This is a genomic window from Thiomonas sp. OC7 (genome assembly GCF_900634595.1).
Classification (GTDB): Bacteria; Pseudomonadota; Gammaproteobacteria; order Burkholderiales; family Burkholderiaceae_C; genus Thiomonas; species Thiomonas arsenitoxydans.
Map to the genome: position 1 here is coordinate 1,684,505 of NZ_LR131953.1, position 55,893 is coordinate 1,740,397.

General features: G+C 63.7%; 57 protein-coding genes and 1 riboswitch (2 of these 58 only partly in view). Of the genes, 41 read left to right on the top strand and 16 right to left on the bottom strand.

Annotated elements, in window-relative coordinates:
• The 6 genes from BIO17B3_RS08145 to BIO17B3_RS08170 form a co-directional block, all read right to left on the bottom strand.
• Positions 1-38, bottom strand: the beginning of a protein-coding gene (locus BIO17B3_RS08145) for an MFS transporter (RefSeq protein WP_156053709.1). It extends 718 nt beyond the left edge of the window; 38 of the gene's 756 nt are visible here — the first part of the coding sequence; it begins with the start codon at positions 36-38; its stop codon lies off the left edge, out of view.
• Positions 38-412 (bottom strand): HIT family protein, encoded by a 375-nt coding sequence (locus tag BIO17B3_RS08150; RefSeq protein WP_031403874.1) that lies wholly within the window; start codon positions 410-412, stop codon positions 38-40. Before BIO17B3_RS08150 ends, BIO17B3_RS08145 begins: the two co-directional genes overlap by 1 nt.
• Before the next feature lie 46 nt (positions 413-458).
• Positions 459-523, bottom strand: a riboswitch (Fluoride riboswitch).
• A gap of 71 nt (positions 524-594) precedes the next feature.
• A complete protein-coding gene (locus BIO17B3_RS08155) occupies positions 595-1,212 on the bottom strand; it encodes a histidine phosphatase family protein (RefSeq protein ID WP_031403873.1) in 618 nt (205 codons plus the stop codon).
• 439 nt (positions 1,213-1,651) lie between these two features.
• Positions 1,652-1,909, bottom strand: coding sequence for a hypothetical protein (locus BIO17B3_RS08160; RefSeq protein WP_031403872.1), 258 nt, complete (start codon positions 1,907-1,909; stop codon positions 1,652-1,654).
• Positions 1,909-2,343, bottom strand: coding sequence for a putative toxin-antitoxin system toxin component, PIN family (locus tag BIO17B3_RS08165; protein ID WP_031403871.1), 435 nt, complete (start codon positions 2,341-2,343; stop codon positions 1,909-1,911). The genes BIO17B3_RS08160 and BIO17B3_RS08165 overlap by 1 nt, the downstream gene beginning before the upstream one ends.
• Positions 2,344-2,758: 415 nt before the next feature.
• Complete coding sequence (locus BIO17B3_RS08170; RefSeq protein ID WP_156053710.1) at positions 2,759-3,721, bottom strand: IS5 family transposase; 963 nt, start codon at positions 3,719-3,721, stop codon at positions 2,759-2,761.
• 162 nt (positions 3,722-3,883) lie between these two features.
• On the opposite strand from BIO17B3_RS08170, the gene BIO17B3_RS08175 reads away from it, so the two are divergent.
• The 35 genes from BIO17B3_RS08175 to BIO17B3_RS08345 all read left to right on the top strand — a co-directional run bounded on the left by BIO17B3_RS08175 (position 3,884) and on the right by BIO17B3_RS08345 (position 38,813).
• On the top strand, positions 3,884-4,330 hold the full coding sequence (locus BIO17B3_RS08175; RefSeq protein WP_156053711.1) for a hypothetical protein: 447 nt from the start codon (positions 3,884-3,886) through the stop codon (positions 4,328-4,330).
• An 83-nt stretch (positions 4,331-4,413) separates the two neighbouring features.
• Positions 4,414-4,791 carry a hypothetical protein gene (locus tag BIO17B3_RS08180; protein ID WP_156053712.1) on the top strand — a complete coding sequence of 126 codons (378 nt, stop codon included), beginning with the start codon at positions 4,414-4,416 and terminating at the stop codon, positions 4,789-4,791.
• Positions 4,788-5,213 (top strand): DNA primase, encoded by a 426-nt coding sequence (locus BIO17B3_RS08185; RefSeq protein ID WP_156053713.1) that lies wholly within the window; start codon positions 4,788-4,790, stop codon positions 5,211-5,213. Before BIO17B3_RS08180 ends, BIO17B3_RS08185 begins: the two co-directional genes overlap by 4 nt.
• A complete protein-coding gene (locus BIO17B3_RS08190) occupies positions 5,210-6,943 on the top strand; it encodes a DUF3987 domain-containing protein (protein WP_156053714.1) in 1,734 nt (577 codons plus the stop codon). The genes BIO17B3_RS08185 and BIO17B3_RS08190 overlap by 4 nt, the downstream gene beginning before the upstream one ends.
• Positions 6,940-7,383 carry a hypothetical protein gene (locus BIO17B3_RS08195; RefSeq protein WP_156053715.1) on the top strand — a complete coding sequence of 148 codons (444 nt, stop codon included), beginning with the start codon at positions 6,940-6,942 and terminating at the stop codon, positions 7,381-7,383. Before BIO17B3_RS08190 ends, BIO17B3_RS08195 begins: the two co-directional genes overlap by 4 nt.
• Positions 7,384-7,594: 211 nt before the next feature.
• Positions 7,595-8,272 (top strand): hypothetical protein, encoded by a 678-nt coding sequence (locus BIO17B3_RS08200; protein WP_156053716.1) that lies wholly within the window; start codon positions 7,595-7,597, stop codon positions 8,270-8,272.
• A complete protein-coding gene (locus BIO17B3_RS08205) occupies positions 8,265-8,576 on the top strand; it encodes a Mobilization protein MobB (RefSeq protein ID WP_013105715.1) in 312 nt (103 codons plus the stop codon). Before BIO17B3_RS08200 ends, BIO17B3_RS08205 begins: the two co-directional genes overlap by 8 nt.
• Positions 8,551-10,761, top strand: a complete 2,211-nt coding sequence (gene traI / locus BIO17B3_RS08210; protein WP_051848820.1) for a TraI/MobA(P) family conjugative relaxase — start codon at positions 8,551-8,553, stop codon at positions 10,759-10,761. The genes BIO17B3_RS08205 and traI overlap by 26 nt, the downstream gene beginning before the upstream one ends.
• A gap of 535 nt (positions 10,762-11,296) precedes the next feature.
• The gene (locus BIO17B3_RS08215; RefSeq protein ID WP_156053717.1) at positions 11,297-11,863 is read left to right on the top strand and encodes a sigma-70 family RNA polymerase sigma factor; all 567 of its coding nucleotides are present in this window, start codon (positions 11,297-11,299) and stop codon (positions 11,861-11,863) included.
• A gap of 137 nt (positions 11,864-12,000) precedes the next feature.
• Positions 12,001-13,065, top strand: a complete 1,065-nt coding sequence (locus tag BIO17B3_RS08220) for a permease (RefSeq protein ID WP_156053718.1) — start codon at positions 12,001-12,003, stop codon at positions 13,063-13,065.
• A gap of 45 nt (positions 13,066-13,110) precedes the next feature.
• Entirely contained in the window at positions 13,111-13,362 is a 252-nt protein-coding gene (locus BIO17B3_RS08225) for a DUF2892 domain-containing protein (protein WP_156053719.1), read from the top strand.
• Positions 13,363-13,393: 31 nt separating this feature from the next.
• On the top strand, positions 13,394-13,630 hold the full coding sequence (locus tag BIO17B3_RS08230) for a thioredoxin family protein (protein ID WP_156053720.1): 237 nt from the start codon (positions 13,394-13,396) through the stop codon (positions 13,628-13,630).
• A 40-nt stretch (positions 13,631-13,670) separates the two neighbouring features.
• Complete coding sequence (locus BIO17B3_RS08235) at positions 13,671-14,102, top strand: heme-binding protein (RefSeq protein WP_156053721.1); 432 nt, start codon at positions 13,671-13,673, stop codon at positions 14,100-14,102.
• Positions 14,103-14,174: 72 nt separating this feature from the next.
• On the top strand, positions 14,175-14,900 hold the full coding sequence (gene arsH / locus BIO17B3_RS08240) for an arsenical resistance protein ArsH (RefSeq protein WP_064971649.1): 726 nt from the start codon (positions 14,175-14,177) through the stop codon (positions 14,898-14,900).
• Positions 14,901-15,033: 133 nt separating this feature from the next.
• Positions 15,034-15,411: a carboxymuconolactone decarboxylase family protein gene (locus tag BIO17B3_RS08245; RefSeq protein ID WP_156053722.1), complete on the top strand. Its 378-nt coding sequence runs from the start codon at positions 15,034-15,036 to the stop codon at positions 15,409-15,411.
• A 21-nt stretch (positions 15,412-15,432) separates the two neighbouring features.
• A complete protein-coding gene (locus tag BIO17B3_RS08250; RefSeq protein ID WP_156053723.1) occupies positions 15,433-16,368 on the top strand; it encodes a hypothetical protein in 936 nt (311 codons plus the stop codon).
• Entirely contained in the window at positions 16,369-17,103 is a 735-nt protein-coding gene (locus BIO17B3_RS08255) for an MIP/aquaporin family protein (RefSeq protein ID WP_156053724.1), read from the top strand.
• A 42-nt stretch (positions 17,104-17,145) separates the two neighbouring features.
• Positions 17,146-17,598 (top strand): VOC family protein, encoded by a 453-nt coding sequence (locus tag BIO17B3_RS08260; RefSeq protein ID WP_156053725.1) that lies wholly within the window; start codon positions 17,146-17,148, stop codon positions 17,596-17,598.
• Positions 17,599-17,635: 37 nt separating this feature from the next.
• On the top strand, positions 17,636-17,923 hold the full coding sequence (locus BIO17B3_RS08265; protein ID WP_156053726.1) for a thioredoxin family protein: 288 nt from the start codon (positions 17,636-17,638) through the stop codon (positions 17,921-17,923).
• A 6-nt stretch (positions 17,924-17,929) separates the two neighbouring features.
• The gene (locus tag BIO17B3_RS08270) at positions 17,930-18,874 is read left to right on the top strand and encodes a cation diffusion facilitator family transporter (protein ID WP_156053727.1); all 945 of its coding nucleotides are present in this window, start codon (positions 17,930-17,932) and stop codon (positions 18,872-18,874) included.
• Positions 18,875-18,927: 53 nt separating this feature from the next.
• Positions 18,928-20,118, top strand: a complete 1,191-nt coding sequence (locus BIO17B3_RS08275) for a hypothetical protein (protein WP_232054224.1) — start codon at positions 18,928-18,930, stop codon at positions 20,116-20,118.
• 1 nt (position 20,119) lies between these two features.
• On the top strand, positions 20,120-22,702 hold the full coding sequence (locus BIO17B3_RS08280) for a cation-translocating P-type ATPase (protein ID WP_156053729.1): 2,583 nt from the start codon (positions 20,120-20,122) through the stop codon (positions 22,700-22,702).
• 114 nt (positions 22,703-22,816) lie between these two features.
• Positions 22,817-23,254: an OsmC family protein gene (locus BIO17B3_RS08285; protein WP_064971655.1), complete on the top strand. Its 438-nt coding sequence runs from the start codon at positions 22,817-22,819 to the stop codon at positions 23,252-23,254.
• Complete coding sequence (locus tag BIO17B3_RS08290) at positions 23,251-24,663, top strand: TolC family protein (protein WP_156053730.1); 1,413 nt, start codon at positions 23,251-23,253, stop codon at positions 24,661-24,663. Before BIO17B3_RS08285 ends, BIO17B3_RS08290 begins: the two co-directional genes overlap by 4 nt.
• The gene (locus tag BIO17B3_RS08295) at positions 24,660-25,838 is read left to right on the top strand and encodes an efflux RND transporter periplasmic adaptor subunit (RefSeq protein ID WP_156053731.1); all 1,179 of its coding nucleotides are present in this window, start codon (positions 24,660-24,662) and stop codon (positions 25,836-25,838) included. Before BIO17B3_RS08290 ends, BIO17B3_RS08295 begins: the two co-directional genes overlap by 4 nt.
• Positions 25,835-28,957, top strand: coding sequence for an efflux RND transporter permease subunit (locus BIO17B3_RS08300; RefSeq protein ID WP_156053732.1), 3,123 nt, complete (start codon positions 25,835-25,837; stop codon positions 28,955-28,957). The genes BIO17B3_RS08295 and BIO17B3_RS08300 overlap by 4 nt, the downstream gene beginning before the upstream one ends.
• 24 nt (positions 28,958-28,981) lie before the next feature.
• The gene (locus BIO17B3_RS08305) at positions 28,982-30,277 is read left to right on the top strand and encodes an NAD(P)/FAD-dependent oxidoreductase (RefSeq protein ID WP_064971659.1); all 1,296 of its coding nucleotides are present in this window, start codon (positions 28,982-28,984) and stop codon (positions 30,275-30,277) included.
• Between the two features lie 48 nt (positions 30,278-30,325).
• Positions 30,326-30,844, top strand: a complete 519-nt coding sequence (locus BIO17B3_RS08310; protein WP_064971660.1) for an acyloxyacyl hydrolase — start codon at positions 30,326-30,328, stop codon at positions 30,842-30,844.
• A gap of 170 nt (positions 30,845-31,014) precedes the next feature.
• The gene (locus BIO17B3_RS08315) at positions 31,015-31,413 is read left to right on the top strand and encodes a rhodanese-like domain-containing protein (RefSeq protein WP_013124464.1); all 399 of its coding nucleotides are present in this window, start codon (positions 31,015-31,017) and stop codon (positions 31,411-31,413) included.
• A gap of 52 nt (positions 31,414-31,465) precedes the next feature.
• Entirely contained in the window at positions 31,466-32,215 is a 750-nt protein-coding gene (locus BIO17B3_RS08320; RefSeq protein ID WP_013124465.1) for a sulfite exporter TauE/SafE family protein, read from the top strand.
• On the top strand, positions 32,212-32,817 hold the full coding sequence (locus BIO17B3_RS08325; RefSeq protein WP_064971661.1) for a hypothetical protein: 606 nt from the start codon (positions 32,212-32,214) through the stop codon (positions 32,815-32,817). Before BIO17B3_RS08320 ends, BIO17B3_RS08325 begins: the two co-directional genes overlap by 4 nt.
• A gap of 158 nt (positions 32,818-32,975) precedes the next feature.
• A complete protein-coding gene (locus BIO17B3_RS08330; protein ID WP_064971662.1) occupies positions 32,976-33,911 on the top strand; it encodes a 4Fe-4S dicluster domain-containing protein in 936 nt (311 codons plus the stop codon).
• A complete protein-coding gene (locus BIO17B3_RS08335; protein ID WP_064971663.1) occupies positions 33,904-35,082 on the top strand; it encodes a hypothetical protein in 1,179 nt (392 codons plus the stop codon). Before BIO17B3_RS08330 ends, BIO17B3_RS08335 begins: the two co-directional genes overlap by 8 nt.
• 4 nt (positions 35,083-35,086) lie before the next feature.
• Entirely contained in the window at positions 35,087-38,170 is a 3,084-nt protein-coding gene (locus BIO17B3_RS08340; protein ID WP_064971664.1) for a molybdopterin-dependent oxidoreductase, read from the top strand.
• Complete coding sequence (locus BIO17B3_RS08345; protein ID WP_064971665.1) at positions 38,163-38,813, top strand: molecular chaperone TorD family protein; 651 nt, start codon at positions 38,163-38,165, stop codon at positions 38,811-38,813. The genes BIO17B3_RS08340 and BIO17B3_RS08345 overlap by 8 nt, the downstream gene beginning before the upstream one ends.
• On the opposite strand, the gene BIO17B3_RS08350 is transcribed toward BIO17B3_RS08345, so the two are convergent.
• From BIO17B3_RS08350 to BIO17B3_RS08370, 5 genes are all read right to left on the bottom strand, one after another.
• Positions 38,792-39,178: a helix-turn-helix transcriptional regulator gene (locus BIO17B3_RS08350; protein WP_064971666.1), complete on the bottom strand. Its 387-nt coding sequence runs from the start codon at positions 39,176-39,178 to the stop codon at positions 38,792-38,794. The genes BIO17B3_RS08345 and BIO17B3_RS08350 overlap by 22 nt on opposite strands.
• On the bottom strand, positions 39,175-39,771 hold the full coding sequence (locus BIO17B3_RS08355) for a nitroreductase family protein (RefSeq protein ID WP_084440264.1): 597 nt from the start codon (positions 39,769-39,771) through the stop codon (positions 39,175-39,177). Before BIO17B3_RS08355 ends, BIO17B3_RS08350 begins: the two co-directional genes overlap by 4 nt.
• Positions 39,772-39,864: 93 nt before the next feature.
• Positions 39,865-40,176 (bottom strand): c-type cytochrome, encoded by a 312-nt coding sequence (locus BIO17B3_RS08360; RefSeq protein WP_064971667.1) that lies wholly within the window; start codon positions 40,174-40,176, stop codon positions 39,865-39,867.
• Positions 40,177-40,401: 225 nt separating this feature from the next.
• The gene (locus BIO17B3_RS08365) at positions 40,402-42,924 is read right to left on the bottom strand and encodes an arsenate reductase (azurin) large subunit (protein ID WP_156053733.1); all 2,523 of its coding nucleotides are present in this window, start codon (positions 42,922-42,924) and stop codon (positions 40,402-40,404) included.
• A 21-nt stretch (positions 42,925-42,945) separates the two neighbouring features.
• Positions 42,946-43,485 carry an arsenate reductase (azurin) small subunit gene (locus tag BIO17B3_RS08370; RefSeq protein ID WP_064971668.1) on the bottom strand — a complete coding sequence of 180 codons (540 nt, stop codon included), beginning with the start codon at positions 43,483-43,485 and terminating at the stop codon, positions 42,946-42,948.
• Positions 43,486-43,693: 208 nt separating this feature from the next.
• On the opposite strand from BIO17B3_RS08370, the gene BIO17B3_RS08375 reads away from it, so the two are divergent.
• The 3 genes from BIO17B3_RS08375 (at position 43,694) to BIO17B3_RS08385 (ending at position 47,649) form a co-directional block, all read left to right on the top strand.
• Positions 43,694-44,584 (top strand): PhnD/SsuA/transferrin family substrate-binding protein, encoded by an 891-nt coding sequence (locus tag BIO17B3_RS08375; protein WP_064971669.1) that lies wholly within the window; start codon positions 43,694-43,696, stop codon positions 44,582-44,584.
• Complete coding sequence (locus tag BIO17B3_RS08380) at positions 44,581-46,077, top strand: HAMP domain-containing sensor histidine kinase (protein ID WP_156053734.1); 1,497 nt, start codon at positions 44,581-44,583, stop codon at positions 46,075-46,077. The genes BIO17B3_RS08375 and BIO17B3_RS08380 overlap by 4 nt, the downstream gene beginning before the upstream one ends.
• 228 nt (positions 46,078-46,305) lie before the next feature.
• Positions 46,306-47,649, top strand: a complete 1,344-nt coding sequence (locus tag BIO17B3_RS08385; RefSeq protein ID WP_156053735.1) for a sigma-54 dependent transcriptional regulator — start codon at positions 46,306-46,308, stop codon at positions 47,647-47,649.
• A 177-nt stretch (positions 47,650-47,826) separates the two neighbouring features.
• Here BIO17B3_RS08385 and BIO17B3_RS08390 read toward each other — a convergent pair whose 3' ends face one another.
• The 3 genes from BIO17B3_RS08390 to BIO17B3_RS08400 form a co-directional block, all read right to left on the bottom strand.
• Positions 47,827-49,557: a multicopper oxidase family protein gene (locus BIO17B3_RS08390; protein WP_156053736.1), complete on the bottom strand. Its 1,731-nt coding sequence runs from the start codon at positions 49,555-49,557 to the stop codon at positions 47,827-47,829.
• Complete coding sequence (locus BIO17B3_RS08395; RefSeq protein ID WP_013104784.1) at positions 49,554-49,787, bottom strand: SHOCT domain-containing protein; 234 nt, start codon at positions 49,785-49,787, stop codon at positions 49,554-49,556. The genes BIO17B3_RS08390 and BIO17B3_RS08395 overlap by 4 nt, the downstream gene beginning before the upstream one ends.
• A gap of 105 nt (positions 49,788-49,892) precedes the next feature.
• Positions 49,893-50,414, bottom strand: a complete 522-nt coding sequence (locus BIO17B3_RS08400; protein WP_156053737.1) for a Spy/CpxP family protein refolding chaperone — start codon at positions 50,412-50,414, stop codon at positions 49,893-49,895.
• 219 nt (positions 50,415-50,633) lie between these two features.
• Here BIO17B3_RS08400 and BIO17B3_RS08405 point away from each other — a divergent pair, with 219 nt between their 5' ends.
• A complete protein-coding gene (locus BIO17B3_RS08405) occupies positions 50,634-51,356 on the top strand; it encodes a response regulator (RefSeq protein ID WP_013104782.1) in 723 nt (240 codons plus the stop codon).
• Entirely contained in the window at positions 51,353-52,792 is a 1,440-nt protein-coding gene (locus BIO17B3_RS08410) for an ATP-binding protein (protein ID WP_156053738.1), read from the top strand. Before BIO17B3_RS08405 ends, BIO17B3_RS08410 begins: the two co-directional genes overlap by 4 nt.
• Before the next feature lie 54 nt (positions 52,793-52,846).
• Here BIO17B3_RS08410 and glmU read toward each other — a convergent pair whose 3' ends face one another.
• Positions 52,847-54,223, bottom strand: coding sequence for a bifunctional UDP-N-acetylglucosamine diphosphorylase/glucosamine-1-phosphate N-acetyltransferase GlmU (glmU, locus tag BIO17B3_RS08415; protein ID WP_232054225.1), 1,377 nt, complete (start codon positions 54,221-54,223; stop codon positions 52,847-52,849).
• Between the two features lie 92 nt (positions 54,224-54,315).
• Positions 54,316-55,107: a hypothetical protein gene (locus tag BIO17B3_RS08420; RefSeq protein WP_156053740.1), complete on the bottom strand. Its 792-nt coding sequence runs from the start codon at positions 55,105-55,107 to the stop codon at positions 54,316-54,318.
• A gap of 286 nt (positions 55,108-55,393) precedes the next feature.
• Between BIO17B3_RS08420 and BIO17B3_RS08425 the strand changes: the two genes are divergently transcribed.
• Positions 55,394-55,893, top strand: partial view of a chloride channel protein gene (locus tag BIO17B3_RS08425; protein WP_232054226.1) — the 5' portion only. Its footprint extends 373 nt past the window's final position; the window shows 500 of its 873 coding nt (coding positions 1-500); its start codon is at positions 55,394-55,396; its stop codon lies beyond the right edge, outside the window.

The following is a 55,893-nucleotide window of genomic DNA, read 5'->3' on the forward strand; positions in this document are numbered from 1 at the left end:
GGTGAGCCGTCGACAGCGTCGAGATCGGGCGCCCGCATCAGTATTTCTGCCGCGCCGGGATCACGCCGCGTACACCGCCCAGCGGGTCGTCCATGTCACCGTGGTAGCGGGGGATGAGATGCAGATGAACGTGGAGAATGCTCTGGCCGGCGGCCAGTCCGCAGTTCACGCCGAGGTTGAAGCCGTCGGCGTCGTGCTCGCGCTTGAGCAGGGTGCGGGCGTTGTCGGCCAGCGCGAGCAGGCTTCGCTTCTCGTCCCAGGTAGTGTCGAACCAGTCGGCCACATGGCGATAGGGAATGATGAGCATGTGCCCCGGAGTCACCGGGTCGCGATCGAAAATCGCATAGGCCAGATTGTTGCGCAGTACCGGTTCTGTGATCTGGCAGAACGGGCAGGGCTTGGTGGCGGACATCGTCGTCTCCTCGGCATGGTCCGACGCGCAGCGTGGCGACACGGAGCGCAGAACAGACATCATCAGCCTGGAGGCGGTTGGGGTCAGGAGGATGTCATCTCCTGGGATGCATTACAACAAAGCTGAAGCAGATGGCATGTTTCGAATTGTTAGTTCATGTCTGCTCGCCTTGGGCTGCATACTCAGGTCAAGCCGCGCAGATGGGCAGTATCGTTGACCCGGTGCACGCTCACCTGAGCATCCGCGTGGATGTCGAGCACATTGATGCAGCAAGGGCTTTGCTCGATGCGCCAATAGCTTGAAAGCGGCAACTCCAGCGCCTGCATCAGCAGCACGCGGTTGACGCTGTCATGCGCCACCAGCACCACGGTGTCGTCGGCATGGCCGGCGAGCAATTCGCGCAGCGCGTCGGCCGTGCGCAGCGCCACCGCCTGCAAGGATTCGCCGCCGGGAAATCGCATCCACTGGGGAGTTTGCTTCCACAGCGCGAAGTCGCGCGGGAACTCGGCGCGGGCTTGCTCATGGGTTTTCCATTGCCATTCGCCGTAGTCGAAATCGTCGATGCCCGACTGCACCTGCGCTGGCAGGCCGCAGGCTGCAGCAATGGCCGCGCCGGTATCGCGGCAGCGCTGCATCGGGCTGGTGTAGATGGCCGCAGCTTGGAACTGAGTGGCGATGGTCTGGCCAAGCGCTGTGGCCTGGCGTCGGCCCAGATCAGTAAGTGCCAGCTCCATACGACCGCGAAAGCGTGGCGGCGTGATGCCTTCAACCTCGCCATGACGGGTGAGAACGATGTGCATGTGATGCTCCTTGCGTAAAGACACGGAATAGGCCCGTGCTGGCCATGCCGACATTCGCGGCGTGGCCATGTTGCCTCGCAAGGGTGTCTGCGGCAAGTCACTGTCACTGCATCTTGCCGGGAAAAGCGCGAATCGGTCATGTAGGCGCTTTTCTCCAAACCAAATGGCGGGTGTGGGTCCGCAGCACCGTTTGGTGATTGACCAAGCGGACATTCAGATGCGGCCGTGAACCGCGGAATCTGACCGTCCGTTCCGGCCGAGCACTTGCCGGTCGACATAATTGGTCGAATGACCGCCGCACCTTGAAGCTGCCGTTGACGTATAGCCAGGTCCATCGGCCGCAGACGAACGGAGCCACATCTCACATCGAGGAAGAGAAATTGGCGAAGACACTGGGCTGACTTCAACCCCTGTGAAGCTGCAAAGTGCTGCGCCGTGATCACGCTGCGCCTGGCGGCAGCAACAATTCATCGCCTGCGACCGGCACAGCATCCGGGCTAGCCTCCAGCCAGGCGTCGAACGCCGTGAGATCACCACGGCTACGCCGCTGCGCGAAATAAGCGCTCGTCTTGAGCGCTGACACCTTTTCGGCAATGGCGGTCACAAAAAACTGATTCATCGAGACATGCTCATCGAGCGCCACTTTCTTGGCATACTCCATGAGCGAATCGGGCACGCGCAAGGCATAGTTGGCCATCAGAATCTCTCCGATTGAAGGGTTTGCAAAAAGGCTCCGGGCGTGAGGACCGGAAGGCCAAACCGATGGGCAGGCACGAAATCGCGGCCATTGAGTGTGACCAGCGCATCGGCCCGGCCATTGAGCGCGGTTTCCAACACCATCTCATCGGCAGGATCGCGGAGCTGCGGCCGCCAGAGAAAGAACAACTCCACAGGTTCGGCCAGCAGGCAGAACGCGTCCAGGAAAGCCTCCACCATCGGTGCCGTCCTGTGACTCGCAGCGAGCTGCTCCGGGCGCGAGAGCACGGCTTCATATTCAAGCACCAGGGGCACCGATGCCAGCGCCAACAATTGGCCCTCACGCATCGCGCGTAGCACAGCGAACGATGCGCCAAGGCGACTGCGTGACGCAGCGACCAAGACATTGGTATCGAGCACAACGCGCTTTTTCATACTGCCGATGATATAACAAGCAAGATCTGTTTGCCCAAAGGGCCGCCCACCAGCGCCACTCAGCAGGTATGGTCAGCAGGTCGTCGAGGTCAGCGAGGGTCGATGCTGGGTACAAGGCGCCCGCATCGAGAATCGCCCGGATTCCAAAAACGTGTGAGAAGCGTAGTGCCGAAACGCGAGACAAAACAGGGTGTCGGGCGCAGCCTGACCAAGGGGCCGGTTTCGCCTGAAGCGCGAGCGCGACAGGTGAAACCTAGGGATGGTGTCCGAAATTGCCTGATTGCGGGCGCGAGGACGTGATGAAGGCCACGAGATGATTCCGGTCAGCGGCTGTGGACGAGTTGCGCGCCGGGATGCGCCCCGCGGAGGGCGTTTTGACCCCGCCGACGGCCGTTTTCGCGTGCGGCGGACGCACTCATCCCTGCGCCGCCATGAGATGTCGGCGTGCCATCCAGAGGTTGGACAGCGCGAACAGTGTGTGCAGCTGCGCGGTGTTCTTCGCCAGGCCGCGGTAGCGCACCTTGACGTGGCCGAACTGCCGCTTGATCACCCGGAACGGATGCTCGACCTTGGCGCGGATGCGCGCCTTGACGTGCTCCATCTCCTCGGCGATCGCGCCCTTCGGATCGGTCGTATCGAGCAGCCTGCGCAGTCCGGGGCGCAGCGCCACATGCCAGTGCGCCCGAATGCTTCGTGTGTCGTCTCGCTTGTCGACGCCCTGGTAGCCGGCATCGGCGAACACGTCCGCTTCCTCGCCATGCACGAGCGCATGCGCCTGGGTCACGTCGTTGACGTTGGCCGCCGTGCCCACCACCGTGTGCACCAGGCCGCTGTCGGCGTCCACGCCGATGTGGCACTTCATCCCGAAGTACCACTGGTTGCCCTTCTTGGTCTGGTGCATCTCCGGATCGCGCGTGCCGGTGTTGTTCTTCGTCGAGCTGGGCGCGGCGATCAGCGAGGCGTCCACCGCCGTGCCTTCCTTGAGCATGAGCCCCTTGGCCGCCAGCGTGGCGTTCACCGCCTCCAGCATCTTCGGCGCCAGCTCGTGCTGCTCCAGGAGATGCCGGAAGCGCAGGATGCTCACGCGGTCGGGCAGGCGGTTCATGCCGCCCAGGCCGGCGAACTGCCGGTACAGCGGAACGTCGAACAGCGCCTCTTCCATCGCCACGTCCGACAGCCCGAACCATTGCTGCAGGAAGTGAATGCGCAGCATCACCTCGGCACCGAACGGCGGACGACCACGCTCCTTGCGCGGCGCGTGCGGCTCGATCAGCGCGAGCAGTTGCGCCCACGGCACCACGCGCTCCATCTCGTCCAGGAACTTGCCCTTGCGGGTCTTGCGGCTCGTCAGGTCCAGGCCAAGGTCAGCTTGTTTCATAGGCTCATTGTCCTGGCCGCATCGTCACGGCGCCAGGGGCTGCGGGGCCTTTTTGAACACCATCCCTAGGCTTACCTTGCCCAGATTGAAAAAACCAACAAAACACTGATCGAAACACTACCTGTAGTTGCCCGGACCAAGGCCATGCACTACATTTAGCGCATGTTGATTAGCCCCGTGATTTTGCGCGCCGCATTGGAGCGGCCCATCGTGAAGCACCGTCCTGTCCTAGGGGCGGTGTTGGGGGCTGGCGTTGGCATGGGTTTGATTGCTGGAAACGGGGCGATCTTGGCCGGTGCGGCTTGGGCGATCATCGCGCTACTCGTTACCCTCATTGCGGCGGCAGAAACCTCCGCCGGTGTCCCACGCTTTTTTGCGCGTCAGGCGCGCGAGTTTGCGCGCGCCAACATCGCTCTGATCGCTTCAGCCCTACGCGCGACAATCGATGCCGTAGGCGTGGCCGCTGCACTGCGTGCCGTGGTCGTGCCGCGTCTGCAAGCCTTGACGTGTAAGGCGGCCATCCTGCCGCCTGTGCGCATCGCCCACCGCCGCATCGCCCATATCGCCATCACCGCGCGCGTCGTCCCCGCGCCGATCTCCCGCGCCTAGACGCGCGGGCTGCACTCCGTTCCTCGGTTTTGCTGCGCACTGCGCAGCCCGCGTCGTACCTCCCAAGCAGCGCATGACGGAGGATGACCATGTCACCCCATAGTTCTACCCACGAAATTAGCGTTGATACGCTCTTCAGCGCATTGATCGCCCAGGGCGCGCCGATGGTCATGGCCCTGGATGACTCCTATCTTTGCCAGACGCTGGGCTATACCAGCATCACGGCCGCACAAAAACGCCGCGAGCGTGGCGACTATCCGCCGACAACGTATATCGGCGGGCGCGTCGTGGTCATGCTGCCAGCCCTGGCTGCGTGGCTTGCCACAAAAAGCACCGCACCTGAGGCCGCCGCGCCACGACCCAGCGCAGAGCTGATTCCCGCATCATCACCACGCAAACGTGGCCGCCCCCGCAAGGCTGTGGCAACGCACGCCACCATCGGATCGGGAGGCGCGCGATGACGGCCCTGACCCTGCTTGATCGACTTTCGGGCGTCAAGCGCACCGGCCCCGGTCGGTGGCTGGCGCGTTGCCCCGCCCATGACGACTGTCGCGCGAGCCTTTCGGTTCGAGAACTCGACGATAGGCGCGTACTTTTTCATTGTTTCGCGGGCTGCGACGCCGAGGCCATTCTTGCAGCCGTGGGGCTAGGCTGGCAAGACACCTTGCCCCCGCGAGCCGTCGATCATCACCGACCGCGCGAACGCACCCCATTCCCTGCTGTCGATGTGCTGCGCGCTATCGAGCATGAAAGCCTGATCGTCTGCATGGCTGCCGCGATGCTGCGCGAAGGCCAAACCCTGCCCGAGCCTGACCGTCAGCGCGTGAGCGTGGCGCACGCCCGGATTCTTGCCGGGGTGCAACTCGCGGGGATGCGGCCATGAGCGTGATTGCCGAAGCAACCCGAAAATTTGATCACGCTGCGCGTGGCGCGTCCATTCTCGACGCCCTGGCAGAGCGTGTTGGTCAACATCTTGCCCCACAAACGCCAGAAGCCGCATTAGAGCCTTTGCCGCTGCTTGCCGCGATCCGCCGGGCGGAAGTGTTACTCAAACCGGAGCTTGACGCAGGCAGCGATGGCTACCCGACCGATGCGCTTGGTCCCTTGGCGCAAGCGGCATGTGACTTGGCCTACGGTGCGCAAGTATCCCCCGCCATGGCCGGGCAATCGTTCCTCGCAGCAGCCGCCTTGCTGGCGCAATCGCGGGCCAACGTGCGCACCATCGACGGCGGAGTCCGACCCCTGAGCCTGTATTGCTTGACCGTGGCGCGATCCGGCGATGGTAAGGACATGGCTGACCGCGTGGCCCTGCGCGCGATCCATGAATTTCAACGCGAAGTGGGGCAGGCATGGCTGCGGGAGGTGGAGGTGTATGAGGAAGCCTGCTCTGAGCGGAGCAAGAATGCCCCCAAGCCTGCGTCCCCTCCCCCTGCCCCTTACCGGCTGGCAGGCGACATCACTATCGAGGGCCTGCACCGCTCGTATGCCGAAGGTGTCGCCGGGCAAGGCGTGTTTTCGACTGAGGCAGGCGTCATGCTCGCCGGGCATGCCATGAGCCAAGACCATCGCACCAAGACGGCGGCGTCTTTGTGCGGCCTGTGGGATCGTGGGCACCTGTCCGTTGTCCGTGGCGGCGGCGGAAGATTTGAGCGCTACGGCGTGCGCTTGTCGGCGCACCTGCTGGCGCAACCCGAGGCGTTGGGTGACACCCTATCTGACGCGTCTTTATCGGGGATCGGCTTTTGGCCCCGCTTCTTACTGGCATGGCCCGAGGAACTTGCCCCGCGCGTGTTCCGCCCTTGGCTGCCCGACGAATCGCCAGCCATTGTCGGCTTCTTGGCGCGCTGCACGGAACTGTTGCGTGATCCCATGCCAGATCACTGCGACGACCTACCTGTCATCGAACTATCCGCCGATGCGCGGCAGGAACTGGCGGCGTTCTTCGAGCTCATGGAGCACGAGGCCCGACGCGGCGAGCTGCGCCCCGTGCGGCCCTTCGCTCTGCGGGCAACCGAGCAGGCTTGCCGCATTGCAGGTGTGATGGCGGCATGGGCGAACAAGCCCATGATCGACTGCGAAGCTGCGCAAAACGCGATCCGCCTGGTGCGCTATACGCTGCAAAGCTGGCTGACGGCGCTGGGTGGCAAGGCCGATCCGACGCCCGACTGGGCACTGACGCTCTATCGCTGGCTCGCCCCGAGGGGCGAGCCGATGCCCATCCGCGACATTCCCCGTATTGGCCCGGCGATCCTCCGATCTGCAAGCCGAAGGGACACAGCCCTTGACCGGCTTTTAGCCGCCGGGCTGGTGGCCGTCGGCACCGGTGCAGTGCGCGCACTGGGAGTGGATCAGGCGAAAACGCAAACGGCCCGTGCGAATGCTGCGAATCCTGCGAAAACCCGCATGGATACTGGGTTTGTGGGCCATGCGAATGGTTGCGAAACCCTGCGAACGACCACCCCGGCGGCCTGCGAATTCGCAAGCATTCGCAAGCCTTCGCAACTGGGGCAAAGCCAAGCGCAGCAAGGCTTTTCGCAGGATTCGCAGCATTCCCAAAGGGGAAGCCCGCAAACCGTGAAGCTCGCCCCGCACGATGACAAGGTGGCGCTATGAATCCCAGCGCCCTGCTTGCTCATCTGCGCACATCGGGCTTCACGATCCAACCCGACGGCGACACGTTGATCGTGTCCCCGGCCTCGCGCCTGGCCGATGATCTGCGCGAAGCGATTTGCCAAGCCAAGCCTGATCTGATGGCGCTGCTGTGGGCAGAAAACCTGCGTGAGCACTTCGAAGAACGTGCGGCAATTCTCGAATGCGACGGTGGCCTATCGCGCAACGAAGCCGAGGCCAGCGCGCGCGCGTCAACCGGCCTGCTGGCGCGCAACCTTGGCCTGCCGTGGCGGGCACTGCGCGAGGCTCTTCGCGACCCTGATCTGCCTGACACCTTGCCCCCGGTTGACGGTGCTGCCTACGGCCTGCCGCATTGGTGTGTGAGCCCAACTGGGCGGGCGATACGACAAGGTTTCTTCCGCCACGATCAAGGGACAGCCTAATGGGCACACCACGACACACTGCGCAGACTCGTTTTTTTGTGGGGCCACGACACACTGCGCAGACTCGTTTTTTTGTGGGGCAAGGTAAGCCTAGGTTTCACCTGGCGCTCGCGCTTCAGGCGAAACCGGCCCATTGGTCAGGCTGCGCCCGACACCCTGTTTTGTCCCGCGTCTCGGCACTGCGTTTCTCACACCTTTATGGAGCATCGACATGACTCAATCATCCACCATCTTTGAACGCATCGATCAGGCTGCAAAACTCTCACGTCAGCTCACGGGCAAAGCTGCAGCGCGCACGGTCAGCGATGCGTTCGTGACCGAGCGTATCGCTGACATCAAGGCACTGCACCAAAGCGGTGTGCCGCTGGCGCGCTACGCGCGGCTCGTTGCTCCCGCCCTTGGCGTGCGTCCTTCGGCACTGCTGGCGGCTTTTGGACGCGCTGGCATGACATCGCAGCCCACCGTGCCGCACGCGTCGGAGGTTGCCAAGACCGAGACCACAACCGCAACTCCGGCACCTGTCATCACGGCCAAACCGCGCGACATCCACGATCTGCCAAGCTGGGCCGATGGTTCCGACAAGCGGGATGACGAATCCGACGAGGACTATCGCCTGCGCAAGCAGCTTGAAGGGCCACCAAGCGCCGGGTTCAAAGCCATCGGGGAATCACCCGACGAACGCGCCGATATGCTGCTCAAAAGCGGCAAGCTCGGCTTCGGTGCGTCAGGCGTGACCGAGAGCGACCGCAAGATCATCATCGCGCTCATTGAGCGCTTTGGTGCCAATGCCGTGGAGCGGCGCATCGACATCGAACGCAAGGCGTCGCCGGGGGACAAGCTCTACCCGAGCAAGCTGCGCGCACGCATGACGGGAGACTCTCATGCGTGAGCGAACCGTTCACCTGGCGCTGCGCGCAACGCCTGCCGAGGCTGCACTGATCCGCCATATGGCCGATGCGGCGATGCTGACGACAAGCAGCTACCTGCGCACCATCGCTCTGCGTGGCGATACGCGCGTGGCCCGGCTGCAAACCCTGCAAGCCGAGCTGCGGCGTCAAGGCGGACTGCTCAAGCATCTAGCCGCACGCGGCCAGCTCGACCGCAGCGCCGTGGAGCTGGCTCTGACGCAATGGCGCGCCACCATCCAGCACATCGCCGAGGTCGCCGATGCTTGCCAAAGTCATCACACGTAAAGCGGTCTCACGCGGATTTGGCGAAGCCGTGCGCTATATCGCCCGCGACAACCCGGACCAGGTCGCAGAACCCAGCCCCGAGATGGGCGCGCTCAACCTCGACTGCCCGTTAGACACCCCAGAGGATCGCCAGACCGCCATCGACATCCTCGACGCCACGGCTGCGGCGGCACGCAACACGACTGCGCGCGGGCCGGTGTACCACGTCACCCTCGCTTGGCAGGAGGCCGAGCATCCCGAGCGCCAGCAGATCGACGCCGCGTGCGAACACGTCATGAAAACGCTGGGCTTCGAGGGGCACGATGCACTGTGGGCGCTGCACCGCGACACCGATCACGATCATGTGCATCTGATCGTCAACCGCGTGCATGCTGACGGCCATACGGCCAAGGTGCCCAAGTATGACTGGCTGCTCCTGGACAAAGCCATGCGCGAGATCGAGCTTGCTCAAGGCTGGCGCCACAGCCCCGGCCCTTATGGCGTCGTCCACGATCAGGGAAAGGCTGGCATCGTGCGCATGAGCCGCGCCGAGCGCACCACCCTGGGGCAGCTCGACGGGGGGCAGCGCGTGAGCAACGCGGCCAAGGCGGCTGAGCATCGCAACGCCGGGGCACAGTCGTTTCAGACGTGGCTTGCAGGGGAACCGGCTCAGGTCATTCGCACCGCCGTGCAGTCCCCAGGGGCAAGTTGGCACAGCGTGCACCGAGCCGCAGCGCTCTATGGTGTGACGATTCAGCCCAAGGGTTCGGGCATGGTGGTAACAGCCACGCTCGACGATGGGCGCGTGTTGGCGGCCAAGGCGTCGCAGATGGGGCGGTGGGCAAGTAAGAACGCCCTGGAAAAAGCGCTTGGCCCCTATGAGCCATCACGCGGTCCCATGCCAGAACCCAAAGTGAGGTATGCCGCTGCGCTGGACGGCCAGCGCGCCAGCCTCCGGGGTGAACCGCAGCATGCCAGCGCCGACCCCGAACGGCAGCGCCGCCGTGCTGCGCGCGCCCAGGCACGCGCCCTGCTGGCTGCGCGCTTCAAGGCCGAGCAGGAGGCAATCAGGAAACAGCGCCAGGCGCTGCGCAAGGCGATGACCGCGCGTCACCGTGACGAGCGGCAAGCGTTGATCCCCACGCTACGCGGAGAACGTGCCACCGCACTAGCGGAGCATCGGCGCGATGGCATGGACGCCAAGGTTGCTCTCAGCTACCGGGCATGGGAAGAAGCCAAGGCCAAGGAAGGACTCCAAAAGCGCCAGGCCGTCGAGCGCAAAGCGTTGACGGCCAAGACTCCACGGACCGAAGTGTGGCGCACCTGGTTAGAGCAGCTGGCCGATCTGGGCGATGAAGCGGCCAAGGCAACGCTGCGCGGCATCCGCTACCGCGAGCAGGGCAACAGCAAGAAGTACCAGCAGCAGGACGGCATCGAGGGCGAAGATCTCGACCCGCTGCGCAAGCTCACCGTGGCCGCGCTCGATGTGCAGATCGACCACAAGCGCCAGTTGGTAATCTACCGTGGGCAGGATGGCCAGGCGAAGTTCACCGACACAGGGCCGCGCATCGTCATGCACGACAAGGCAGATGACTCCCTGGAAGCGGCCTTGCGCATCGCCGCGCAGAAATACGGAGGCAAGGTGGACATCACGGGGAGCAGTGAGTTTCGGGAGCGGGCGGTGCGTGAGGCTGTGCGGCTTGGCATCGTCGTCACCAGTGCCGATTTGCAGCCTATCGTCGCCGACGAGCAGGCGCGGATGCGCGCCGAGAGAATGCCCACGCGGACGATGAAGGGAGAACAGACTGCGGAGCGCAGGCGCACAGAACCCGAGAAGGCCGACGACTTATCCCCAGATTCTGGGGATAAACCGGCACCGCACCGCCTACCCGCTGCTGCCAGTCAGACAGTCGCCGCTGCGCCTGAAAAACAGGCAGGAGCGGCAGGCCCTCACGAGCAGGCGGTCCGGTCGATGGAGCAGACCGTTGATCGCTGGGTGGACGGCGATCGCAGCAGCGGCACTGTCAAGGCGTTCATTGACGCGTATGACTGCGCCCGCGCCCAGGGGACAGACGGGCACGGGCTGATCGCCGAAGTGGCGGATCGAATCATCAGCCGCCGCGGCGATGGCGTGGCCGCCGGCCTCGCCAGCTTCATGGCGGCAATCGAGCGGCAGCGCAAGCGAGAGCAAGGGATGGGGCGGTGAGCGCAGATCACCCGGTTTTAAAGAGACGGTGGGCCGTCCTAAGTTTCTTTGCTGTAAGCCGGAGGTGGTTGGCACGGCCCGGAACTTGGACGCGCTCATGAGATCGCAGGCACCCCCGTGGGGGGAACCGCAAGGGGATCTGTAAAAGGGGCGGTGTGGGTATGCTTTGGGGGAATCTAGGGGGAATTCAGGTGGAATTCGCCCCCCAACAGACGAAAAAAAGCCCGACTGTTTAGGTCGGGCATTGTTCTCTAATACCTTGATTTACTTAATAAAACTGGTGCGCCCGGCAGGATTCGAACCCACGACCCCTTGGTTCGCGCCCAAGCTCAAGGCTATGGGTTTGTCGCGCAGGGCCAGATCCATCCCTGACCCGCCGTACCATCATCCCGTGTCCCAATGAACAATCCGGGTTGGAATCATCCCATGACAGTTGGCGTCAACGGGCATGCACACCAACTGGCGCTGGCCCGGCGGTTGATCTGACCCAACGATGAAGTTTTAGTATGAGCGCTTGCTCGTCCTGCCCTCGACTATGACCGACACCCAAGCCGCCCCCTGCATGCTGCAAGCCTGGCAGTTCGCCGAGGCCGAGCTGCGCGGTTTTCTGCGCCACCAACTGCACGATGCTGACGCGGCGGATGACCTGCTGCACGAGGTGTTTCTCAAGGCCATGCGGCAAGGCGGCCGGTTCTGCCAGATCGACAACGCCCGCGCCTGGCTGTTCCAGGTGGCGCGCAATGCGCTGGTCGATCTGCAACGCGCCACGCGCCCGTCTGATCCGCTGTCCGACGATCTGCCCGCAATGGACGAGGAGTCTGCCCCGGTCGAAGCGCTGGCCGACTGTCTTCCGCTCACGCTGGCGAGCCTGTCGGCCGACGATCGCGACGCCATCGAGCAGTGCGAGCTCGGGGGGCTGTCTCAGGTTGAATACGCCGAGCTGCGCGGGTTGAAGTTGCCCACGGCCAAGTCACGCATCCAGCGCGCCCGCACCCGGCTGCGCGCCGCGCTGGTGGCGCATTGCGGCGTACGTTTCGATGCACAGACCGGCGCGGTGTGCTGTCACGTCCCGCGCGACTGCAGCGTCAAGCCGCAAGATTGACTTCGGCGGGCGAGCCTCGCTGTGAGTCGCATCTCCGGATAAACCCGTAGAAATCGCCAAATCGCGCCATCGGCCTGCATCCTTTTCGGCGCTCGTGCGTCTTCAAGGCGAGTTCCCCATTTTCAGGACCCTTCGCCATGAACACCCAAGTGCAAACTTCTCCCGTCACCGCCGCCAAGGTTCCCGCCTGGCGTGCCTGGATCCTGCCCGTGCTGTACGTCGTCGGTTGGCTGGTGCTCTACAGCCAGTTAGAGCCCGCCACCGACGCCTTCATGCGCTGGCTGTCGGCCGCCACCGGCCTGGCCGCTGCCAGCCACCTCTACGGCGCGGTGAGTTTTTTCGCCTTTGAAGTGCCCAAGGTGCTGATGCTGCTGGCGCTCATCGTCTTTTTGGTGGGCGTCATTCAGACCTTTTTCACCCCGGAGAAAACCCGCGCCATCCTCGCGGGCAAACGTCAGGGCGTGGGCAATGTGCTGGCGGCCAGCCTGGGCATCGTCACGCCGTTTTGCTCGTGCTCGGCGGTGCCGCTGTTCATCGGTTTTCTCACCGCCGGTGTGCCGCTGGGCGTGACCTTCTCGTTTCTGGTGTCGGCGCCCATGGTCAACGAGGTGGCGCTGGCGCTGCTGTTTGGCATGTTCGGCTGGGAGATCGCCGCCATCTACCTCGGCCTGGGGCTCGCTGTGGCCATCGTCGCCGGGCTGGTGATCGGCCGCATGAACCCGGTGAACCTGGTCGAGCCCTGGGTGTTCGACATTCCCGCCGTCAGCAACCAAGAGGGCCCGCTGGGCTGGGACGCGCGCTTCGCCCAGGGCTGGAAGCATGTGCGCGAGATCGTGCTCAAGGTCGCGCCCTACATCATCGCCGGCGTGGGCGTGGGCGCGTGGATCCACGGCTACGTGCCGCAGGACTTCATGGCGCATCTGATGGGCAAGGGCAACTGGTGGTCGGTGCCGCTGGCGGTGCTGATCGGCGTGCCGATGTATTCCAACGCGGCGGGCATCATCCCCGTGGTGCAGGCGCTGCTGGGCAAGGGCGCCGCGCTGGGCACGACGCTGGCGTTCATGATGGCGGTCACCGCACTGTCTTTCCCCGAATTCATGATTCTCAAGAAGGTGATGAAACCCAAGCTGATCGCGCTGTTCGCCGGTGTGGTGGCGGTGGGCATCATCGTCGTGGGTTATGTGTTCAACGCGGTGATGTGACGCGCCCTTTCACATCCATTTCTCAATACTCATAAGGAGACTGATATGACAGTCAATCGCATGGTCAGCATCATGGCCGGGTTCATGGTGATGCTCAGCCTGGTGCTGGCGCAAATCACAGGCCAGATCGATCTGTTCCACCCCACTTGGCTATGGCTGACGGCATTCGTCGGACTCAATCTGTTCCAGATGGGCTTTACCGGCTTCTGCCCGGCCGCCAAGGTGTTCAAGGCGATGGGCCTGAAGGAAGCCACCAACGCCTGCGGCACCTCCAGTTCGGGCAAAGGTTGCTGCTGATTTTGTGTTTCTTTTTTGAGGAGTTCACACCATGATCAACATCAAAATCCTCGGCACGGGCTGTGCCAGTTGCAAGTCCACGCAAAGGCTCGTTGAAGAGGTGATTGCCGCCAAAGGCGTGCAGGCGCAGGTGGAAAAAGTCGAAGACATCCCTTCGATCATGCAATACGGCGTGATGCGCACCCCCGGCGTGGTGATCGACGGCAAGGTGGTGCATGCGGGCGGCGTTCCCAACCGCGCGATGGTCGAGAGCTGGATCAGCGCCTGAGCCTTTTTCAACCTTTCTCTTCTCACAGACCCACAATCCCATGAACAAGACCCTCATTGCTTTGACTCTGGCCGCGGCCAGCACGCTTGCCGCCAACGCCCAGGCCGAATGCGTCAAGCGCGGCTGGCAGGTGGCGGTGGCCGTGACCGACCCGTCGGGGCTGCCGTTGGTGATGCTGCGCGACCGCTTCGCCGGCTGGCATACCGTGGCAGCGGCGGAAGGCAAGGCGCGCACAGCGGCGAGCTGGCGGGAATCCACCAGCTCCGTGGCGGAGCGGGTGAACAAACCCGGCGCTGCCGAGCAGGCCATCAAGAATCTGCCTGGCGTGGTGATGATCGGCGGCGGCATGCCGATCGATGCGGCCGGACAGATGGTGGGCGCCATCGGCGTGTCGGGCGCGCCGGGCGGCGCCAACGATGACCTCTGCGCCAAAGCCGGGCTGAGTGCCATCGAGGGCGATCTGGCGTTTTGAGCCGTTTTCGACTCTTTTTGACTGACCCAGCGTGCCGCCAGGAGCGGCTCTGCATTTCCTTGAGGTTCGGCGATGTCCATCGACCTGCTGCAAGACCTGCCCAACCTCGATACCGCGCTGCTGCCCTCAAACAGCGCGCGGGCGTTTGAGGCCATCGGGCAAAGCACCCACCCGCCGCGTATCGGTCTGCTGTACGGCTCGGTACGCGAGCGCTCCTACAGCCGCCTTGCCCTGCTTGAGGCGCAGCGCATCCTGCACCATCTGGGCGCGCAGACGCGGCTGTTTCATCCGCACGGCCTGCCGCTGCCCGACGACGCATCGCCCGATCACCCCAAGGTGCAAGAGTTGCGCGAACTGGTGCAGTGGTCAGAAGGGATGGTGTGGTCGTCGCCCGAGCGGCACGGCGCCATGACGGGCATCATGAAAGCGCAGATCGACTGGATTCCGCTGTCCATCGGGGCGGTGCGCCCGACCCAGGGGAAAACGCTTGCAGTGATGCAGGTCTGCGGCGGATCGCAGTCTTTCAACGCGGTCAATCAGATGCGCATACTCGGCCGCTGGATGCGCATGATCACCATCCCCAATCAGTCCTCGGTCGCCAAGGCGTACCAGGAGTTCGACGAGGCCGGGCGCATGAAGCCTTCGGCGTATTACGACCGCATCGTCGATGTCATGGAGGAACTGGTGAAATTCACCCTGCTCACCCGCGACATCTCCGACTTCCTGGTCGACCGCTACAGCGAGCGCAAGGAAAATGCCGCCGCCCTGAGCGCCCGAGTCGACCAGGGCCGGATTTGATCGGCGCCAAAATCGCCAGACACAATTTGCGACACCTTGCCCAGCATCTTTTTGGCTGCCGGAGCGTCAACTTGTATGAGGCGCCGATCAACGGTGCCTCGATCCACCCACCCCCAATACAGGAGCTCCGCAAATGACCACCCCGACCCAACCCTCCGCCCAAGAACTGCTGGCCAAAATGCGCGCCGGTATGGGCCGTGTTCCTGCCGCGATCGAAAAATCCACCGTGGTCGATGACGGCCTGATTCAGGAGCACATGCGCTCGCGCATGTACGCCATGCCGCCGGAAGGCGCGCTGGATGAGCAAACCCGCACGCTCATCTACCTGGCTGCGGCGCTTGCCGGTTCCAGCCCGGCCTGCGTGCGCGCCATGGCCGACAAAGTGGTGCAGCAGGGCATTCCCAAAGCCAAGGTACTGGAAACCGTGCACATCGCCCGCTTTGCCATGGCCACCAAGATCATCGGCGATGCCGAGCCGGTGTTCGACGCGCTGGTTGGCGCGCAGAAGTAATCCGCTTCCAGGAGATCCATCATGAACACCCTTTCAAGTCCCACGGCCCCCATGCACGGCAATACGCTTGCGCATCCCTGGTCTGCCGATGCCCTGCGCGGGCTCGACGGCACTGTCACCCTGTACGCCGAGCTGCGTGTGACCGGCGCGCAGCACAGCGCTTTCCTCGCTGCCATTGACGCCTTGGGCGCGGCGCTGCGCGGCAAGCCGGGCTTCGTGCAGCTCGCGCTCAAGCAGATGAGCGGCGACTCCACCATGGTGAAGAACTATCCCGAGACCTACAAAGGCGTGTTGGCGACGGCCTATCTCGACGGCGCCGAAGCGGGCGTGCAGCCCTACTTTTATAGCCTGTTCATCCGCTTCGCCGACGCGGCCAGCGCCAGCGCAGCCGATCTCGAAGCCGACTTCGCCGCGCGTCTGCAACCCCTGCTGCATGCCGGTGCCGCGCCGCAGTCGCCGGAAATGGCGGCCTACCGCGCGGTGTATCAGACCGTGGGTGCAGGCGACCGCAATGGCATCTACACCACGGCGCAGCAGATCGAAGCCTTTTTGCGCGCTCCGCTGGACCACCCCGAGCGCGACACCGTCACCGTGGAAAACCACGTGACGATCAACGACACCGACCGTGCAAACTGGGAGCCCAAGGTCATGGCCCTGCTCGAAGTGGCGCAAAACACCTTCGAGCCGCAGAGCGACCCGGCGGGTGCGGGCCAGCCCGGCACGCGCGACAACCGTCTCTATCGCAAGGCGCTGTCCACCGAGATCCTGCGCAACGCGCAGGCCGATGGCGGCCTGCGCGCGTACATCATGCACGGGCTATGGGAGTCGGTGTGGGATCACGAAAACTCGCACCTCGACGCCCGTTTCATTGCGGCCGCCGGGCCGGTGGGCGCCGCGGCCGTGGTCGGCCCGGTGGAGCCTTTCTACCTCACCCGTCGTCTCGTGCTGGCTGGCTGAATGGCTGCGCCCACCGCCGTCGCCGATTCCGCCCCGAGCGCCTGGGAGCGCCTGGGGCGCCCCATGCTGGCGGAGTTTCTTGGCACCGCCATCTTGCTCATCGCCGTGGTCAGCTCGGGCACCATGGCGGCGCAACTCTCGCCTTCCAACACCGGCGTAGCGCTGCTGGCCAACGCCATTGCCACAGCCTGCACGCTATATGTACTGATCTCGGTCTTCGGCCCGCGCTCGGGCGCACATTTCAACCCGGTGGTGACCAGCGTGTTCTGGCTGAAGCGCGACATCAGCGGATCGCTTGCACTGGGCTACATCCTGGCGCAACTGCTGGGCGCCGTGGCGGGGGTGTGGCTGGCCAATGCCATGTTCGATCTGCCCGTGCTGCAGGTCTCGACCCATCTGCGCGGCGGCAGCGGCCAGTGGCTGGGCGAAGTCATCGCCACATTTGGCCTCATCCTCACCATCCTCGGCGGCAAACGCCAGATACCCGGACAAGTGCCGGTGCTGGTGGCCGCCTGGATTGCCGGGGCCTACTGGTTCACCTCGTCCACCAGCTTTGCCAACCCTGCAGTGACCTTGGCCCGCACCCTCACCGACACCTTTGCCGGCATCGCTCCGGCTAGCGCGCCCGGCTTCATCGCCGCGCAGATCGTCGGCGCGCTGCTAGCCTTGCTCATCCTGCCGCGCCTGTTCTACGGCACCTGGCTGGGCATGGACAAACCGCCGCACGAACCCTGATCGCAGCAAACACCGACTTCACCGAACTCTGGAAAAACCACCATGACTTCCTCACCCGCATTCCCTGCCGCCCATGAGTTCCACATGAGCCTGCGTGTGGCCGATCTGGCGCGCAGCACGGCGTTCTACACCGCGTTTTTCGGCCTGCCGCCCAAAGACCGCACCGCCCGCTACAGCACCTTCATCGTGCCGCAGCTGCACCTCAACCTGGTGCTGCTGGTCAATGATCGCGGCGAGGCGCTCGACACCTACAGCCTCTACCACCTCGGGCTGGGCGTGGCGGGCAAGGCCGAGGTCATCGCGGCCCACCACGCCGCAGTGGCCGCGGGGGCTGAGGTCGTCAAGCCCCCGCGCACCACCTGGCGCGGCACGCCGCTGCACGAACTGTGGCTGCGCGACCCCAGCGGCTATCTGCTGGAGGTCTATGCCCGCCTGACCGACGCCGAGCTGGCGCAGATGCCTGCCGATCAAGAGCCTGTGTTTCTGCTCGACTGACGCCCTCGTCCGAGCTTGATCGCGATAAGATCAGTTGATGACTTGCGCCACCGGCTCCCACGACTGTCCCATCCGGTTCGAGATTCTCGGCTCCGGCCTCGATGCGGAAAAACTCAAACGCCGTCTGTCCTGCGCACTCGGCGGTCTGGGCTGGCAGGCGCAGATTCGGCTGCAAGCGGATGCGCATCGGGCCGTTGACCTGGGTGCCACCCGCGACCCGGTTCTGCTGGCCGACGGGGTTCTGTTTGCGCAGGGGCTGCCGCGCACAGAAGAACTCGAAGCGCTTCTGCGGGGGCGCATCGGCATGCCCCCCGATTTCACCTGAACGACCATGAGCCGCGACCACGCTCACGCGCATCACGACCTACCGCAGGACTTCGGCGCCCGATTCGCCCTGGGCATCGGCCTGAACATCGCCTTCGTCGTGATCGAGGCGTTCTATGGCTGGCGCGCGGGATCGTTGGCGCTGCTGGCCGATGCGGGGCACAACCTGGGCGATGTCGGCGGACTGGCGCTGGGCTGGGCCGGGCTGGCGGCGGGTCGGCTGCACGCCAGCGACCGCCACACCTATGGTTGGCAGCGTGCGTCCATCCTGGCCAGCTTCCTCAATGCCGTCCTGCTGCTGGTGCTCATGGGCGGGCTGGCGCTCGAAGCGTTCCAGCGCCTGACGCATCCCGGCAGGGTCGATGAATGGCCGGTGCTGATCGTGGCTGCGGTCGGGATTCTGATCAACGGCGCCACGGCGTGGCTGTTCGCATCGGGCGCCCAAAGCGATCTGAACCTCCGTGGTGCCTTCCTGCACATGGCGGCGGACGCGCTGGTGTCGCTGGGCGTGGTCATCAGCGCGGTCGTGGTTCTGGCAACAGGCTGGATGTGGCTGGACCCGGCCATTTCCCTGGTCATCGTCGCCGTGGTGGTGTGGGGAACCTGGTCGCTGTTCTCGCAATCGCTGCACCTGATGTTCGACGGCGTGCCGCGCGAAGTCGATCTGCCGGCGGTGCGCAGTCGGCTCCTCGGGCTGGAAGGCGTCCTGGCGCTGCACGATCTGCATGTCTGGGCGCTGTCCACCTCGAAGGTCAGTCTGACCGCGCATCTCGTAGTGCGCCAAGGGGTCGATTCCGCCGCGCTGCTCGAACACGCCGAACACATGCTGCATGACGCGTTCGACATCACCCATGTCACGCTGCAACTAGAGACCGAGGATTTCGCCGCGCATTGCGCGCTGGCCGCCGCAGCCTCAGCCTGCCCGGGAAGCGCCGCGCCGGGCCCAGCGTGATGGACCGCCCGGCGACAGCAGCTCGCTCGTCCGTTGCTGCGGTGGATGCGGAAATGAGCCTGCCCGGCTTCGCGCTGCTGTTTTCCACCTCCCTGCTGCCTGGCGTCACACGGCTGGACGCACGGCCCGCAGGTTTCGCCCCGCTGCCCGAACCTGGCGCGTCGCAGCTGGCGCAATGGCGTGATGCCGCGCAGGCGCATGTGCTCGGCCCGGCGTTTCTCCAGGCAGCGCGGCTGAGTCGGACCGATCTCGGTCGAATCGCGTTACCGCAAGCCGCGCCGGAGGCGCCGCGCCATGCCGACATCGCCCTGCTCACCCATGTCGCTGGGGTGGCCGTGTGGGAGGTCTGGCTTCCCGCACCGAGCCAGCCTTTCGACGCACAGCGCTGGACCGACTGGCTCGACCCGGACGCACACGACAGCCCGGCTGCGCTGGTCTGGCGCCAACTCGCGCCGCTAAACCAGGCCATCTCCGGCCGCGCCGACTTTAGCGCCTACCTGCCGCTGTCGGTGATCCGCCTGCCTGGCGCCGTACTCGACGGTTGGCTGACGGAGCATGCCGAACAGGTGGTCGCCCTGCTGTGGCGTGATCGACTGAGTCGCGCCCTCAAGCCCGAGGTGGTGGAAGGCGAACTCGCGCGCGATACTTGCGCCCGCGTTGGCGGCATCACCCTGATCGGACGCCGCAGCGCGCTCGATCTGCACGACAGCCGCGACGACAGCGTCGCGCAGGCGCAGGCACTGGACCTGCCCCCCAGGAGCACGCTGCCCTTTCTCATCACCCTGGAGCTGCTGTGCATCGAGCGCGCCGTTCTGCAAGGTCTGTACGACCGCTTGACCCACGCGGGGCCGCACTCCATCGACGATTTGCTCGCGTTGAAAAAGGAGGTGATGGATGGTCTGGAGGAGTTCTACGGCGCCACGCTGGCGAGTACGCGCTTCAATGACATCGTCGCCGAGCAGGGTGAGGCTGTGCTGGGCATTGCCGATCTGTTCGATGCCGTGACCGATCGGCTTGACATGGTGAGCTTCACCCTCACCACCGAATACCAGCAACGGATGACCGCGCTGCAATTCTGGCTCACCGTGGTGTTCGGCGCCACCGAGATCGGCTTTATCGCCACGAGCATCGCCACGTGGTACTACCGCAGCGGGCTGGGAGTGGTGCTGGCATGGACCGTGGGCGCGGCCGTGGTGTCGGGCGGGGTGCTCGTCGCCCTGCTGCGGCGCAGATTGAGGGATTGATATGGCATCCGATAAACCCCGAACGGTCGCCGGGCAAGATCGGGCCGTTCCGATGCCAGCGGGTCTGAGCACCGCCGAAGCCGCGGCGCGTCTGACGCGCGACGGGCCGAACCTGCTGCCCGGCGCCACGCCCAAGTCTGCCTGGGCCATTGTGCTCGGCGTGCTGCGCGAGCCGATGTTCCTCATGCTGCTGGCCGCGGGCGGCATCTACCTGCTCTTGGGCGATAAGGGCGAGGCGTTGTTCTTGCTCGGCTTTGTATTCGTGGTGATCGGCATCACGCTGGCACAGGAGCGCAAGACGCAACGCGCGCTCGAATCCCTGCGCGATCTCTCCGCGCCGCGTGCACTGGCGATCCGCGACGGCCGCGAACAACGCATTGCCGGGCGCGATGTGGTGGTGGGCGACCTGCTGGTGCTGCATGAAGGCGACCGCATTCCCGCCGATGCGCAGTTGGTGAGCGGTCAGGTCGATGTGGACGAATCGCTGCTCACCGGCGAGGCCGTGCCGGTGAGCAAACTGCCCGACCCGGTCATGCATCCCGCCGCCGCGACGGATAAAGATCATCCTGCGGCTCTGTTCGCCAGCACCGTGGTCACCAAGGGTGTGGGTCAGGCGGTGGTGGTGGCCACCGGCGCGCGCACGGCGGTGGGCGGCATCGGCGCGGCACTGGCGAACACGGCCGAGGTCGACTCCGGCCTGCAGCGCGCCTCGGCCAAGCTGATCCGCAATCTCACCCTGATTGCGCTCGCACTCGCCCTGTCGCTGGTGTTGTTGAACTGGCTGTGGGACGGGCGCACGCTGCTGGAAAGCCTGCTGTCGGGTATCGCGCTGGCGATGGCCATTCTGCCCGAGGAAATCCCGGTCATCCTCACCGTGTTCCTCGCGCTGGGGGCGTGGCGGCTATCCAAAAGCAAGGTGCTCACCCGTCGCGTGCCGGCGGTCGAGGCGCTGGGCGCGATCACCGTGTTGGCGGTGGACAAGACCGGCACGCTGACGCAGAACCGCATGCAGGTGGCCCAATTCGTCGCCGGCGAGGAGCGCTTTGACGCTGACAGCGCCGAGCTGCCCGAGACCTTCCACACCCTGGTCGAGTTCGCCCTACTCGCCACGCCGCTCGACCCCTTCGACCCCATGGAGAAGGCCATACAGGCCTTCGGTCATGCGCGGCTGACCGGCACCGAGCATGTGCACGACGACCGCAGCCCTACTCGTCAATACGATCTCGCCACCGACATTCTGGCCATGACCCGGGTATTCGCCACCGCCCGGCCCGAGGTGTACGCGCTGGCCACCAAGGGAGCGCCCGAAGCGGTGGCCGACCTTTGCCACCTGCCCGCGCCCGAACGTGCGGCTATTGCGCGCGAGGTCGAGGCCATGGCCGCTCGCGGCCTGCGCGTGCTGGGCGTGGCGCGCGGTACCTGGCAGGCGCCGACGGAAGGCGCGCCCTGGCCCGCCAGTCAGCATGACTTCGACTTCGAGTTTCTCGGCCTGGTCGGCCTGATCGACCCGCCCCGCCCCGAGGTGCCTGCGGCCATCGCCGAATGCCGCGCCGCCGGGGTGCGCATTGTGATGATGACCGGCGACCATCCCGCCACTGCGCGCGCCATCGCCGCGCAGGTGGGGCTCTCGGAGCGCGCCGAGGTTGTTACCGGCCCGGAAATCGTCGGTATGGACGAGGCCACGCTGCGCGAGCGGCTGCGCGGCGCCGATGTCTGCGCCCGCCTCGCCCCCGAGCACAAACTGCGGCTGGTGCGCGCGCTGCAGGCCGATGGCCAGGTGGTGGCTATGACCGGCGACGGCGTCAACGATGCCCCGGCGCTGAAGGCCGCCGACGTCGGCATCGCCATGGGCGAGCGCGGTACCGATGTGGCGCGCGAGGCCGCCGCGCTGGTGCTGCTCGACGACAGTTTTGCCAGCATCGTGCAGGCCATTCGGGGCGGTCGGCGGATTTTCGACAACATCACCAAGGCCACGCGCTTTGTGTTCGCGGTGCACATGCCCATCATCGCGCTGGCATTGCTACCCGCGCTGCTGCACTGGCCGGTGCTGCTGCTGCCGGTGCACATCGTGCTGCTGGAGCTGCTGATCGACCCGTCCTGCTCCATCGTGTTCGAGGCGGAACCGGCCGCGGCCGATGTGATGCAGCGTCCACCGCGTCCGTTGACGGCCAGCCCCTTCACCCTGAACAACATCGGCTTCGCCCTCCTACAGGGGCTGGGAATTGCCGCCGTGCTGCTGGCCGGGCATGCGCTGCTACAACATTACACCGACTGGCCTGAGGCCGATCTGCGCCTAGCGGTGTTCACCGCGCTGGTGCTGGCGCTGTTCCTGCTGATTCTGGCTAATCGCGATCTGCGCCATGCGGCGGCATTCAACCTGCGGGCAGAAAATCCGTGGCTGGCACGGATGTTCGCGGCGGTGACGGCCATGCTCGCCGCCGTCCTGCTGATTCCGGGATTGCGGGACGTGATGGGCTTTGCCAGCGTGAGCCTGCCGCCGATGATCGCCGCACTCGGCTTGCTGCTGCTGTGCGGGCTGTGGCTGCAGGGCTTGCGTTTGGCTTGGGGACGGCGTCTGGTTTGACCCACGGATGAGCGCAAGCTGACCGGGATCAAGGTTTTCTCGATCAGGGTGCATCCTTTCACCCCGTGCATCGTCTTCTCTGCACAAGACAAACCAAAACCCCTGGAGGTTTCCATGCTCACCTATGACGTGACGCTCGACCGGCTCGATGCGCACGGCGCGCAGGCGCGTTGCAAAGACGCGTGCATCGCGATCGATTCGGCGCTCGACGGCCGCTTGGACGCGTTCAATCCCGCCGAGTTGCTGCTCGCCGCGGTGGGCGCGTGCATGCTCAAGAACATCGAGCGCGTTGCGCCCATTCTTAAATTCCAATACCGCGGGGTACACATCGCCGTGCACGGCGAGCGGCAGGACGCACCGCCGAAAATGGCGCGAATCACTTACCGCATCGTCGTCGATACCGACGAGGACGACCACCGCCTCGCCTTGTTGCACCGAAATGTTCAGCAGTTCGGCACGGTGTACAACACGGTCGCGGGAGGTACATCTCTCGAAGGCCGCATCGAACGCGGCAGTCTGCCCCCGCCCCAGCCCTGTGCCGATCCATCATGAAGCGAAATTTTCCGCACCAGCCCACGCGGCTGCGCGCTCTTGCCGCGCTCGTTTTCCTTTCTGCGGCCCAGGCATCACTGGCGCAGCCTCCTGCGACGCAGGCGTCAAGCCCTGCCGTTGCGCTAACGGGCGCCGCCGCTGCCGCAGCCTCGGCGCCCGCGGCCGATCTGGCTGCGGTGTTGCAGACCATCGCCGCACGCTCCCCCGACGTGCTCGCGGCCCAGTCCGCCAAAGCGCAGGCCGATGCGCAGGTACGGCAGGCGCGCGCGGCCTGGTTCGGCAAGGTTGATGCCTACGCCACGAGCCAGCACTACAACGACCCGCGGCTGACTCGCGCGATCACCCTGCCGCCCAATGTGGCGGCTTACCCCTTTTCGGCAGACCAGTTCGGTTATGGCTTGAACGCGCAGTTGCCCATCGATCTCAGCGGTCAGATTGCCGCCGAGGTCGATGCCGCGCGCGCCCGTGCCGCCGGTGCGCAGTGGAGCGCCGCCGATATGCGGCTGCGCGCGCTGTTGCAAGGCGCCACGCTCTACCGCAATCTGCAGGCGCTGGCCGGGCAGCGGCAGGCGCTGGACAGGCAGTTGCAGTCGCTCAAAACGAGTGAGCGCGTAGCCGAGGCGGGGCTCAAGGTGGGCAATATCGCCCGCGTCGATCTGCTGCGGGTGCAGGCGGCGGTGGCTGCGGTGCAGGCACAGATCGCCGGGGCGGATGGCCAGGAACGCAAGGTGCGCGCGCAGCTCGCCGCGTTGATGGGCGTGCCCAGCTTCGACGCTGCGGCGCCGGCGCCCGATTCCGGGCCGACGCACTTTCCAGCCAACGGCAATGTGCTGCCCCCGTCGATCCAAACGGCGCAAAGCGCGTTGCAGGCCAGCCAGGACAAAGTGCGCGCGGCGCAGCGCGCCATGCTGCCGCAGTTCGCCGCCACCGGCGGCTGGAACCGTAACGCGGTGCATTGGGACAATCGCCCGGTGGACACTTGGCAGTTCAACCTCGGCGTGACCTTCAATCTCTGGTCGGGCGGGGCGCAGACCGCCGCCGTGGATGCCGCGCAGGCCGCAGCCAACCAGGCGCAGCAACAACTTCAGGCCGCGCAAGACAATCTGCGCGCCGCGCGTGACGGCGCGGTAGCGCTGTGGAACTCGCAGGATCAGTCGTGGCGTGCCGCCGAATCGGGCTTGCGCGCTGCAGCCGAGAGCGCCCGCATCGAGCAAGACCGCTTCAAGCACGGCCTGGGTTCGGCCACCGATCTGATCGCCGCCGAGGCCGCGCTGGCTTCGGCCCGCGCCAGCGTCGCCGGCGCTCTTTCCGGCTGGTGGCAGGCCGATGACGCCCTGCGCTACGCCTATGGCGAGCCGCCCGCCGCTTTGCAAGCCGTTGATTCCACCTCTTCGAGCACCCAGCCATGAACACATCCGTCAAATCCTCCGCCGCCACACCTAAGCGCAAACCCTGGTACTTGCTGCCCATCCCCATCCTGCTGATTGCGGGCGGGTTGTGGCTGCACTTTCACCGCCTGCATCAGGCCGATGCCAGCCCGCCCGCCGCGGCCACACCGTGGGCGGTGCAAACCGGCGCAGTCCAGCACGGCACCGTGGCCGCGAGCATGCAGAGCGTGGCCACCGTCGAAGCGCCCAACACCATCACGCTGGCGCCGCAGATTCAGGGCACTGTGACCTTCATCGGCCCGCGCGCCGGGGTGGCGGTCAAGCGTGGGGAGCTCTTGGTGCGCATCGACGCGCGGCAGATCGCGAGCAATATCGGGGCGCTCTCGCAACAACGCATCGCCGCACGCGCCAACGCCGACTATGCCGCCAAACAGCAGGCACGCATCGACGCGGTGCTGGCTGAAGGCGGGGTGAGCCAGGCGCAGGCGGATCAGGCGCGCACTGCCACCGACGCCGCCCGCGCTTCGGTGCAGGCGCTGTCCGATCAGATCACCGCGCTGCAAGTGCAACTCGGTTATGCCGAGCTGCGCGCACCGCAGGACGCGGTGGTGGCGCAGCGGCTGGTCGAGGTGGGCGACACCGCCGCGCCCGGCAAGCCGGTGTATCAACTCACCGCCGGCAAGGGCGCCATCGTGCGCGTGAGCTTGCCGTCCGACCAGCTCACACAGGTGAAGGTGGGCGACACCCTGCGCCTCACTCAAGGCGGGCAGACGCTGGATCTGCCCATTACCCGCATCGCCCCGGCAGTCAACGCCGCAGGGCTCGGCACGGTCGAGGCCGATGCGACCAGCAGCCCCTTCGGCCTGCCCAGCGGCAGCAGCGTGGCGGCAAGCATCGAACTTCGCTCACAAACCGCCGCAACGCTGACCGTGCCGGTGGCCGCGGTGATCGGCAGCGGCGATCAAGCGCATGTGCTGGCGTTCACGCCGGGCGCCCAGGCGGGCGAGCCCGGGCGGCTGCGCATTGTGCCGGTCAAGGTCTTGCAGGAAGGCGCGAACCGCGCCGCAGTCAGCGGGTCGCTCAAGCCCGGTGAGTCGGTGGTGGTCGGCCAGACGGCCGTGCTGGCGCAAATGCGCGACGGCGACGCGGCGGTAACGACGGCGGTGTCCACGGCGGCAGCAGGAGCGGCGCAATGAACTTCATGCAACGCCTGCTCGGCAGGCCGCACGCCATCATTGCCATCGCCCTGCTGGTGGTGGTCGCGGGCATCGCGGCGTACTTCACCATGCCGATGAACCTGTTCCCGGACAGCAACCGGCCGATGATCACCGTGGTCACGCAATGGCCGGGCGCCGAGGCAAGCGATGTGGAACAGGACATTACCCACCCGATCGAAACCCAACTCTCGGCCATCGACGGCGTGCGTCGCGTCACCTCCGTGTCGCGCGACCAGGTCTCAGCGGTGACGGTGGAATTCGAATACGGCAACGACATCAACATCGCAGCGACCAAGGTGCTCACCGAGCTCAAGCGGGTCGAGTCCAGCCTGCCCGCGGGCTCGCGCGCGCCGGTAATCTTCCGCATCACCAACGCGGCGCAGCCGGTGACGGTGCTGGCGCTCACCCCGGCACCGCAGTCCAACCTCGGTTTGAGCGAGGTGCGACGCATTGCCGAAAACCAATTACGCGACCGGCTGCTGCGCATTCCCGGCGTGGCCGAGGTCGAGGTGTTCGGCGGGCATGAACGGCAGGCGCAGGTCGATCTCGACCGCAGTGCGCTCGCCTCGCATCACTTGAATGTGGCACAAGTCGCCGCAGCGCTGGCGGCGAGCAATATCACCGCGCCGCAGGGCTTGGTACACCGGGACGGCTATCGCTTTTTGCTCACGCTGAATGCCCTGGCGCACAACCCGCAGCAACTGGCTGAGGTGCAGGTGCCGGTTCCGGGCGGCGGGTTTGTGCGCGTGGGCGATCTGGGTAAGGTGGGCTGGGGCGATGCCGACCCGACCTCGCTCTATCGCGGCAACGGCAAGGAAGCTATCGCGGTCTCCTTGCTGCGCGGCGACAACGGCTATGCCGCGACCACCGCGCGCGCCATCGACGCCGAACTGCCCAAGATCGAGGCGCAGTTCCCGATGCTCCACATCGCACAGTCCGACGGCCAGTTGCGCTTGATCGATCTGACCGTGGAGAACATGCTCGGCGCGCTGCGCGACGCGCTGATCATGACGGTGTTCGTGATCCTGCTATTCCTCGCCGACACCCGCGCGGCCTTCATCACCGCGCTGTCGCTGCCGTTCACCTATCTGCTCACCTTTCTGGTGATGAAGCTGATCGGCTACGAGTTCGACATGATCACCCTCACCGCCATCATCATCGCGGTAGGGCTGCTGGCGGACGATGCCATCGTGGTGATCGAAAACATCGAACGGCGCATGCGCGAGCACGGCGAATCGGGGCTGGCGGTGGCGGCAAACGGCACGCAGGAAGTGATGCTGGCGGTGCTCTCCGGCACCCTCGCCAACGCCGTGGTGCTGCTGCCCATCGTGTTCATCGGCGGCTTCGTGCAGACCGTGCTGCGGCCGCTGTCGGTGAGCCTGATGGTGGCGCTGGCAGCCTCGTTCATCGTCGCGGTCACCATCATTCCGCTGCTCACGCCCTGGCTGCTCAAGCCCGGCGCGCGCGATCCGCTACGCAAGCCGCTGTCCTACTTCGACCGCTGGGTCATCCAACCGCTCAAGCGCTTTTATGCCGCCACGGTGGGCTGGGCACTGGAACACCCCAAGCGCGTGCTGTTCATTGCTCTGGTGCTCACGGTCGTTTCGCTGCGGCAGTTGCCGGTGGTCGGCCGCGAACTCATGCCGCTGATGGACTCCGGCATTAGCCAGATCAGCTTCGAGGCGCAGCCCGACACGGACGCCGCCCAGATGCAGCACATCGCCCAGCAGGTTGACGCCGCGATTCGCGCCTCGGTCAAACCGGACTGGCTGCTTTCCACTTCCACCGTGGTCGGCGCCGAGCCGCAGGACAAATCCTTCGGTGCAGCGCGCATTTTCTCGCAGGGCATGACCACGGTGAATCTGGTCGACCGTTTCCATCGCGATGAGACCATTTTCCAGATCAACAAGGTCATTCAAGACAAGGTGCGCGCCATTCCCGGCGTGATCGACGCCAACGCCGTGGTCTATGGCGCCACGCCCTTGTCGTCGATTCGCGGCACGGTGGACTTGATGGTCAGCGGCCCCGACTGGCGGGTGCTCGACCAGATCGCCGGCGAGATCGAGCAGCGGCTGGCCAAGGTCGGCGGGCTGACCGGCTTCGAGCGCTCCTGGCAGGGCGATTCCAAACGGCTGCAGCTCGACGTGGACGCGGCCAGGGCGTCGAACTACGGCCTGACGCCCGGCGCCATCGCCCAGCAGGTCGCCGCGCAGGTCAACGGCATCCCCGGCGGCAGCCTGCGGGTCGAAGGCGAAAACAGCATTCCGGTGTGGGTACGGCTGCGGGCGGACGAACGCTCCAGTCCGGCGGCGATTGCGGCGCTCAACCTCACCACGCCGAATGGTGCCATCGTGCCGCTGGCGCAGGTGGCCACGGTCAAGACCGTTTATGCGCCCACGTCTTATACCCACCAGAACCTGGTGCGCACAGTGGATGTGATCGGTTACCGTCGCAACATCGCGGTGACCGCACTCGACCAGCATGTGACCGAAGCGCTCAAGGGCCTGCAACTGCCGCGCGGCTACACGATCTCGGACGAAGGTGAAATGAAGGAAATGAACGAATCCTTCACCCGGCTGGGGCAGTCGCTGGCTTTCGGCATCGTTCTGCTGGCCGTGGTGCTGGTGATTGCGTTCCGCTCGTTTATCACGCCGATCGCCATTCTGGTCACCCTGCCGCTGTCGGTGATCGGCGCGGCCTGGGCCATGCTCATTGCCGACAAGCACGGCTGTATGCCCTCCTTCATGGGGCTCATTCTGCTCATGGGCATCATCGTCAAGAACGGCATCCTGCTGGTTGACTTCGCGCAGGAGGCGCTGGGCCGGGGTGTGCCGCTCAAGCAGGCCATTTTGCAGGCGGTCGATCTGCGCACCCGCCCGATTCTGATGACCGCCGCTGCCGCCGCCGTGGGCATGGTCCCTGTGGCCTTCGAATGGGCGGTGGGGCTGGAACGGCTGTCGCCGCTGGCCGTGGTGGCCATCGGCGGGCTGATCGTCGGCACCTTCCTCACCCTGCTGATCGTGCCAGTGCTGCTGTTCCTGCTACTCAAACACCGTTACCCCGAGGGCAACACCACACCGGCCGCCCCGAGCGCCTGATGACCTGACCACAAGGAACTATTTATGACTACCTCAAAATCCCATGTCGTCATACTCGGCGGCAATTTCGCCGGACTTGCCAGCGCGCAGAAAATCCGTGAATACGCGGGCGACAGCGTCGATATCACCCTGATCGACCGCAAGGACTATCTGCTGTTCGTGCCCAACGTCCCCACCGACGTGATGGAAAACCGCGATCCGGCCAAGCGCCAGCGCCTGCAACTGCGCCCGGCGCTGGCATCGGATGACATCGCCTTCGTGCAGGGCATCGTCAAGCGTGTGGACATCGACCGGCGCTCCGTTGATTTTTTGCCCTTCGAGCGTCCCGGCGCCGAATGCGAAGTGCTGCACTACGACTACCTCGTCATCGCCCTGGGTGCACACCTCGCTTATGACCGAATCCCCGGTTTTGCCGAACACGGCCACACTGTGTCCGATCTGTTCCACGGCGAGCGTTTGCGCCAATACCTGCATGAAGGCGGCTATCAAGGCGGGCCCATCGTGATCGGCTCGGCGCATTTCCACCAGGGCAACGGCGCCGAAGGCCTTGCGCCCTATCCTGGCGGCAGCATCCCCTATGCGCACGCAGCCTGCGAGGGCCCGATCATGGAGCTGACGACGGCGCTGGCGAGTTGGCTCACCACCTCGCGCAAGGGCAAGCCGGACAAGATCACGGTGTTCACGCCCGAAGAGGAGTTGATCGCGGCGGATGCCGGTGAGAACAATGTGCGGCACTTCCTCAAGTTGATCGATGGCATGGGCATCCACTACCGCAAGAACATGCCCGATATCGCCAGGCTCACCGCCGAGGGCGTGGAGTTCCAGGGCGGGGAGACGATCGAGGCCGAACTCAAGATGATCCTGCCCGACTGGGTCGCGCATGAATGCCTGCGCGACCTGCCGATCTGCGACAGCATGGGCTTCATCAAGACCAATCTGCTGATGCGCAATCCCGAGCACCCGGAAATCTTCGCGGCCGGCGACTGCGCGGCGGTGACCATGCCGAAGATCGGCGGCATCGGCCACCAGGAAGCCGAGATCGTCGGGCGGCAGATCGCGCTGGACATGGGCCGCATGGATGCCGAAGAGGCGAACCAGCCGCTGCAGCCCGTCACCTTCTGCATCGGCGACATGGGAGAGAGCAAGGCGTTCTATGTGCGCGCCAACACCTGGTTCGGCGGCCAGGACGAGGTGCTGAAGATGGGGCGTATTCCCTATCGGCTCAAGATGCGCTACCGCGACCTGTTCTTCCTGACCAACGGCAAAATTCCTGGTTTCGGTCTGGAACTCGCGCAGTTCACAGCGGAAAAGGTGTTCTGACGATTCCATCTTTGGACGATCGCCCCATCAACCCAGCAGAGGCACACCTTGAAACGCAAATCCATCACAACATCTCTTGTCGCCGCCAGTCTGCTTGCCTGCGCATCAATTGCGCACGCTACCGATCTTTCCCTGCTTTGGGGTGCGGACAAGGGCTATCACAACAGCACACTTGCACTGGAGTCCGCGCCGCTGTGGAGCCACGCATTGGCCAACAGCCGCCTGGATCTCACGGCCGAGGCGTCGCTGGGTTATGCGCAGGGGCCGTCGGGCACGCCGGGGGCGTCGCTGTGGCATGTGGGGCTCACGCCGTTTTTGCACTGGTGGTTCGCCCCGGACACGGCGATGGAGTTCGGCATCGGCGCCAACGTGTTTTCCGGCACCTATATCGGCAGCAAGCGCATTTCCACCGCCTACCAGTTCGGTGACTCGCTGGGCGTGATGCACCGCTTTGCTCAGAGCCCCTGGCTGCTGGGTTTGCGCTTCACGCACTATTCCAACGCCGACATCAAGCGCCCCAACCCCGGTCAGGATTACTTCCAGCTGCGACTGGGCTACACGTTCTGACAGATCCGTGCCAGATGTTCAATCCTCTCGATGAACCCGCACAAGCGCCGATAGACCCGAACAAACGCGACTTGCTGTTACGCCTGTCGGCCTTGATTTCGCTTTCTTGCGCGCCCGCCTTGACGAACGCGCAGGCCACTGACTCACCCCGATCCGAGGAGCCTACTGCCATGCCCCTGTCCCAATCCTTTGCCGCCTACCTTCGCCGCTTCGATTACGCCGAGCGCCAGGCGATGAAAATCGGCGTGGCCGAAGCCCTCGACCTGTACGCCACGGGCAAGGCGCAACTCGTCGATATCCGCTTCGCCGAGGAATATGCCGCCTGGCATCTCGGCTTCGGCCTGCACATTCCGCTCGACGCGCTGCCTGATCGCCTGCACGAACTCGACCGCAGCAAGCTCATCATCACCCTCTGCCCGCATTACGACCGGGCCGAGATCGCGCGCCTGTTCCTCACGCTGGAGGGTTTTCAGTCGCGTTATCTCAATGAGGGCATGCTCGGACTGGTCGATGCCCTGCGCGGCGACAAGGCGCGCGATCTGATGCGCCGACTGTCTGGGCAGTCATGAAGCGCCGCGCCCGCGCCTTCATCCCCCCGATTTTCGCCACGCGAGCATTGCCATGAGTGCCCTCATCCTGCATGACGCCTTGTACTTCGCGCTGACGCTGGTGCTGTCCACCCTGTTTGCCATGGGCGGCGTGGGGGCTGCGGTCGCTTTGGTGCCCACCTTCGGCATGCTGGGCATGGCGCTCGATCTGGCCAAGGCCATCGGGCTGTTCGTCAATTCGGTCTCGACCATGTCCGCCTCGGTGATGAACGCGGCCCGCGGCGTACTCGACATCCGCTTTGCGCTGCCTCTGGCCGTCTCGATGATGATTGCCACTCCGCTCGGAGCCTGGATGAGCCGAGACGTGCCGCAACACGTCATCGAGTGGGTGCTGGCCGGGTTCATGATCGTCAGCGCCGCTTTGCTGTTGTTTTTCAAGCGCCAGCCCAAGGCGGCGTACGACCGGGTCTGGGTGCTGATCGCGCTCGGCGTCGGCGTGGGCTGGGTGTCCGGGCTGATCGGCGTGGGCGGGGGTTCGCCCATTCTCGCAGTGTTGGTGCTGCTGGGGTTTGACGCCAAAAAGGCCGCCTACGCGGTGAGTTTTTCCATTCCCTTTGCGACACTGGGCGGGTTTTTCACCTATCTGAGTTTTGCCAATATGGACTGGTCGCTGCTCGCTGTGGTGAGCGTGGCTGCCGCCTTGGGCGGGGTGATCGGCGGGCGCATCATGACTTACCGCCTGTCGTCCAGCGGGGTGAAAAAACTCATCGCCGGTTTGTTGCTGATTCTTGCGGCCAAAATGATTTGGAACCTCTTGCGATGACCTCCTTGCAACCGCTCAAAAAACAAGCCCGCCATGCCGCGGACTCCAGGTTGCAGCTCATCCCGGTGTTGCCTTTCATCATTCCGTTGATGCTCGCCCCGCTGTTGCTGGCGTGGGGGTGGAAAGAGCAATATCCCGCGCATTTCGCCACCCATCGTGAAGACATTCTGTTTGGATTTTTGATCTACATCGTGATCGTGCGGTTTTTCCTGCTTGATCTGATGTTGTTCTATGTCTCGCGCAAACGGCGCTCGATGCATCTGGATCTGCTCAACATCGTCTTTCTCTATCTTGAGATCACGGCGGTCACGCTGCTTTATTTCGCGCTGTTGTACGAACTGTTCGGCGTGTTCGATCTGTTCCGCTACAACGGCGCGGAAGAAGTGCAACACATGCTGCTCATGCAGCCGCACAGCCTGCGCGTGGCGCTCTACATCTCGATGGAGCTGTTCACCACCCTGGGCTTGGGCGACTGGATTCCGCGCACCCTCAACGCCATGCTCGCAGCCGGAATCGAGTCGCTGCTCGGTTTCGTCCAGGGCGGGGTGTTTTTCGCCGTGCTGATCTACGCCCATCAGGATCGCGGGGCGTCGGCGAAGTGAGTCCGCGCAGCAGATCGGCCTTGCTGTGCAGACGCGCCTAATACATTCAATTACACCTGTCGATATCACGCAAAGGAATCTTTTGATGTAACACAAATTTATCAATTTCTTCGTGGCCTACCTTGACTCCATCCCTATTGGGAACCATGAGGATCGCCATGAATGCATCACCACAATTTGAAGACCCTGCGGCCAAAGGCCGCCGAAACTTTCTCGGCAGAGCGCTCGGCGTCGCGGCGGCAACGGTCGGCGCTGCAGCCGCCGCAACGGTCGGCGCCGACGCCGCCGAAGTCAAACAGCCCGGCGACGACGCCTTCGGTGACACGCCCGAGGCGCTCACGCCGGCCGGCACCGATTACGAGCTCGCGCACGACCGTTCCGTTTACGCCTACACCACCAAAGACGGCAACCTGGCCAAGGAAGGATTCGAGGGCAAACGCTGGGGCATGTTGATCGATCTGCGCAAGTGCATCGGCTGCCAAGCCTGTACCGCCGCCTGCAAGTTCGAAAACAATATTCCCACCGGGGTGTTCCGCACTTGGGTGCCCGACGTCGAGCTCGGCGTCTATCCGGATACCAAGCGCGCTTTTTTGCCGCGTTTGTGCAACCACTGCGAACGGCCCTCTTGCATCGAGGTCTGCCCGGCTGGCGCGACCTGGCAGCGCAAGGACGGCATCGTCGAGATCGACTACGACCTGTGCTGGGGGTGCGGCGCCTGTGTCAACGCCTGTCCGTATGACGCGCGCTTCATCAATCCGATCACCAAGACCGCCGACAAGTGCACTTTCTGCTCGCAGCGCGTGGATCAAGGTCTGCTGCCGGCCTGCGTGGAAACCTGCGTGGGGGGCGCGCGCCAATTCGGAGATCTCAACGACCCGAACGACCCCATGACCAAGCAGGTGCTCAGCGAAGCCATCCAGCAACTCAAACCCGGTACCGGCAACGAGCCGCGGGTCTTCTACATCGGGCTGACCACCGAGCTGCAGAACAACCCACCCGGCATCCCGACGCTGTGGTCCAAGGAGCAACAGGACATCGACCGCAACGACCACGACTGGGATATCGCCACTGGCAAGGAGGCCGATCATGTCTAACCCGCTCGTCACCCCGCAATTCGTGCCGCCTCTGCGCCATTTCAACGAGTTGTACAACGTCGTCCATGACCGGCCGTTTTCCATTCTGTTCGCCAACTATTCGTGGGCGCTTGGCGTGGCCGGAGCGCTCGCGCTGATCTGGGCCATCAACGCCTGGCGCGGACGCACCGACACGGTGGAGCACCGCTTCACCATGCCGCTGGTGGTCGCGCTCATCCTCGGCGGTTTCGTCAATGTGCTGGCCGAAGTGCAGCAGCCTGGCCGACTGATCTTCGGCTACTTTCTCGGCTGGTATAACTGGGACACGGCGATCATCAAGTACGGCATCATCCTGCTGCCCCTCTTTCTGGTGCTGGGCTGGTGGCTGAGTTTTCAGTCCATTCCCCGCGCGCGACTGGAAGCTGAAATCGAGCCGCTCAGCGCAGGGTGGCGCAAGCTGGCTGATTTCTTTTCGCTATGGAGTCGGCATTACAGCGTGTTCGAGTCGCGCTGGTTCAAGCCGACACTGGTGCTCACTGTGTTTCTGGGCCTGTTCGCGCCGCTGTATTCGGCGGTGTTTCTGATGAACGAACATGGCGTGCCGGTCTGGAATTCGCCAGCCGCTGCCCTATTGTTCCTCGCCAGTGCGATTGCGGTGGCGGCGCTAGCGGAAATGGCGTTGATCCCCCTGCTCGCCTGGCTGGTCACGGCCACGCGTCCGCAGGCGCAAAGCGGCCACCGCACGACGGCTGCAGTCGCGCTGGGCGTCTGCCTGGTCACTTGGTATGGCTGGATGTGGTGGCTCGGACGCTTCGGCACGATCGAGGAATTGCGCGCGGCCAATCTCTTCATGGGGCCCTACGCAACGCAGATCACCTGGAACTGGACCTTCATCGGCCTGCTCGTTCCCTTGGCGCTGCTCCTGCTGCCCAGCGGCCGCAGCTATGGCGCGCAGTGGATCGCGCTGTTCGCTGCGACCTGGGGTTCATACGCGGCGCGCATCGGCGTCGTCCTCGGCGGTGAAGCAATCAACCGCAGCGGTGCGGGCTATTACCTCTTTCATCTGAACTTCGAAGAGCTTTGGTACACGGGGGTCAGCGTGCTGCTGTTCCTCGGCATCCTGGCTGCGCTGCTCGCAGCAATGCCGCGCGATACCCAATCGGCTCCTTTTAGTGTTGCCAATAAGGCTTGACATCATGGACATCTCACGTCGTGGACTTCTCACCTTGGGCGCCGTTGCGGGCCTCGGGGCTGGCACTCTCGGTTTTTCCAAACGCCTGGTCGATCTGATCCCGCTGCATCAACGCGGCCGCAAGGCGCTGCATCCGGTGTATGGCAATTCCAATACCCCGGAATGGCTGCGCGATACCGCCAGCGGCAAACTCGTTCCCAATCCGCAGTGGACGCTGCATCACACCGTGGATCTGCAATGCCACAGTGAATGCGGCCTACGGGTGAAAATCGACCGCAAGACCGGGCGCATCCAGCGCATCATCGGCAACCCCTACCACCCCAATACCCTGAGCGAATACACCGCCGTCACCACCCCGCTAATCGATACGGCGGCGCTGCCCGGAACCGTGTGCGCCCGGGGCAATACTGGCATTCAGTCCACCTACGACCCTTACCGCGTGCTGGTTCCCCTCAAGCGGGTCGGGCCGCGCGGCAGCGGCCAATGGAAGCCGATCTCCTGGGACACGCTGCTCACCGAAGTCACCGAAGGCGGCAAGATTTTCGCCGACACCTCCGATCCGGCAAGCAAGGATCTTGAGGTGCTGGGCTTCCGCGGCTTGTATGCGAAGCGTAAGGAACTGATGGATCCGGACGCGCCTGAATTTGGCATGCGTACCAATGGCTTCGTGCTGCAGGGCGGTCGCCTGGTGGGTACGCGCATGACGTTCGCGCAAAGATTCGGTAGCACCTTCGGCAGCGTCAACGTGTTCGACCACGTCAATGAATGCGAACTGTCGCACCACATCGCGCATCAGCATGTGTTTTCGGGCATCAACATGACCCAGCCCGATGTGCGCGAGGCCAAGTTCATCATCTACTGGGGGACGCAGCCCGGAGATGCCAACTTTCCCATGCAGACGCAGGGCAAATACGTCGCCGAGGCGCGGGCCAAACCCGACGGGCTGAAGTACGTGGTCGTCGACCCCAAGCTCAGCCGCGGCGGCGTGATCGGCGACCGCGCGAGCTGGCTGCCGATCAAACCCAGCACCGACGGCGCGCTGGCACTGGGCATGATCCGCTGGATCATCGACAACCAGCGCTACAACGCCCCTTATTTGTCTTACCCCACATTGGCAGCGGCGCAGGCAGCGGGCGAGCTCTCGCATACCGACGCCACGCACCTGGTGATCGTCGATCCCAAGCATCCGCAGGCACGACGGTTTCTCACCGCGGAAGTCGCCGGTCTGGGCAAGGCGCAGGCCAGCGGCGAAGACGACCGCGTGGTCATCGACGCTGCTACTGGCAAACCAGCGCAGGCGGCCGGGGTCAAAGCCGCGCAAATCGACTTTGCTGGCGAGGTGAATGGCGTTACGGTGAAAACCGCATTCCGCCTGCTCACGGAGGCCGCCAGGGAGCACACCATCGAGCAGTATGCGCAGATTTGCGGCATCGAACCAGCACGCATCATCGAAGTGGCGCGCGAATTCACCAGCCATGGCAGGCAAGTGGCCAGCACCATGTACCGCGGCGTGGTCAAACATCCCAATGGGTATTACAACGGGGTGGCGGTTCTGATGCTCAATCTGCTTGTTGGCAATATGAACTGGACAGGCGGGCTTACCGCTGGCGGCGGCGGGTATCCGGTCAACAAAGGGCGCTATGACCTGACCAGCGTTCCCGAAGCAGAGGGCCTCGCCAAGGGCGTGATCATCAACCGCGAAAAGTTTCACTACGAGGACACCAGCGAGTACAAGGCCAAGATCGCCGCGGGCAAGAATCCCTATCCACCCAAGCGCCCTTGGTTTCCACTGAGCTTCGCGATGTACACGGAAACCCTGCCGTCAGCGGTGCAGCGTTATCCGTATGGCGTGGACATCCTGATGTGGCAGAAAGCCACTCCGCTGTACAGCGTGCCAGGCCAGGGCAACCCGGAGTTTCTGGCCGCGATCAAGGACCCGAAAAACATTCCGCTGATCATTGCCTCCGAGATCGTCGTTGGGGACTCGAGCATGTTTGCCGACTACATCGTCCCCGACGTGTCGCATCTGGAAAGCTATGACTTGGTGGACACTTTTCCGACGACCTTGACCAAGGGGACGGGCGTGCGCTGGCCAGCAGTGAGCCTCACCTCCAAAACGCCCGACGGCCGACATGTATGCATGGAGGAATTCCTCATCGACGTGGCCAAGCGCATCGGCATGCCAGGCTACGGCGACAAAGGCATCCCTGACGCGCAGGGCAAGCTCTGGCCCTTCCATCGACGCGAAGATTTTTATCTCAAGGCAGTTGCCAATCTGGTCGCCGCTAAGGGCGTGGAGGGCGTGGAGGGCGATGAGGTGCCTGCTGCGAGCGCGCAGGAGATCGCGGTCACCGCTCTGGGCGACTATCACCAGAAATTTGCCGCGGCGCTCAAACCGGAGGAATGGCCTACGGTCATGGGCTGTCTGGTGCGCGGTGGGCGCTTCCAGCCGCACACAGGCGCACGCAAGGGTGACCAGCTCGCCTACCAGTACACCAAGCGCCTGCACTTCTACGCGGAGAAAACGGGCACCACGCGCAACAGCATGAATGGCCAGTTTTTCCATGGCACAACGCGCTGGGTCGAGCCCATGACGGCTTTAGGCAAGCATCTCGACCAGCTCGATGATCCGAAGGACTGGCCGATGACCATCATCACCATGAAAGGCGCGCTGCAATCGCACTCGCGGCTGGTCTCGAACTACACCTTGCGCGAAATCAATCCGAGCAACGGTGTCCACATGGCTGCTGCAGACGCCAAACGTCTGGGCATTGCCGATGGAGACTGGATCTGGGTGGTCACGCCTGAAGGCAAGCGCAAAGGCCGTGCCGTCGTGCTCGAAGGCATCCGTCCAGGCGTGATCCTGTTCGAAGTCGGCTATGGGCACTGGGGCTATGGCGCGAGCAACTATCAGGTCGATGGCAAGCGCGTCATGGGTGACGCGGTGCGCCGCGCCGGCATCCACCTCAATCCCATCATGCGACGTGACCCCGATGTGTGGCAGATGCCGCTGATGGATCTCACCGGCGGCAGCGTGGTGTTCTACAACACCAAGGCGCGCTTGGAGAAGGAGACGGCGCGTGTCTGAGCCCACCCATCCATACCGCGATCTGGCCCGGCTGGCCGCAGCGGCCTCGCGGCTGCTGCTCAATCCGCCGGATCGTGACACCCTGGCCGCACTGGAGTCCGACGCCGGTGTCACGCTCGATGCGGCGCAGGCGCGGCAAGATTTTTACGACCATCTGTGCATCGCCCAGTCGGGCTGTTTTCTGCCGCCGGTGGCGCATGTGCTGGCCCAGGCGCGCCAGACCGATGCCTTCTGGCATTTCGCCACGCCACGGCACGACGGCGGCGACGCCCTCATGCCCTGGTATGACGCCGCTGGTTTCGACCCGTCGTCCTTGCCCGCGGACCCCTTTCTCTCCGGCAGCAACCGCCCGCTCGATCACGTCGGGGTGCTGCTAGCTTTTCTGTCCATGCTGCTCGACGCCGCCCAAGACGACGAAGCCGACCGAATATTGATCGGCGAATTCCTCGGGGAACATCTCCAGCCCTGGGCCGACACCTTCGCACACCTGCTGTCGTGTTCGGCCAGCCCCTACATCGCCCTGCTGGGATCGATGTTGGGCGATTTGTTCACCACGGTTCGCGCGGCCATCGTCCCCATAGCCCCCGCGGCAATAGGCGCCAGGCCCAAGGTCATTCCCATTCAGCCTGGCATTGGGTCCTGAACGGCCTGTCCGCAGACCATGCCGCAAAGCGAATTGGCCAAGGTATTGTTCAAGTGATAGAGAACATAGTTGCCGCTGCGCTCACACCGCACGATGTTGGCGCGACGCAGCAGACGCAAGTGGCCTGACACATTGGCCTGGGAGCACTGGGAAGCACGGGCCAGATCGCGCACGGTGTGATCGGCCTGGCTGAGTGCACAGACCATGCGCAGGCGCGTGGGACACGACAGCGCCGCAAACAGATCAGCCGCGCCCTGAAAGACGACCTGGATAAGATCGGTTTCATGCTCCACGTCTTCTCTGGCCGCAGTGGCCGGAAAAAATCGGGGTTCGATGCCGGATTTGAGAAGCGGGCTCGTGTTCATAACAAGTTGACGAAATCTGCAGCAGTCGGCCGCACCCGGCTGGCCTTGGCCTTGAGCACCGTGCCGATGACAATGAAACAAACGGCCTTTTCATGGGAAGACAGGCCGAATAGGGTACGCAGCGCCACCGCATCCATCGCCTGACCGCTCACCAGTCCCGCGCCGAAACCCTGCGCCTGCGCCATCAGCAGCATGTTTTGCAGGGCGCAGCCCAGCGACACCAAGCGCTCGGTCGCGGGGATTTCCGCGTGATCATCACCTTCAAGGCGCGAAACGGCCAGCGCAAGAAACGGCGCGCGCGCCGCCTTGGCGCGGGCGTCTTCGCGTTGCATCTGGGTGGCTGCGGGGTCGCGTTCGAGCAGCGCCTGCTCGAACGCCGCACCGAGCTCATCTCGCGCCGCATCGCTCACCTGGATGAAGCGCCAGGGCAGGATGAGACCGTGATCGGGCGCCTGCGCCGCAGCCTTCCATAACTGGTCGATCTGCTTCGGCGTCGGGCCAGGGGCGACCAGGCGTTTGGGCGAAACCTGTTGTCTGCGGCTGACGAGCTCGCAGACGAGTTCGGCGGCTTCGATTTGTTCGGCAAGAGTCATGGATACGCTCGTGATATGCAGTGCCTGCAACATCCGCCGGCTGCGGTTGCGGCAAGCGGATTTGCGCAAGAATCGGAGTCCCTGGAAACGGAGTCACTTCAGGCTCAGAATCCATTCGACGAGCTGCTTGGCCTGGGCGGGTGTCACATCGGTGTTCGCCGGCATCGGCACTTGTCCCCAGGTGCCGACGTGACCGTGCAGCACGGCGTTGACCAGCATATTCACCGCTCCGGGCTTGCTCGCGTATTTCTCAGCCACAGCCTTGTAGGCAGGGCCCACGATTTTCGCGTCGACCGCGTGGCAGGCCAAGCAGTTTTTCTGCTTGGCCAGCGCCATCATGTCGGGGGCGGCCCAAGCCTGGGTGGCAAAGGCGCTCATCAGCAAAACGAACATCAGCTTTTTCATGGCAAAAACCTCTTTATTGAAGTCGTGTTTCAGGGAAGAACGGAAAGGAAGGTCTGGGTGGCTTGTGATGGTTGCACCTCCTGTTGTTCAGTGTGACGGCGATGCGGTTAAAGAAAAAACAGGCTCCATCCGAAGCCTGGTCGAGACGCCGCTTGAGGAGGAAAGCGGTTTCCCCGCTGGCCGTCGCCGACCTTTGGGGAAGACGCTCGAAAACAAAGTGGCTGCTCAACTTTCGTACAGGCGGCTCTTGGTGGACACCGTTCGATGCCAGTCCGGCATGGAGCCGATGCGCCGGATATTGGCCCACGATCCTTTGTAGTAGGGCAGGAAGTGCGCATCTGTCGCCGTACTGGTGACAGAGCCTTGCACGCCCTTCGGCGCGCCGAAGACCATGAAGGTGCTCCCCGTCTTGAGTGTGGCTTCGGGGTACGCCATGGCCGTCGTGGCACCGTTGTCGTTGTACACCTCGACGATGTCGGTCGCCTTGATGCCCAAGCCAGCCATATCCGACGGGTTCATCTGGATGACCGCCACCGGATAGCGATCGGTGATGAACTTGTCATACTGGTTGTTGAACCACGACTGCCAGACCTCGTTCAGGCGTCCGTTGTTGATAAAGAACTTGAACTTGGCCTTTTGCTCAGCCGCCGGCTTGAGCATGCCCTGCCACTTGGCTGCGAATACCTTGGCCTTGCCGCTCTTGGTACCGAATTTGTTGTCGGTGTAGAGCATGTCGGTGCCGATCATCTTGTCGCCCTGCACCGACTTCACCGGCAACTGCACGCCATTGTTGCCCGCCTTGCGCAACAGGTCGTAGGTGACAAGGTGGCCCGTGTCGCCGCCCTGGCTGTCGATCTCACCCGCACCCGGTTGGCCTGCGCGCCGGAAGCCGTCGTTGAAGGCATCTTCCTCGGTGGCCCACTCGAATCCCTCGAAGCGCTTGGCCATTTTGGCATTGCCTTCCTTCTCGTACATCACCTTGATGGTGTTGGCGATGCGCGCGGCAATCAGGCAGTCGGGGATGGCCTCTCCGGGGGGATCGATGAATTTTTCGCTCAGGCGCATGCGGCGCTCGCCGTTCATCGACGTGAGGTTCATCTCGCCCGAGACTGCAGCGGGGAACATCACATGCGCGGCCTCGGCCAGCATGGTCGGGTAGATGTTCATCATGCCAACAAACAGACCGCCTTTTTGCGTCGCGGCGTAGATCACGTCGACCATTTCTTTCGGCGTGGCCCCGCGCGCGTTCGCCATGGCCTTGCGCACGATCTGGCTGCGGCGAATCACCGCTTCGCGCAGCGCCTGGGCGTTGTTGGTGGTCTGGAAGCTGTTGCACGCCCAGTAGGTCATCATCTTGCCCTTGCCGTTGATCAGGTAGTCGTCCACCTCGATCAGCTTGTCGTGCATGGGAATGGGGAAGCTGGCTGCCGGATAGCGGTGCGCTGGTTCCGGATAGCCGGGGCGGCAATAACCTTCCTGGTGACCACCCATGCGCACCCAGCCGGTGCCGCGGCGGCCGACGTTGTGCGTGGCCACGACCACCGCACCCATGGCCTGCTCGGTCACATAGTTGTTGTTGCCCCAGATGATGCCCTTTTCGAAGGCGTGCATGGTACGGGGCAGCTTGCCGGGCGCCTTGGGCTTGTAGCTCCACTCGGCGGCCTGCTTGATCTGCGCGACCGGCAGGCCGGTGATGCGGCTGCATTCGTCGAGCGACATGCGATTGGCCTTGACGGCGGCCTCGAAGCCTTCGGTGTGCTGGGCAATGAAGTCCTTGTCGATCCAGCCCTGATCAACGATGTAAGTGAGCATGCCGTTCCACAGCGCGCCATCTGCGCCCGGGTTGATCGCCAGATGCAAGACCTGATCCTTGGCGATGCTTTCACTGATGGAAATCGACGGCGTGCGGCGCGGATCGACAAAAATGAACTTGCCAGCGGCCACCGGCTCGTTGGGAAACATCTTTTTCTTCTTGTCGAGCGTCGCGCCCTGCAGATTAGGCAGCCAGTGCACGAGGAAGTAGTTGGTCTGGTTCTCGTAGGGGTTGTTGCCGTTGGACCAGATCACATCGGCCAGTTCGGCGTCTTCGTAGCTGTTGTTCAACTCGAAAATGCCCATGTCCCGATTGCCAAAGCATTCGGAGTTGTACGCTGGGCGGTTGTGGATGCGGCAGGTCGGCGTCTGGATCGCCGAGAACACGAGCTTGCCGGTTCCCCAGGTGTTTTCGAATCCGCCGCCGGAGCCGCCGTGGTCGAACATGGCCACGGCAATGGCATCAGGGCCCTCCTTGTCCAGAATCTTTTTGACCATGCCGCCGTAGATCTGCAAGGCATAGGCCCAGGAGGTGTCGAGCCACTCGCCGCCCTGATACACGCGAGGATGCAGCAGCCGTTCGCGGGTGATGCGGTCCGCGTTATAGAAATAGGAAGCCATCTTGCCTCCCCTGGTGGAGCTTTGGCCCTGATTAACCACGCATTCCTTGTCCGGCACGATCATGATGTTGTAGCGCTTGCCGTCCTTGCCGGTCAGCACATTGGTCATGGCCGGAGTCATGATGGTCGAGAACGGCGGGAGCTGCTTGCGAAAATCTAGCCCCAGCGCGTTCTGGTTAGGCGCGCGTCCGCCTTCTTGGTCGGCGTCCCATTTGAAGGCGTGATAGCCGCAGCCGACGATACAGAACTGGCAGGTGAGATTGGTTTTTTGCGCATCGACGGGAGGAAGTGCGACGCGGTCTTTGAATTGCGACATGGTGAAGTCTCCTTGATCGGTTTACAGCACGTTGGCCTGACGGCCGTAGATCAATCCCGTGACAGCAACGGCGTGAACTGTGTCGCTGCCGGCGTCGTAGCTGAGCTGGATCTGCGGCAAGTCTTCGGTAGCCTGACCGCAAATCATCTGGCCCGATTTTTCAGGGTCGAACATGCTGTAGTGGCAAGGGCACTTGAAGCTGCGCGTCTTGGCGTCGTACATCAGCGGGCAGCCCATGTGGGTACACAGGCTGCTGTAGGCAACGATGTCGCCATCGGGCCCCACGCCACCGGCCACGCGCTGGCCCATCTTGATGGCCACACAGGGCGAGCCCGCATCGGGGTAATTGAAGGGCACCGGGGTGTTGGGCTGCATGGCCTTGGCCTTGCCCACGGCGGCTTTCGGGTAAGGCAGCACGGCCATGCCCGCCGCAGCGCGAATGGCCGCAGCGTCCGACTCTGCCGCCATTGCGGGCCCAACCGGGCTGACGGCGGCGCCTACGCCTGCTACGCTGGTTCCGGCTACTTTCAGAAAGATGCGGCGCGATACCTTCTCAGTCATGATGTCTCCTCTTGCTGTTGTTACGCACTTGCGCACCGCTTTCTGTTGCAAGGGATGTGCCCATCAATCCTTCGACCAACGCCCAAGCGATTTCTTCATGGGGTTCAAAGACTTGCGCAACGGGTTCGATTTTCTGACGGCCTCCCCGCGTTACGCGGACGTAACGTCTCGGGCGATTTCCTGTTTCGTTGACGTGACACCCTGAACCATGAACCGCCGCGATCTCCTTGGTTTTTCAGCCTCGCTGGCCCTTTCCAGCTTGCCCTTGCGCGCCCAAACGCTACCCCGGGGCGCCGCTTTTCGCTTCGGCGTCACCGATGTGTTTCTGCACGATGGCGCCATTCATCTCTGGCAGGACTATTTGCAAAACCAGCTGGGCATGCCGGTGCAGATCCTGCAGAAATCGAGCTATCAAGAGGCCTTGGAGGCGCTACGTTCGGATGAAATGGAGGCCGCCTGGATCTGCGGCTTCCCTTATGTCGTCGCCAGGGGTTTTGTCCGCTTGTGCGCGCAGCCGGGCTGGCATGGGCAGCCTTGGTATCGCAGCTATCTCATCACCGGCGCGGCGCGCACGCAGGCCCATTCCATCGTCGATTTGCGTGGCGATGTGTTCGCTTTCGACGATCCTCTGTCGAACTCGGGTTATCTCGTGCCGGTGGTGGCCCTGCGCGCGCTCGGACAAACACCACAGAGCTTTTTCCGCCGCACGTTCTATACCTACTCCTTGCATAAGGTGGTGGAGGCAGTCGGCAGCGGTCTCGCCGATTCAGGAACCGTCGACGGATACATCTGGGAAGTGCTCATGAAGCGTCAGTCGCAGGCTGCGCTCAAGACGCGCATCGTCGCCAAATCCCGGCACTATGGGTTTCCGCCCGTCGTCACGCGCAAAAATCTCGACACGGCGCTTCACACCCGCCTGCAATCTGTCTTGCTCTCGGCCAAGAATGATGTGCAGGGCCGGGGCTTGTTGCGCAGTCTCGATCTCCAGGACTTTCTGTTGCCGCAGGAGAGTTGGTTCGACGGCATTGCTGAACTTGCCAGGGTTCTCGACGGTACGCATTCTCCCATTCCGTTGTCCGCCATCTACGCATCCGCATGAGCGCCGCGCCTCCCGGAGACAGCGAACGCACCGCGACGGCGCCAAAAGCGGTCCGCCTGCGGGTATTGCCTGAGCTGCCGGGGGGGCTGCTGTTGCGCCTGCCGCTGATCGCGGCCACTCTAGTGGCGCTGGCTGCACTGTTGATGGCAGCAGGCTTGGGCTTGCTCACGCGGCAATACCTCATCGAAGATGTCGATGCGGGCGCCTACCAGGCGGTCACCGCCTGGGACAAGAGCCTGCCGATTCTCATCCAGCAGGACAATGTCTGGGGCGCCTATGAGGCGCTCACCTCGGTGACGGGGGATCAAGTCGCCTCACCGCCGCAGGGTGCATCGCTGGCGGTGATTGTTGGCCCCTCAGACCAGGTGTTCGCAAGTTCCGACCCCAAACTGTTCCCCACCGCGCAGGTGCCGGTCTGGACTCCATTGTGGGCGCCAGGCTCTCTGCGGGTGAATTCACCTTTGAGCGTGGCCAGTGCGCATCCGGGATTGTCGCCCCCCATCCAGAGCGGCAATTGGCGCATCTATATCAGCGCACTTCGCGCCGATTCGGGTGCGAGCGTCGGCACATTGGTTTATGCGGTGAGCGATGCGCTGTATCGCCAGCGCTTGACGTCGATGACTTGGTGGGTCGCCAACGTCACCCTGCTGGCGATGGCCGTATTCGCCCCCATCGTTTGGGTATTGACCCGTCGCATGCTGGCTCCGCTTGCGCGCCTGCAGGATGCGATGGCCCGCAGCGACGACGCCACGCGGCGCATCAGCGCCGAGCTTGCCGAGCGCAACGACGAGGTCGGCAGGCTGGCCGCAGCGTTCGGTCGGCTGCTGGAGCAGGCCGAGCGGGCACGCCGCGCCGAAAAACTCGCCGCTGCGGGCGCGCTGGCCGCCGCGACGGCGCACGAAATCAACAACCCGCTCGGCGGGATGCTCAATGCGCTGCGAACGGCAAAGCGCTTTGGTCAGTTTGACGCCACCACCGGCCAAGCGATCGATCTGCTCGACCGCGGCTTGGAGCAACTGCGAAGCATTGCGCAGACGCTACTTGCACAGACCCGGCCGGATGAGCGCGATCTACTCCCCAAGGACTTTACCGATCTGATCGAAATCATTCAGCCCTGCCAGCACGAGCGCGATGTGCAGGTGCAATACCGCATCGATCTGCCCAACGCGCCAATCGCCGTGGCCGCCGGGCCGATGCGTCAGGCTACGCTCAACATCCTGCTCAACGCCTGCCATGCAGCACTGCCGGGATCGGCCATCGAACTCGACGTCGATCTGCACGGTGGCGCTCTGTGTGTGCGGGTACACAACCGGGGAGCCGCACCTCCTGCGGCGCTGCTCGCAGCTGTGGCGCCGACCAGCATCCCGGAGGAATCGGGCTTCGGTCTATGGGAGAGCCGCCGGCTGCTCAGCGACGTCGGAGGCACGCTCAGACTCGGCCATGCCAGTGGCATCACCACTGCGACCATCGACATCCCCTTGAGGCGCCGATAAGCCGAACTGACCTCGGTCTTGCCCAAAGCGTCCAGGATCGCCGCATCGCCCCGAAGAAGAAACCGCGGCGCCGGGGGCAAGGTCTGTCTTTGCTGGCTGAACCGGTTGCGCAAGCTGCTGGTGCGCTGCGAGAAATACTGCTTCATCACCACGAATGGACGTATCGGCATACGATTGGCTTACACAGATCAGGGACAGACCTGGCAAAAAACCCGAGGAGATGACATCTTGACCACCCCGACTGTCTTGGTCGTCGAGGACGATCCCATCATGGGCGAGTCGCTGCAGTTGCGCCTGCGCCTGGAAAACTACAACGTGGACTTGGTGAGCGATCTTTGCGCCGCGCGCAAGGCGCTGCAGACCCGTCTGTATCCGCTGGTGCTCAGCGATATCCGTCTGCCCGACGGCGACGGCGGTAGCCTGCTCGCCACCATGCTGGAGCGCTACGGCGGCTGCTGCCCACCGTTGGTGTTCATGACCGGCTACGGCTCGGTTGAACAGGCCGTTCGCCTCGTGCGCCAAGGAGCCTGGGACTACATTCAGAAGCCCTTCGATCTGGACGCACTGATCCAGCGCATCGGAGAATGGATGCCCCCGGGCACGCATGACGACGACGCATGGTTCGGCATATCGCCAGCGTCGCAGGCGCTGGAGCAGCTGATCGACCGCATTGCATCTCTGGATTTGCCGGTGCTGATTCAGGGTGAATCAGGTACCGGCAAAGAACTGGTGGCGCAGCACATTCGCGCCAGGATTGCGGCGCAGCCGGGAGCCCGACACGATCTTCCGATGGTGGCCATCAACTGCGCGGCGATTCACGAAGGACTGCTCGAATCCGAACTATTCGGCCATGAGGCGGGCGCGTTCACCGGCGCCAATAAACGCCATCATGGCGTCTTTGAGCGGGCCAATGGCGGCGTGTTGTTTCTCGACGAAATCGGCGACATGTCCATGCCGGTACAGGCCAAGTTGCTGCGCGTACTGCAGGACGGACAGGTTTGTCGCCTGGGCAGCGAAAAGGATCTGCATGTCTCGGTACGCCTGATTTGCGCCACGCACAAACGGCTGGACAAGATGGCCGAGACAGGCGCCTTTCGCCGGGATCTGCTGTTTCGCATCAGCGGAGTGCCGATCCACTTGCCGCCGCTGCGCGAGCGCGCGGACGATATCGCCTGGCTGGCGCACCGCCGGGTCCAGACGCTCAACGCCAAGACCGGGCAATCCAAACGGCTCGACCCACGTTTCGTCTCCTGGGCCAAGCTGCAACCCTGGGAGGGCAATGTCCGCGAACTATTTTCCGCGCTCGATCGCGCCTACCATTTTGCCAGCGATTGCTGGGTGCGCTGGGAGCGGTTCGGCATGCCGTGCTCGAACCCAGGATCTTCCACATTTGCCGCTCGCGCTCACAATGTAGCGACGCCCCTGGGCGACTATCTAGCCCGAGCCGAGCGCGAATATCTGACGCAAGTGATGAGTGAGCGAGAAGGCAAGATGGCTGAGACGGCTGAAGTTTTGGGAATCAGCCGAAAGACCCTCTGGGAAAAACTCAGGCGCCACAAAATCGCCACCTGATCGCCTGATGTTGGCGCCAATCGGCATCGGTTCTGCTACACCACTGCGGTCTGAGGTCGCGGCTACCGTCATGGGAAGGAACGATCAGCTCTGTTAATGCGTGATGCCTGAACCACGTCATGCGCAGCTCCTGCAAACCGCCCGTGCAATCAGGCTGACCTGCATCTGTCCCCCATGTCATGCCACTGTGAACTGTCCCATCATGCCATTGTCCTCATGCTCCAGGATGTGGCAGTGGTACATGAAGGGATGGTCTTTGCCAGCGGGCTGATCGAATCGGGCAACCAGGCGGACCGTTTGGTTGCGCCGCACGAGAACGACATCTTTCCAGCCTCGCTCATACTCCGGCGGAGCCACGCCATCGCGAGAGAGAATCTGAAACGACGTGCCATGGACATGGAAGGTATGCGCCATATGGCCCTCGTTCCTCACTTGCCAGACCTCGGTGCTGCCCAGGCGCACGCGCTGATTGATCACCGACATCTCCATGAACTGGTGGTTGATAGAAAACAGTTTTTCCATGCCCACGCCCATACTCATGCCGCCAGGGCCGGTGTTTGCGCCCATGCCCTGATCCCCCGACATGCCCCCCATCGCGCCCATTGCCCCGCCTCCCATGGCGCCCTGCATCCCTTGCATTCCCTGCAAGCTGAACAGTCGCTGGGGCGCGTCGATGCGTAGCGACGGGATGGCCACCAGATGATCAGGAAGCCGCCCCGATTTTCCGGCAGGAGCGCCAACCCGAAGCTGCAGCAGATCGAACCCCTGGCGATCAAATCGATCAGCGTCCATGGGCATGCTGCTCAGCCCTGGAACAACGGAGCCCGAGTCACTGCGCAACACCAGAGTGCTTCCTTGGAGTTTGCGCAAATCCACCAGGATCTCCGCACGCTCCGCTGCTGCGAGAAGCAAACTGCGCCTCTCCACAGGATGAGCCAGAAGTCCGGCATCGCTGGCAACCACATAAAAACTCTGTCCGCTGGCGAAAGCAAAGTTATAGAGGCGCGCATTCGATCCGTTGACCAGACGCAGCCGCACCCATTGCGCAGGAACGTTGACATAGGGCTGTTCACAACCGTTCACCAAAAACCGGTCGCCCTTCATGCCCATGCGGTCCATCATGCTGTTCATATAGCGCAGCGTGCCATCAGCCCCAAAGCGCCGATCTTGCACGATCACGGGAAAGTCATCCACGCCCCAGGTATGCGGCAACCCGAGGGCGCGGTCCACGCCATCATCGACCAGCAGCAGCCCTGCCATACCGGCGTAGACGTGAGGACCTGTCAGCCCATCCGGGTGGGGGTGATACCAAAGCGTGGCACCCGGTTGATCCAGGGTGTAGGCGTAATCCATGGAGTGCCCCGGCGCGATGAGGCTTTGCGGGCCGCCATCCATCGTGCCGGGCACATGGGCGCCGTGCCAATGGGTGGTTGTTGGCTGGTTCAGCGCATTGCGAACCTGGATCCGCACCCGTTTGCCGCGCGGGATGCGCAGCGTCGGGCCCAGATAAGCCCCGTTATAGCCCCAGGTAGGGGTCTGCACACCCGCGAGCAAGGTGCTGGTTCCGGGGGCGATCCGCAATGCATACGCCAGACTACCATCCGCCTGAGCCTGTCCGCCGAGTTGCCCAGGGATGGGCATGGGGCGGGTGAACACGCCGGTCCGCACTGTCGCGCCGCGCTCGGTGTTTGCACCCATACCGGCCATGCCGCCCTGACCCATGCCCGGCATCGACCCCATCATCATGCCGCCCATGCCCTGTGCATGCGTGCGGCCCGCCAACCAGAGAGAGCTGCCCGCCACGGCACCAACAATGATCTGGCGTCGGCTGAGTTTGCCGTCCTTCCAATCGGGCGGCTTGTGGTGATCCGCCGAACCCGGCATGCGGTTCGATTTCGTTGACGTCATGACTTGATCTCCTGTTTCATGCGCTGATAGTCCTCGCGACTGATTTCACCGTTCGCATAGCGCCGGTCAAGCGCCTCACGCGCCGACTCTTGCCTGGAATGCCGGTCCCCGCAATGCGACACGCCGTGTCCTCCTCTGAAAATCATCCAGAGAATCAGACCCAGCACAAGGACTGGAATGATCCACATCCCGAACCAAGGGCCTGCGCCCCAACCCCAATACCCCATCATGATGCGTACTCCTTTGTGTTTGGCGCCGACTGCATGCCGCAGTGCATTGCACGCGCAATCGGCGAGTTGTATCCGTGCGATCGCGCGCGCTCGTCCGGCTCCGGTTTACTGCGCGCCCGCAGGCGCTCCGCGACGGGTTCCGCGCATCGCGCCAAACTGCTGATTCAGTATGGTTTGCTGCGCCGGGCTCAGTTCGGCGTAGAGCGTTTTCATCGCAGCGGTCATGGTCTCCATGCCTGCCACGCGCGCTTGCATCGACTGGGTGCGTTGCTCCATGCGTTCCGGAGCATTGCCCTTTGCCTCAAACAGGGTGGTCCGCATGGACTGCATCGCATCGGACTGCTTCTTGGCTTGTGCCGCAAAGGCGTCCCAAGCAGGCTCTTGCTGCGGCGTGATCTGCAATTGCGCCTTCATCGCGCCGAGACGATTTTCCATCCTGGCAGCCGGATCACCGCGCCCCATCATGCCCGCAGCCATGCCGCGGCCGCCCATCATGCCCATGCCCGGCCCGGCCCCCTGCATGCAGCCGTATTGCTGCGGTTGGGCAGGGGATTGTGCGTAGGCGGTGCCAATCGCGGCGAGTGAGAGGACGGCGGCAAGACCCAGTGTTCTATGGTTGCATTTCATGATTGATCTCCGATCAAAATGCGTAGACGGTTGGCGGGACGTTCCCGCAGCGACATCTGATTGACCGCCATCGCAATGGAAGCCATTTCAACGCTGACGTGTAAGCAGGCCGTGTCAAAAAGCGGCTGTTTTGTATCGCATGATCTGCGAACCTGTGGCTGACATGCTGCGTTACATTGTTTTTGACGAGGCGCGCCGCAGACCGCTGAAAATCACGGCATGGACACACCTGACCACATCCTGATCGTTGACGACGATGGCGAGATCCGTAATCTGCTGAGCGCCTATTTGCAAAAGAACGGGCTGCGCGTCACCGCGGTGGGCGACGGCAAGGCCATGGAGCGCGCCCTCGTCGCCGCACGCATCGACTTGATCGTGCTCGATCTAATGCTTCCGGGCGACGACGGTCTGACGCTCTGTCGCCAGCTCCGCGCCAAATCCGACATCCCTGTGTTGATGCTCACCGCCCGCAGCGACGAGACCGATCGTGTCGTCGGGCTGGAGATGGGCGCCGACGACTATCTGACCAAGCCCTTCAGCGCGCGCGAGTTGCTCGCCCGCATCAAGGTCATCTTGCGACGCGCTCGCAGCCTGCCCGTCAATTTGCAGCCCGAAGATTTGCGCGAGGCCCATTTTGCAGGCTGGACGCTCAACACCCTGCATCGCCATCTGATTTCTCCCGCAGGCGTGGTCGTGACGCTGAGTGGCGCGGAATACCGCTTGTTGCGCATTTTTCTGAGCCATCCCAACCGGGTTCTCAACCGCGACCAGCTAGTGGATCTCACGCAAGGCCGGGAGGCCGACCCGCTCGATCGCAGCATTGATGTCCAGGTCAGTCGCTTGCGTCAACGTCTTGGAGATGATCCGCGCGACCCGGTACTGATCAAGACGGTGCGCGGCATGGGCTATGTGTTGTCAGTGCCCGTTGAAGGAAAGCCGTGAAACGGTTGCTGCCGGCGTCGCTGTTCGGCCGCATGATGCTCGTCCTCTCGAGCGGCTTGATTTTGGCGCAACTCCTGAGCGCCTCAATTAACTTCGCCGAGCGCGACCGAGCGGTGCTGCGCAACAGCGGCATGCAGTCTGCGCAACGCATTGCTGACGTGGTCAAACTTCTGGATTCGATGCCGCATCAGGAGCGGCTCCGTATCGCAAAAGTCTTGAGCGTGCCGCCCCAGGTCGTGGACTTGGAGCCCTCACCCATCAAGACAACGGCTGCCGCAATGCGCAGCGCACAAACCATGATGTTTTCACAGGCGCTTCATTCCGCACTCGGGGATGAAAGACCGCTGATCGTCTCGGCCAGTGCAAACCCTTCTGAGGCCAATGGATTCCCCGACATGCACCGGCGACCCCTACCTGGCATGGCCTCGATGGCGGCCTATATGTCGGGTATGACACAGGCATCCCGGTCTTCCATGCAAGCCTTCATGGCGGAAAAACTCGGCTTCCTGATCCAGGTGCAACTGCACGATGGAAACTGGGTGGCCTTTACAACCCAGCTTCACCAAGGCGCCCAGGCGCCCCCCTGGCATTTGCTGCTGACCTTGCTCGTACTCTTGGCGTCAGTGTTGTTCCTCTCCTTTGTTGCCGTGCGGTGGATGACGCGGCCGCTGGCGGTCCTGGCCTCGGCCGCTGAATCACTTGGTGAAGACATCCATCGTCCTCCACTGCCGGAAGCTGGACCTGCCGAGGTACGGCGCGCTGCACACGCGTTCAACACCATGCAGGCTCAACTGATTCGATTTATTACGGATCGGACGCGCATTTTTTCGGCCATGTCGCACGATCTGAAAACGCCGATCACCCGCATGCGTTTGCGCGCAGAACTGCTGGATGATGACGATGTGCGCGCGCGGTTCGAGAAGGATCTGCTGGAGATGGAGCAGATGGTGAAGTACACGCTGGATTTCATGCGCGGTCTCGACCAGCCACAACATATTCAGCCCATTGACATCATGTCCTTGCTTGAAAGTCTGCAGGCCGACGCAGAAGAGATGGGGCGTGAAGTGCAGATTCAAGGGCGTACCAACAAGCCCTTCGTTGGGGATCCAGCTCGAATAAAGCGTTGCTTAGCGAATCTGCTCGACAATGCCGTTTTATATGGCGAACGGGCCCTCATCGTCGTCGACGATAGCGCTACCTCCCTGACACTGCGCATTCAGGATCAGGGCCCCGGCATTCCGGAGGAAGAACTGGAAAAGGTGTTTGAGCCGTTCTATCGGCTCGAAGCGTCGCGCAGCCGTCAAACCGGCGGCACCGGCCTTGGCCTCGGTATCGCACGCGACATCGCGCGTGCGGCGGGGGGACGGTTGACGTTGCAGAATCGCCGCGATGGCGGAATGGAGGCGATCTTGGAACTTCCACATAGTCCGGCATAAGTCGTCGGCCCAGCAAAATTCAAAATCCGTTTTCCCTTCGTTTTTTGGCGCCGATCAAAAGCCGGATANGTCGAGGGTGACGGCCTTGGCGCGTGCGACCGTGAGCTTGCCCGCCGGCACGTTTTTGCTCACCGTGGAACCCGCGCCCACCGTCGCGCCCGCACCGATGGTGATGGGCGCGACCAGCACCGAGTTGGAGCCGGTGTGCGCATCGTCTTCAATCACGGTGCGGTGTTTGTTGGCGCCGTCGTAGTTGGCCACGATGGTGCCCGCGCCGATATTGACCCGCGAGCCCACCGTGGCGTCACCCACATAGCTCAAGTGGTTGGCCTTGGAGCCCGGGCCCAGTGTGCCGTTTTTCACTTCGACGAAGTTGCCGATGTGCACGCCGTCGGCCAGGGCGGTCGCGGGCCGCAGCCGGGCGAAGGGGCCGATGCTCGCGCCCGCGCCGATGCTCGCGCCGTCGAGATGGCAGAAGGGATGCACCACCGTGCCCGCGCCCACGCGCACATCGCGCAGCACGGCGTAGGGCCCCACGCGGGCGCCGTCGGCCAGATGCACTTCGCCTTCGAACACGCAGCCCACGTCGATGAACACATCGCGGCCACAGTGCAGCGCGCCGCGCACGTCGATGCGGCTCGGGTCGGCCAGGGTGACGCCCGCGTCGAGCAGGCGGCTCGCAGTGCGCAGTTGCACCACGCGCTCCAGATGCGCGAGCTGGCTGCGGTCGTTCACGCCGAGCACGTCGTCCGCGTCGGCCACGGTGGAGGCGCGCACCGGCAAACTGTCGGCCACGGCCAGGGCCACCACGTCGGTGAGGTAATACTCGCCCTGCGCGTTGTCGTTGCGCAACTGGCCCAGCCAGCGGCGCAGGGCGGGCAGGGGCGCGCACAGAATGCCGGTGTTGCATTCGCGCACCGCGCGCTGCGTCGGCGTGGCGTCTTTGTGTTCGACGATACCCTGCACCGCGCCGTCGGCGTTGCGCAGAATGCGGCCATAACCAGTCGGGTCGTCCAGCTCGACGGTGAGCAGGGCGAGCGCGCCCGTCTGCGCCTGCGCCACCAGCGGCGCCAGACTGGCGGCGGGCGCCAACGGCACGTCGCCATAGAGCACCAGGCACACGCCGTCACCCGGCAGGTCCGGCAGGGCTTGCTGCACCGCATGGCCGGTGCCGAGCTGCGGCTCCTGCAGCGCAAAGCGCAGGTGCGCCTGATGGGCAAAGGCCTCTTGCACCCGCTGCGCGCCGAAACCGGTGACCACCACCACGCGCTCGGCCGACAGGTGATGCACGGTATCGAGCACATGGCCGAGCAGCGGTTTGCCCGCCAGCGGCTGCAGCACTTTGGGAGCGTCGGAGCGCATGCGCGTGCCCTTGCCTGCGGCAAGGACGACGACGGAAAGGGCGGAGGAGGGGGCTTGGGCGATCATCATGCCGCGCATTCTAAGGAGCGCCGGTGACGCTGCTGCGCCATTTGCCGCATGAAAAACCCCGCATCAGCGGGGTCGGTAAAACGTAAAAATGATCAGGCTGTGGCGGTGCGCACCACCGTCTTGGGCACTTCGGTCACGATGCGCTGCATAAGGAATTTGGGCAGGCCGATCCACATATCGAACAGGGCCACGCCCATCTCCATCATGGCGATCGGGCACGAGAGCGCACCGCCGATGAGCACGAACCAGGCGAAGTCGGGGTTCTGCTTGGTGAGGAACCAGCCGGAAAAATCGAGCAGCATGGCGATGAACGGCGTGATGACCGAAATGGCCTTGATCTGGCTGTGCACCCTTGTTTGCAAAAACAGCCAGCCGGCCACCCAGAAAATCAGCCCCAGCATGGTCAGGTGCACCATGCCGGTCATCAGCATCGAGTTGTACGACATGCCGGTGTCGACCTTGGCCACCGCGTTCACGTCTTCATACGAAGCCAGCGGCGGGTTGTGCAGTTGTTTGCTCATGGCCACGCTGTGGCACATCAGGCAGTGTTGCGCGAGGATGGGCTTGATCTCGGTCTCGTAGCCGGCCTTGGTCTGCCCGCCGACCACCCAGGTGTCGATGGTCTTCTGCAGTTGCGGCCACTGCTCTTTCGGCACGCCCGCGTTGGTGAGCATGGTGGGCAGCACGGTTTGCAGCTTGCTGCTGTCGCGGTTGCCGTAGTACGAAATCTGGATGTCCTTGAGGGTCACCCCAGTCTTGCCGTCCAGACCGGCGTGGGTGACGTAGAGATAGGCTTCGGCACAGAGCAAGCCGATGCAGACCAGAAAAATGAAGCCGGTATGCAGCAGTTTTTCCGGCACGGTGAGCAGATGAAGGGAACGCATAGGTAAGGCTTTCTCGCAAGGTGTCAGCGGTTGTGAACGCGTCTGTGTTTTAACTTTTGTCAAAAATGCGGGGTTATCCTAGTGCGTAAAAACCCTTAAGTGCAATGCCTGAGTTGCACGAAGGGACACAGGCAACGTTCTGTTTCTATTGAGATTTACCCCGTGCAGTATGGTGACGAGTTGCGCGCCATTACGCTTTGTCTGCTTTGCCGCTTCATCCGTACGCGTATTCCAGAGGCCTTGCTCTTCATGGCCAGTGCGCGCCGTCCCGCTATTCTTGTTCCCTATGCATGCTCGTTACCGCCCCGCTGCGATTTGGCGACTCACACGAAAAGAACTTCGCAGATCGTGGCTGAATTACGGCGTGCTCTGGGTGGGGGCGATCCTGGTGGGGTTGGCAGCGGTGCAGTTCGCCAATTGGACCAACGATGTGCTGGCGATTTTTCTCGGCTGGATCGACGGCCGGGCGTGGCTGGCCCTGCTCATCACCCCGGCGTTGACCGGCGGCGCGGTATGGATGACCCGCAAATGGTTCAGCGGCAGTGAGGGCAGCGGCATTCCGCAGGTGATTGCGGCGCTGCATGGCCAGCCAGACCCCACCCGCATCCGCCGCCTGTTCGGTCTGCGCATCTTGATCGGCAAGATCGGTCTCGGGCTGCTGGGCATGCTGGGCGGCCTGACGCTGGGCCGCGAGGGGCCGACGGTGCATATCGGCGCGTCCATCATGTACGAGATGCGGCGGTTCTATCCCCGTGTGTCGCTGCGCATGGAGCGCCTGTTGCTACT

Bases quoted from the DNA above. Each gene is read 5' to 3' on its own strand.
- BIO17B3_RS08265 (WP_156053726.1), top strand. From the start codon at position 17,636: ATGACTTGCGCCACCGGCTCCCACGACTGTCCCATCCGGTTCGAGATT.
- BIO17B3_RS08220 (WP_156053718.1), top strand. From the start codon at position 12,001: ATGAACACCCAAGTGCAAACTTCTCCCGTCACCGCCGCCAAGGTTCCC.
- BIO17B3_RS08315 (WP_013124464.1), top strand. From the start codon at position 31,015: ATGCCCCTGTCCCAATCCTTTGCCGCCTACCTTCGCCGCTTCGATTAC.
- BIO17B3_RS08185 (WP_156053713.1), top strand. From the start codon at position 4,788: ATGACGGCCCTGACCCTGCTTGATCGACTTTCGGGCGTCAAGCGCACC.
- traI (WP_051848820.1), top strand. From the start codon at position 8,551: ATGCTTGCCAAAGTCATCACACGTAAAGCGGTCTCACGCGGATTTGGC.
- BIO17B3_RS08255 (WP_156053724.1), top strand. From the start codon at position 16,369: ATGGCTGCGCCCACCGCCGTCGCCGATTCCGCCCCGAGCGCCTGGGAG.
- BIO17B3_RS08370 (WP_064971668.1), bottom strand. From the start codon at position 43,485: ATGACTGAGAAGGTATCGCGCCGCATCTTTCTGAAAGTAGCCGGAACC.
- BIO17B3_RS08180 (WP_156053712.1), top strand. From the start codon at position 4,414: ATGACCATGTCACCCCATAGTTCTACCCACGAAATTAGCGTTGATACG.
- BIO17B3_RS08320 (WP_013124465.1), top strand. From the start codon at position 31,466: ATGAGTGCCCTCATCCTGCATGACGCCTTGTACTTCGCGCTGACGCTG.
- BIO17B3_RS08350 (WP_064971666.1), bottom strand. From the start codon at position 39,178: ATGAACACGAGCCCGCTTCTCAAATCCGGCATCGAACCCCGATTTTTT.
- BIO17B3_RS08295 (WP_156053731.1), top strand. From the start codon at position 24,660: ATGAACACATCCGTCAAATCCTCCGCCGCCACACCTAAGCGCAAACCC.
- BIO17B3_RS08285 (WP_064971655.1), top strand. From the start codon at position 22,817: ATGCTCACCTATGACGTGACGCTCGACCGGCTCGATGCGCACGGCGCG.
- BIO17B3_RS08160 (WP_031403872.1), bottom strand. From the start codon at position 1,909: ATGGCCAACTATGCCTTGCGCGTGCCCGATTCGCTCATGGAGTATGCC.
- BIO17B3_RS08150 (WP_031403874.1), bottom strand. From the start codon at position 412: ATGTCCGCCACCAAGCCCTGCCCGTTCTGCCAGATCACAGAACCGGTA.
- BIO17B3_RS08225 (WP_156053719.1), top strand. From the start codon at position 13,111: ATGACAGTCAATCGCATGGTCAGCATCATGGCCGGGTTCATGGTGATG.
- BIO17B3_RS08290 (WP_156053730.1), top strand. From the start codon at position 23,251: ATGAAGCGAAATTTTCCGCACCAGCCCACGCGGCTGCGCGCTCTTGCC.
- BIO17B3_RS08230 (WP_156053720.1), top strand. From the start codon at position 13,394: ATGATCAACATCAAAATCCTCGGCACGGGCTGTGCCAGTTGCAAGTCC.
- BIO17B3_RS08360 (WP_064971667.1), bottom strand. From the start codon at position 40,176: ATGAAAAAGCTGATGTTCGTTTTGCTGATGAGCGCCTTTGCCACCCAG.
- BIO17B3_RS08175 (WP_156053711.1), top strand. From the start codon at position 3,884: ATGTTGATTAGCCCCGTGATTTTGCGCGCCGCATTGGAGCGGCCCATC.
- BIO17B3_RS08215 (WP_156053717.1), top strand. From the start codon at position 11,297: ATGACCGACACCCAAGCCGCCCCCTGCATGCTGCAAGCCTGGCAGTTC.
- BIO17B3_RS08270 (WP_156053727.1), top strand. From the start codon at position 17,930: ATGAGCCGCGACCACGCTCACGCGCATCACGACCTACCGCAGGACTTC.
- BIO17B3_RS08335 (WP_064971663.1), top strand. From the start codon at position 33,904: ATGTCTAACCCGCTCGTCACCCCGCAATTCGTGCCGCCTCTGCGCCAT.
- BIO17B3_RS08190 (WP_156053714.1), top strand. From the start codon at position 5,210: ATGAGCGTGATTGCCGAAGCAACCCGAAAATTTGATCACGCTGCGCGT.
- BIO17B3_RS08305 (WP_064971659.1), top strand. From the start codon at position 28,982: ATGACTACCTCAAAATCCCATGTCGTCATACTCGGCGGCAATTTCGCC.
- BIO17B3_RS08245 (WP_156053722.1), top strand. From the start codon at position 15,034: ATGACCACCCCGACCCAACCCTCCGCCCAAGAACTGCTGGCCAAAATG.
- BIO17B3_RS08260 (WP_156053725.1), top strand. From the start codon at position 17,146: ATGACTTCCTCACCCGCATTCCCTGCCGCCCATGAGTTCCACATGAGC.
- BIO17B3_RS08395 (WP_013104784.1), bottom strand. From the start codon at position 49,787: ATGATGGGGTATTGGGGTTGGGGCGCAGGCCCTTGGTTCGGGATGTGG.
- BIO17B3_RS08330 (WP_064971662.1), top strand. From the start codon at position 32,976: ATGAATGCATCACCACAATTTGAAGACCCTGCGGCCAAAGGCCGCCGA.
- BIO17B3_RS08300 (WP_156053732.1), top strand. From the start codon at position 25,835: ATGAACTTCATGCAACGCCTGCTCGGCAGGCCGCACGCCATCATTGCC.
- BIO17B3_RS08250 (WP_156053723.1), top strand. From the start codon at position 15,433: ATGAACACCCTTTCAAGTCCCACGGCCCCCATGCACGGCAATACGCTT.
- BIO17B3_RS08325 (WP_064971661.1), top strand. From the start codon at position 32,212: ATGACCTCCTTGCAACCGCTCAAAAAACAAGCCCGCCATGCCGCGGAC.
- BIO17B3_RS08165 (WP_031403871.1), bottom strand. From the start codon at position 2,343: ATGAAAAAGCGCGTTGTGCTCGATACCAATGTCTTGGTCGCTGCGTCA.
- BIO17B3_RS08195 (WP_156053715.1), top strand. From the start codon at position 6,940: ATGAATCCCAGCGCCCTGCTTGCTCATCTGCGCACATCGGGCTTCACG.
- BIO17B3_RS08235 (WP_156053721.1), top strand. From the start codon at position 13,671: ATGAACAAGACCCTCATTGCTTTGACTCTGGCCGCGGCCAGCACGCTT.
- BIO17B3_RS08205 (WP_013105715.1), top strand. From the start codon at position 8,265: ATGCGTGAGCGAACCGTTCACCTGGCGCTGCGCGCAACGCCTGCCGAG.
- BIO17B3_RS08405 (WP_013104782.1), top strand. From the start codon at position 50,634: ATGGACACACCTGACCACATCCTGATCGTTGACGACGATGGCGAGATC.
- BIO17B3_RS08365 (WP_156053733.1), bottom strand. From the start codon at position 42,924: ATGTCGCAATTCAAAGACCGCGTCGCACTTCCTCCCGTCGATGCGCAA.
- BIO17B3_RS08390 (WP_156053736.1), bottom strand. From the start codon at position 49,557: ATGACGTCAACGAAATCGAACCGCATGCCGGGTTCGGCGGATCACCAC.
- BIO17B3_RS08375 (WP_064971669.1), top strand. From the start codon at position 43,694: ATGAACCGCCGCGATCTCCTTGGTTTTTCAGCCTCGCTGGCCCTTTCC.
- BIO17B3_RS08400 (WP_156053737.1), bottom strand. From the start codon at position 50,414: ATGAAATGCAACCATAGAACACTGGGTCTTGCCGCCGTCCTCTCACTC.
- BIO17B3_RS08420 (WP_156053740.1), bottom strand. From the start codon at position 55,107: ATGCGTTCCCTTCATCTGCTCACCGTGCCGGAAAAACTGCTGCATACC.
- BIO17B3_RS08155 (WP_031403873.1), bottom strand. From the start codon at position 1,212: ATGCACATCGTTCTCACCCGTCATGGCGAGGTTGAAGGCATCACGCCG.
- arsH (WP_064971649.1), top strand. From the start codon at position 14,175: ATGTCCATCGACCTGCTGCAAGACCTGCCCAACCTCGATACCGCGCTG.
- BIO17B3_RS08200 (WP_156053716.1), top strand. From the start codon at position 7,595: ATGACTCAATCATCCACCATCTTTGAACGCATCGATCAGGCTGCAAAA.
- BIO17B3_RS08340 (WP_064971664.1), top strand. From the start codon at position 35,087: ATGGACATCTCACGTCGTGGACTTCTCACCTTGGGCGCCGTTGCGGGC.
- BIO17B3_RS08355 (WP_084440264.1), bottom strand. From the start codon at position 39,771: ATGACTCTTGCCGAACAAATCGAAGCCGCCGAACTCGTCTGCGAGCTC.
- BIO17B3_RS08280 (WP_156053729.1), top strand. From the start codon at position 20,120: ATGGCATCCGATAAACCCCGAACGGTCGCCGGGCAAGATCGGGCCGTT.
- BIO17B3_RS08275 (WP_232054224.1), top strand. From the start codon at position 18,928: ATGAGCCTGCCCGGCTTCGCGCTGCTGTTTTCCACCTCCCTGCTGCCT.
- BIO17B3_RS08380 (WP_156053734.1), top strand. From the start codon at position 44,581: ATGAGCGCCGCGCCTCCCGGAGACAGCGAACGCACCGCGACGGCGCCA.
- BIO17B3_RS08170 (WP_156053710.1), bottom strand. From the start codon at position 3,721: ATGAAACAAGCTGACCTTGGCCTGGACCTGACGAGCCGCAAGACCCGC.